Source organism: Pseudenhygromyxa sp. WMMC2535 (assembly GCF_011083025.2).
In genome coordinates this window covers 863,046-920,716 of sequence record NZ_JABJWV010000001.1, presented here as the reverse complement: position 1 = coordinate 920,716, position 57,671 = coordinate 863,046, and the positions used below count along the sequence as shown (strand labels likewise).

Sequence of the window (57,671 nt, the reverse complement as noted above, 5' to 3'; positions counted from 1 at the left end):
TCCGGCGCGGCGCTCCACGACATGAGCGACGAGCTGATGATGGGCTTCTTGCGGGGCGTGGAATTTCAGGGCCTCGCCGAGCTCGAGCGCGACCCGCAGCTGCGCGACCTGGCCATGGCGACCATGCGCGGCGACAGCCAGCTGATGATGAGCTTCCGGCCGAGCGAGGGCGAGCCGCTGCCGGTGGCGATCACGGCCCTCGGCGGCGGCCGAGATCCCTCGCTCACGATCCACGACCTGTGGTCCTGGGCGACGCTCAGCGCCGTCGACTTCGACTGGTGGTGGTTCCCGGAGGGAAACCACTACTTCCACGCCGACAAGGGCGCGGCGCTGGCCGAGATCTTCGCGATCTTGCGCGAGGGCGCCTCGCACAGCCGGCCGCTGGACACCGGGGCGCTCACCCCCGTCGACATCGTGCGCGCCTTCCATGCGAGCTGGCCCGAGAACGCGGCAGCCAGCGCCACGCGCAGCGGGACCGCCAGCTTCATGGCCGATGACGCGTGGTGGCGGATCACCGACCTCGAGGGGCGTGTGCACGAGGCGCGCGGCCTGCCTTGGTTCGCTGCGCCGATCAGCTCCGTGCTCGCCTCGCCGCCGCCGGGTCTGGACCTCGAGGTCCAGCGAGGCGAGCAGAGCGAGGTGTCCACGGTCGACCTCGTCGCGCCGATCGTCTCGCGCGACGCCTCGGGGGCGCCGCGTCGGCTCTGGCACCGAGCGCACTACCGCGTCGCGCAGGGGCGGATCATCGGCGGCGAGATCGAGCTCTTGCGTCGCGGTGACGTCGACGAAGGCTGACTCGTCGCGATGCTTTCGTGCTAGCGTGGCCACGTGTTCTGGACGCGTGAGCTCGCGTCGTCGCTCGGCGCCGTGACCTTGGCTATCGGCTTGGTGTCGAGCTCGGCCTGCGCCGACGAGTCCAAGCCCTCGTCGACTCGCGCGGCCGCGGAGCCGCGCGGGGACCAAGCCGATCCGCTGGGCGAGGCGCAGGCGCAGGCGCAGGACCAGAGCGAAGACGAGGGCGACTCGGACAGCGAGAGCGAGGCCCTCGCCGAGGTCCTCGAGCTCGAGGTCGCGGTCCCCGAGGCCAAGGTCGGCGCCAACGTCCTGACCAGCCAGGGGGTCTCGCCCGCGCCCGTGACCCCGACCTGGACCGAGATCGCGAGCTTGGACGAGCCCGTCGACCTGCGCTACGTCGCCGCCGGGGTGATCGGTCGCGCGGGCGAGGTCTACGTCGAGCGCGACAAGAGCGGCGCGCTGGTCCAGCGCCCCGACCTCGAGATCCCCGCGGGCGAGCTGATCGGCTACTGGCCCAAGGACGCCTACCTCGTCCAGCGCGAGCTCAGCGAAGGCGGGGAGCCGCGCCTGCGCGTGCTCGCCTTCAACGGCGTGAACAAGTGGAAGGCGCTGGCCTACGAGGGCAAGCTGCGCTTCGTCGACCACGGCCAGGAATTTCAAAAGGGCTGGCGCGCGGGGCTGCTGGTCCGCGACGGCGCCAGCCTCGAGCGCCTGGGCAGCACGCGCTCGATCTCGCGGCTCGGTCCGCGCATGGGCAGGGAGGTCCTCGAGGTGATCGAGAGCGCCAGCGGCGAGCTCTACCACCTCAGCCGGCGACCGACCGGGGTCCACGCCCAGCAGCAATGTGGCACGCGCAGCTGCGTGGAGGAGCGGTCCAAGAAGCTGCCCTATGGGACGCAGTGGCGCTTTGGCCTGCAGGTCCCCCGCCTGCGCAACAGCCTCTCGCTCGTCGCCAGCTTCGAGGTCGACGACACGGTGGCCCACCACCTGCTCCACTACGAGACCGGCGGGTGGAAGCTCGAGGCCCTGGTGTTCGAGCCCAAGGGCCTGTGGCCCGCGCGAGACGGCGGCCTGTGGGTGCTCGTGGGCGGCAAGCTCCTGCACCGGGATCGCCAGGGCGCGTGGTTCGAGGTCGCTCTGCCCGAGGGCGCCGGGGACTTCAGCGTGGCCGTGACCCCCAAGCTCGACGAGCTGTGGCTGGCGGCCTCGGTGGGCGGGCGCGAGGTGGTGTACTCGACCCCGACCACGCTCGCGGACGACGACGCGGCACCCTGACCCGGCCACCAGCGAGCGGGGGGAGCCAGGGCCGTGCTTCAGCCATTGCTATCGCTAAACAGCGCCTGGAAGAGTGGGGCTTGTTGGGGGTTGGCGATGACCCACGCGCTGAGGTTCGCCAGGAGGTTGACCTCTCGAGCGGTGAGGTAGGTGTGGCTCGTTGGATACATTGGAAACTTGTCCTTGGAGATCAACTCTCCGACGTATTGCTGCACTTCAGTGGAGAGCTGCTCGTTCCACTGGTTGACGAAATTATTGTAGACCCAAACGACGGTCACCTGACGATTGCCTCGTACACCGAACCACTCGTTGCTCGAGACCGCCAGGCTCTGAGAGAAGACCGCGGGGGACTCGTTCGTGTGTCCCGCGGCGTTTCCACTGCTTTCCCATATCCCCTGGAGAAGCTCGGGGAAGCTTGTCGAGGGAAAGACCTGATTGTGGCGGAATATCGGTTGTTTTGGGTCGTCGTCGCCAGCGTAGAGTTTGTATCCGGTCCCTTTCTGGTATGGTTGGTATCCAAACAGCACGGGTATCTGATCCGAGATCATGACTCGGGTATTGGGGACCTCACTCCCGTCGGCGTTCAGGACGCCATGTGTCGCGGGCGCCAGGGGGTTGTCAGAGTTGACGCATGCGATGATGCTGTCAATGTCGTCGTAGGCGAGCATGCCGCAGATCCCCGTGTTCTCCAGGTCTCCTCCGTCGGCAAAGCGCTCCGGTTGGGGGGTGGGGGGGACGGCGTTGGCCAGCACGGACCAGTAGTCGTACTGGGGGACGAGGTTTCGAAGATCGCTGAGGGCTTGGCTCAGATCGGAGGTCGTAGTCGTCCCGTCAACGTCGTGCGTATCTCGGTTCATAGCGTAGTTCAATACTTCGACGATCGAGTGCGGGATCTTCTCGAGCTTGTGCTCGAACCACGTGCGAATGAGGTCCGCATGTTTTTCTAGCGCGTCATGAAAAGCCGCCTCGTCCTGCTGGTATGTCGTGAGTATGTTTTCGAGGACCTCTGCAAAGAAGGCGCTGCTCGTCCCGATCAGGTCGGCGAGCGCCCACTGACGGTTCTGGGAGACGGCCACGATCCCGTCGCTGGCAGGGCTGATGAGCTGAGAGTTGAATGCGAACGCCGTTGGGCCGCCGCCGCCTGGTTTTTGTCCGTTGCTGTCGAACGCGTCAGGAGAACCCACGATCGAACTGTAGTAAGGGGTCGACTGGACGGGCACGAGGAGTTCGAAGCTCCCGCTCGCGTCTGGCTTCGAGGTTACAAACATAGAAAAATTGCAGATTAGAAACGAGCGCGGCTTTTTGGTGGGATAGAGCGCGGCGGGGACGTCGCTCAGCGCCGGGTTTGGGATCGTGACATCCTTTGTGAGGGTTTCCGTATCCAAGGAGAAGAGGGAATTCCCCTTGTCTTGATCGTATCGATAAAGACCATAGGGCTCCAGCACATGTAGGCCGACAAGTGTCTGCCATATCATGGACGTTGGTGTCCCCATTTTCTTGAGGAGAACGGCCTGTACGACCAAAGCCTCGGGGGAAAACAACTTGTTTGCCGGGACCTTGCCGATGTTACCTTCGGGAAGTTCGTCTAGAACTTCTGCCGGGGAACTGTCGGGCCCAGCCGAGAGCACGAGCTGACCTTGGTCGGGGATGTAGCTGTTGAGATAGGAACTGTCGGAGAGACTGTCGTTCAAGAAGTGATAGGTCGCGCCCACCCAAGAGCCCCCGGAGACCGTTGACGTAGCCTTCACCTGTGAGAGCAAGCTCGCGCCGTTGGCCTGAAGATAGTCGAGGGCTCGTAGTTGACCCATCCCTGCGACCAGGGAGCGAGAACCTCCGCCGCTGATGCACAAACCGACGTTGCCTGGGGTCTTTCGGTTGGGGAAGAAGCTGTCTACACGATAAGGTGGTGTGTAGATGTTGGCGGTCAGTGAGTCGGTGGTTTTCTTGTTGGACGTCATTGTCTCGAGCCTAGGGATGATGTGTTTCGTCGGCGCGAGCTACAAGACCTTCTTCGCGTCGATGATGCTAATGTCGAAATTGTTGGAGCAAGGGGTCTGAGGGGCGAAGACTGCCACGGTGGGGATGAGCCCTTTTGTCTGCGTCTTTTGGACGGCCGCGCCGGAGATTGAGATGTGAGCGCCTTGCCAGTTTGGGCTACCCATCCACCAGTTGTTTGCTCCCGTGAAATGACCCTGTGCGATGATTACGTTCTCGCACAGGTAGGAGTCGTCTCCGATTCCGATTGTCATGTTTCCCATGACTGCAAAATTAAGATCGTTGGGAAAATTTCCTTTTGAGTCGCATGCGATCGTCTGTCCGCTCCCGACCTGATTCTTGAACCATGTCGCTACCGCCTCGGAGCCCTTGCGCCCAGCTGCGATTGTGATTTGAGCTTGAGCTCCGCTCTTGCTGGTGCCACTCGTGACGCCTCCCCATGGCTGGCCGCTCGTGATGGCGTATGAGTCGGATGAGCTTTGCTCGAATTGAAAGCTCGTGACGCCGGTGATGGCGAAATATACATCATTGTTGTGTTGTGTGGTCATGAATGATGTCTAGCACTTTTGCATGTCTGTATGTCAAGTGATTTTTGGCTGATCGTCGCTTGGTGTGAGACGGTGGCGATGGTCAATGTCATTGGCCTGGGCGGTGTCGTGAGCGCCGGCGCATGGGGCGCCTGATGCCTTGTCGTGTGTTTGTGAACTTGCCCGGTGTGATGGTCTGTTTCTTTGAGTGTTGTTGAATTGATGTTCTGAGTATTTCTCGGAATATAGTTTCGAATCCATCTCGACGCTGAGGTCGCTTGGAGATGAGGCGAGCTCATGAGGGAGACTCCGCGTTGGGGCTTGCTCGGTCAGCTAGTGCTTCCCGAAGTCCGCGCGGCTCGGAGGTCAGGCTGACCGAGACGAGGGACGTGATGTCGGAGGGCTACGGTGCGGCCAGATCGCCGCTGTGTCGATGGAACCTGCAATTGAACAGAAAATCTCCAAGTCGATGAAAAGAGGTGCGATCCTCGCGTTCGCCATGCTCCGCCGCCTCCCCACGCTCCGCGCCGCCTTGCTCGCGGCCGCCCTCGCGACCCCCGCGCTCGCGGCCCCGACCCTCGCCCACGCCTTTTGTGGCTTCTACGTCGCCGGCGCAGAGGGCTCGCTCTACAACAACGCGACCATGGTCGTGCTCATGCGCGACGGCACGCGCACGGTGCTGTCCATGGCCAACAACTACCAGGGCCCGCCGGAGAACTTCGCGATGGTCGTGCCGGTGCCGGTGGTCCTCGGCGAGGACGACGTCAAGGTGCTCCCGGCGGAGATCTTCGATCGCGTCGACAAGCTCGCGGCGCCGCGCCTGGTCGAGTACTGGGAGCAGGACCCCTGCGAGCCGCAGCGCGTCTACGAAGAAATGGCGATGGCGGTCCCCAGCGCCGACATGGAGGTGCAGGGCTCGGGCCGCCTGTCCAGGGACCTCGGCGTGACCATCGAGGCCGAGTTCGAGGTCGGCGAGTATCAGGTCGTGATCTTGTCGGCCAAGGAGTCGACGGGCCTCGACACCTGGCTGCGCCAGGAGCAGTACAACATCCCCGCGGGGGCCGAGGCGCTGCTGCGGCCCTACGTCGAGGGCGGCATGAAGTTCTTCGTGGCCAAGGTCGACGCCCAAAAAGTGGGCTTCGACGACCAGGGCATGGCCACGCTCTCGCCGCTGCGCTTTCACTACGACTCGCAGGAATTCGCCCTGCCCGTGCGCCTGGGCCTGATCAACGCCGGCGGGCCCCAGGACCTGCTCGTGCACGTGCTCGCCCGCGGCCAGCGCTACGAGGTCGCCAACTACCCGAACGTGGCGATCCCGACCAACCTCGAGGTCAAGGACGCCGTCCGCGAGCGCTTTGGGAGCTTCTACGCCTCGCTCTTCGATCACGTGCTCGCCCAGGAGCAGGGCGCGGTGGTCACCGAGTACGCCTGGGCCGCGGGCAGCTGCGACCCCTGCCCGGAGGCGCCGCTGAACCTCGAGGAGCTCGTGACCCTGGGCGCCGACGTGCTGCCCAGCTACGAGCGCGCCTTCGCCAAGAAGAAGGTGCCGAGCGAGCTGGCGTGGCAGGTGCCCAACGAGTTCGTGCTCACGCGCCTGCACGCGCGCTACGACAGCCAGTCCCTGGGCGAAGATCTGATCTTCCAGGCGGCGCCGGCGATCGTCGGTGGCCGCGAGGTCGTGTACAGCGGCGAGCTCGAGCACGGCGCCATGGAGGAGCCCGACGGCTACAACAACTTTCAGGCCCGCTACATCATCCGTCACGAGTGGACCGGGCCGATCGAGTGCGAAGAGCCGCAGCGCGGGATCTGGGGCGGGCCGTGGCCCGAGGTCCAGGCGCAGGGCGGCTCGCAGGCCCCGGCGGTCGCCCAGGACCTGGCCTTCGTGGAGCGGGGCGCGGCGCTGGCCGAGCTCGTGAGCGAGTCCGCCGCGGCGCGGATCGAGGCCGACGTCGGGGCGCTGCCGGAGGGCCCGGTCGCGCCCACGCAGCCCGACCCCGAGGGCGGCGTCAAACACAGCGGCTCGGGGCAGGGCGATGGAGGCGGCTGCGCGCACTGCTCGGCCGAGGGGGGCGCTGGCGGGGCCGCGGCCTTGGGCGCGGTGGGGCTGCTCGGCCTGCTGGGCCTGGGCCGACGTCGGCGGAGGCGTCGAGGGGCCTGAGGCGTGGGCCGGGCGAGCTCTCGAGCGCGGCGGTCCGCCCGGCGGTCCAGGCGATGGCTTGGGGCGGCGCTGTTGCTCGTCGCGTGCACCGACGAGGGCGTGCGCGCCAGCGACGAGGTCGGTGAGACCGGCGATGCACCGCTGCATCCGCTGCCCGGCGGGGAGGCCTGCGCGCTCAACTGGTACGCCATCGACGGTGAGGCCATCGACTCGCCGGGGGATCAGGCCGGCGGCTTTGAAGCGATGGGCGAGCCCTTCGCCTTCGACGAGGCGCTGAGCGTGGAGGGAGCGGCCGCCGGCGCGCCGGCTGTCGAGGCGCGCGGCGCTGGCTTGCCCGCCGCCCTGGCGGACATGGGCTTCGAGGCCTTCGCGGCCCGCTACGCCGAGCCCCGGGGCGAGCGCTGGATCTTCGCCGGCGACCTCTCCTTCTCCGACGCGCGGCTGCGCGAGCTGCATCGCCAGCTACAGGCCGAGGCGCGGCGTCAGCAGGGGCGCGCGGGCGAGGGGCAGACGACCCGAGCGACCACCCACGCGCCCGATGGCGTCGACGCCGTGTGGAGCGGCCACCGCAAGCTCGCGCTGACCTGGTGCCTCGGCCCGGTCATGCCCTCGGTCGCCGACTTCCCCGAGCAGCACGACGCCAACGTGGCCCGGCTCTCCGCGCTCATGGAGGAGGCCAGCCGCGCCTGGGAGCGCGCCGGCGACCTCAACTTCATCCACCTGCGCGAGCTCGACAGCCCCGACGCGCAGGCGCCCCAGACCTGCAAGCCGGGGGAGCAGGGCGTGTTCTTTCGCGTGCGCACCGGGTCCGAGTGCACCGGCCCCTGCGGCGGCCTGACCCTGGAGGATCTGCTGCCGCAGTACGAGTTCGAGGCCTCGCCCTTCGCGACGAAGCGCGAGCTGATCATCGGCCTGCAGCAGCTCAGCGCCAGCGAGATCAGGACGCGGGAGACCCTGCACCACGAGCTCGGCCACGTGATCGGCCGGGTGCACGAGCACCTGCGCTGGGATCAGGAGGACGAGGCGGAGGCCTGCAGGGCCGGGGGGCTGGATCCCTGGCGCGAGCTGACGCCGCCCGACGCGAACTCGATCATGGGCTACGACTACTGCGCCGGGATGGCGGCGAACCAGCCGCGGCTGTCGGCCTACGATCGCCTCGGAGCCTACTATGCCTACTCCTGGGCGCGGCGGCGCCCCTGGCCCGGCGAGGCGGCGGCGAACCTGGCCTACGGCGGCAGCGCGCGCAGGGGGATCGCCTGGCAGCGCCCGCGCAGCGCGAGCCTGGAGGTCTGGACCGTCGCCGGCGGTCCGGGCGAGGCGATCACCTTCGACCGCGAGGAGCGCTGCGTCGACGGCAGCGCGCCGCCTTGCAGCGCGGACTTCGATCCGCGCGGGCGCCTGCGACCGACGGCCGCGCGGCTCGAGGGCAGCGCCAAGGACGTCGACTTGCTGATCCACGGCCCGGGGCCCGGGCTGGTCGATCTCCTGGCGCTGGATCAGGGGCAGGGGCAGGGCTTCGCGGCCACGAGCCTCGCGCTCGACGACTACCTGCTGCCGGTGGTCGGGCGCTTTCGCCAGGGCGCGAGCGAGCAGGTGCTGCTGCACCGACCCGGGCCGCAGGGGGACGCGCTGATGGTCGTGGAGGACGGGGAGGCGAGCTTCTTGGGCATGGACTTCGCTGGGTATGGGTACCCGCTGGTGGGGCACTATCGGGGGCCGAGCGCGCCGGGGGAGGACATCGTGTGGTGGCGGCCACATGACAACTCGTTTTTCGTGTGGAGTTGGCTAGCCTCCGGTGAGTTTGAAGCCTTCAAGGTCGGACCAAGTGATGCTGGTTTACTGGGAATCTCTGCCGGGCAGGAGCACGTTCCGGTGCTGGGGGACTTCGACGGGGATCTGCGCACAGACATCTTCTGGTATGGTCCTGGGGAGGTGAAGGACGTCATGTGGTGGTCGCTCGGCAACATGAACAGCGTGATCTTCGAGGCTGCCAGTACTCAACTCCAGGGCGAATTTCGTCCCTTTGCAGCTGACTTCGACGGCAACGGCGTGACGGACATCCTGTGGTTTTCGAGTCACGATGAAGCCGCGAACACGAACTCGAGGATCTGGTTTTTCTCTGAGGAGCGGACCTTCTTGGCGCGGCCTTTTTCGACGCACCGAGACTACAGTCCGTATGTGGATGACTTCGACGATGATGGTTGTGCCGACATCCTGTGGTTTCGTCCTGACGCTCTCGATGGACTAAGCCCGCTGTGGCGCTGCCTTCCGGGAGAGAAGGACTTTACTTGCGATGAACCGGTTGCTCATCCGGCAGAGGCCTATCCGGTGGGCTGGGGAGGGGCGTACTGATGCCCAAAACAAGGCGCGAACTCGCGGTCGTTGCACTACTGGCGTTGGGTCTGGGCTGCGGCGAACGCCAACTCGCTGGCGACTGCGACAGCATGTGTGAGCCCTACGGTCCGACACGGCCTGGTGTGGGCGAGTGCCGGGAAGGGATGTGCACGCCGACCTTTGGCGAGTGCATCACCAAGGATGAGATCTCTACCTGCGGAGAAGCCTGCGAGGTTCAAGGTAGCATTTGTGTCGAAAACGGCTGCGCCGGAGGGACCTACCTCATCTACCTCGTAGAGGAATTGTGTGAACTTCATGAAGACGGCAGTACGAATATCTCCCATGGCTGCGAGGAGCCTGTCGATTGGCAGGTGAACTCCACGGTGCAGTGCTGCTGCGCCCAGTGAGAGAAAACTCGATGGCGACGAAGCTCCTGTCGACGCTGACGCTCCTGAGCGTGCTCGTGCTGGGCGAAGGTTGCGGCGAGCATCGCCTCGACGGTGACTGCGATGGCATGTGCCAGCCCTATGGACCGACGCGACCAGGCGTGGGGGAGTGCAAGGACGGGATGTGCACGCCGACCTTTGGCGAGTGCATCACCAAGGACGAGATCACGACATGTTCAGAAGCCTGCGAGGTTCAGGGGAGCGTCTGTGTCGAGAATGGCTGCGCAGGTGGAACCTACTTGATCTACGCTGTCGAGGAGTGGTGCGAGGAGCATGACGACGGCAGCACGAACATCTCCCATGGCTGCGAGGAGCCCGTGGACTGGCAGGTAAACTCCACGGTGGAGTGTTGTTGCGCTCAGTGAGCACAGACCCCTCACCACGCCGCCCGCCCGGGCTGGTCTCGCAGCCAGATCCAAGCAAGCCAGCCCACGAAAAAAATCCGCCCGCCCCCACGTGACAGTGCGATGCTCGCGCTTGTCATGCTCTCCTCCAAGCGCTCGCTTCGCCCGGCCCTGTTGGCCGCCGCCCTCGCTCTCCCGCTGCTCGCCGCGCCCACGCTGGCCGAGGCCTTCTGCGGCTTCTATGTCGCCGGCGCCGACGCCCAGCTCTTCAACGACGCGACCACGGTGGTGCTCATGCGCGACGGCAAGCGCACGGTGCTGTCGATGCAAAACGACTACCAGGGCCCGCCGGAGGACTTCGCCATGGTCGTGCCGGTGCCGGTTGTGCTCGGCGAGGACGACGTCAAGACGCTGCCCGCGGAGATCTTCGATCGCGTCAACACGCTCGCCTCGCCGCGGCTGGTCGAGTACTGGGAGCAAGACCCCTGCAACCCCTATGTGGGGCAGACCAAGGGCAGCGCCAGGAGCTCGGGGAGGGGGATGATGGAGCCGGCAGTCCTGAGCGAGGGGAGCAGCCACGGGGTGACCGTCGAGGCGCAGTTCACCGTGGGCGAGTACGAGATCGTGATCTTGTCGGCCAAGGAGTCCACGGGCCTCGACACGTGGCTGCGCGAGGGCGGCTACAAGATCCCCGCGGGCGCCGAGCCGCTGCTGCGGCCCTACGTGGAGAGCGGGATGAAGTTCTTCGTCGCCAAGGTCGACGTCGACAAGGTCGAATTTCGCAGCCAGCCCGACGGCAGCAAGCGCGCGACCTTGTCGCCGCTGCGCGTGCACTACGACAGCGAGCAGTTCGCCCTGCCGATCCGCCTGGGGCTGATCAACGCGCCGAGCCCCGCGCAGGGCGAGGGCCAGGGGCAGACCGGCGCCCAGGATCTGCTCGTCCACGTGCTCGCCCGGGGCACCCGCTATCAGGTCGCGAACTACCCAAACGTCACGATCCCCACCAACCTCGACGTCAAGGATCAGACCCGCGAGCACTTCGGCGAGTTCTATGTCTCGCTCTTCGATCACACCCTCGAGCAGCAGCCCAAGGCGGTGGTCACGGAGTACGCCTGGTCGGCGGGCAGCTGTGACCCCTGCCCGAAGCCGGCGCTGACCGCCGAGGAGCTCGTCACCCTGGGGGCGGACGTGCTCCCGAGCTACGCCGGCAAGCTCGACAACGGCTACATCGACGCCGACTTGAGCTGGAGCGTGCCCGCGGAGTTCGTGCTCACGCGGATGCACGCGCGCTACGACGGGGCGAGCTTGGGCGAAGACCTGGTCTTCGAGGCCGCGCCGGCGATCGCGGGCGGGCGCGAGTTCTTGCAGGCCGAAGGCGGCCTCGAAAAAGGCGCGGTGTCCCAGGGCGTTGGCGGGCAAAACGCCTTCCAGGCCCGCTACGCCATCCGCCACGAGTGGACGGGGGCGATCGAGTGCGAGCAGCCCCAGCGCGGGATCTGGGGCGGGCCACCGGACGAGCGCGACGCCGAGAGCAAGCCAGTGGTCGCCCGCCGCCAGCCCGTGGGGACGCGGCCCGGGAGCCTGGGCAGCTTCGTGACCGCGTCCGCTGGCGAGCAGCTCGGGGTCGCGGTGCTCGAGGGGGGCGAGGGGGCACGAGGTGACGAGGGGGCCGGAGAAGCTGGCGCAGCCGACACGGCGGACGCGAAGGGGGAGCAGGGCGAGAAGGAGGCGAGCGTGGCTGCGGAGGCGGGCGCCGAGGCGGGCGGGGCGAAAAATACCAGCGAGGAGAAAGCCGAGGGCGGGGGCTGTCGTTGCAGCGCCGACGACTCCAACCTCCAGCGCGGCGTGGGCCTCGGGCTGCTGGCCCTGCTCTCGCTGATCCCGGTTCGCCGACGCCGACGCCGGGGTTGAGCCGAGCCCGGCTGCGCCAAGCCGCTTTTCAGCCAGGACCACGCCATGAAGATCACGTCCAAACTCCGCCCCCGCTCCCGCCTCGCCTCGCGCCTTCGTTCGCCCCGCGCGGCCGCGGCCGCGGGCGCCTCGCTCCTCGGCCTGAGCCTCGCGCTCTTCGCCGCGCCGTCGACAAGCGCGGCCTTTTGCGGCTTCTACGTCGCGGGGGCCGACACCAAGCTCTACAACAACGCGACCATGGTCGTGATGATGCGCGACGGCAAGCGCACCGTCTTGGCGATGCAAAACAACTATCAAGGTCCGCCCGAGGACTTTGCGATGGTCGTGCCGGTGCCGGTGGTCCTCTCCGAGGACGACGTCAAGGTGCTCGGGCGCGAGGTCTTCGAGCGCGTGGATCAGCTCGCGGCGCCGCGCCTGGTCGAGTACTGGGAGCAGGACCCCTGCTATCGACCGGCGCAGAAATTCAGCCGCAACATGGGCATGATGCGCGACGAGTCGATGGCCATGGCCGAGCCCGAGGCCGAAGCGGCCGACTACGGCGTGACCATCGAGGCCGAGTTCACCGTCGGCGAGTACGAGGTGGTCGTCCTCGGCGCCCAGGACTCCACGGGCCTCGACACCTGGCTGCGCGACAACGGCTACTCGATCCCCGCGGGCGCCGAGCCGGTGCTGCGCCCCTACGTGCAGTCGGGCATGAAGTTCTTCGTGGCCAAGGTCGACGCCCAGAAGGTGCGCTTTGGTGAGGACGGCCAGGCGATGCTCAGCCCGCTGCGCTTTCACTACGACGCCGAGAGCTTCTCGCTGCCGGTGCGCCTGGGGCTGATCAACTCCCAGGGCGACCAGGACCTGCTGATCCACATCCTGGGCAAGGGCGAGCGCTACGAGGCCGCCAACTACCCCAACGTCACGATCCCCACCAACCTCGAGGTCAAGGACGAGACCCGCGAGCGCTTCGGGGAGTTCTTCGCCTCGCTCTTCGACCACACCCAGGCGGAAAACCCTGGTGCGGTGGTCACCGAGTACGCCTGGGCGGCGAGCTCCTGCGACCCCTGCCCGGTGGAGCCGCTCTCGGGCCAGGAGCTGCGCGTGCTCGGGGCCGACGTGCTCCCGAGCATGTCCGAGTACTTCGACGAGCAGGGCCACCTGACCGGCGACGGCGCGTGGATCATCGCCAACGAGTTCACGCTGACCCGGCTGCACGCGCGCTACGACAGCCAGTCGCTGGGCGAGGACCTGGTGTTCCAGGCGGCGCCGGCGATCGTCGGCGGGCGCGAGTTTTTGCAGGACGATGGGGTGCTCGAGCGCGGCTCGCGGCCGGCGGACTACGGCGATAATTTTCAGGCTCGCTATATCATCCGCCACTACTGGGAGGGGCCGGTGCAGTGCTCCAACCCGCGCTTTGGGGTCTGGGGAGGCCCGCCCGCGGGCGTGCAGAGCAGCGGGGAGACCGAGGTCGCCAAGGACCTGGCCTTCGTCGAGCGCGGCGCGGCGCTGACCAGCTTCGTGACCGCGGCGGCCCAGGCCGAGCTCGGCCTGAGCAGCGAGGCCCCGCCGGAGAAGCTGCCCCACGCCAACAAGCGCGCCAGGGCGGAGTCCCGCGAGGCCGCCGGGGGCGGCGCGTCGGGGGGCTGCGCGCACTGTTCGACGCAAGGCAGCGGTGGCTGGGGAGCTGGCGCGCTCGCGCTGCTCGGGATGTTCGGTCTGACAGGGTTCATCCGAAGGCGGCGGTGAGGACATGACGCGAGCAGAGCGAGCCGGGGAGCGAGGACAGGTGGGCGAGCCGAGGCGCGCGCGGCTCGAGGGCCAGGGCGCTCGGTCCTTGGTGGTCGCGGCGCTGGTCGTCGCCGCCGGCGTGGGCTTGGGCGTGGGCTGCCGCCAGGACGCGCCCGACGAGCCCTCGGTCGCGCCCAGCGACGACCCGAGCGGATCCTCGGCGAAGCCTGGGCTCGGGTCCGGGGCAGGATCGGGGATCGTCGAGGCGGACAGCGAGGCCGGCCCGATCGCGGCGCCGTTGCTCCCGCGCGCCCACGCGAGCTTCGAGTTCGCGCCGGCGCTCTTCGAGCGCGCCCCCGGCCCGGCGCCGGTCAGCGGCCGCGAGCTGCTCGACGCCGACACCTGCGGGAGCTGCCACGAGGGCATCGTCAGCCAGTGGCGGACCAGCGCCCACGCCTTTGCGAGCTTCGACAACCCGATCTACCGCGTGTCCATCGACCGCTTCCGCGAGCAGCGAGGCGGGTTTTTAGCCAGCCAGTTCTGCGGGGGCTGCCACGACCCGGCGCTGCTCGTCGACGGCGTGCTGGCCAAAGAGGTGGCGCCCACGGACGCCCGCGCCCACGTCGGCGTGGCCTGCCGCAGCTGCCACGGGGTCGAGTCCTCGCAGCCCGACGGCAACGGCAGCTATCGTCTGGCCTCCACGCCGATCCCGATCCCCGACCTCGAGGATCCGCTGAGCATCGCCGAACACCGCGAGTCCATGGATCGCGGCGCGGCCAGGGACCAATGCGAGAGCTGCCACCGCGCCTTCTTGGGCGAGCACTCGGGGCACCCGCACCACCTCGACGGCACCGACGACCCCGGCCCGTGGCGTGACTCGAGCTACGCCGGCAACAAGCTGCGCCTCGACACGCCCGTGGACGAGCGGGCCTGCGCCGACTGTCACATGCCCAGCGAGACCCTCGCCGCGGGCCTGAGCGACCCCGCGGCCGACGAAGCTGGCAGCCTCCAGAGCCACCGCTTCATCGGGGGGCACAGCCAGCTCGCGGCCATGCGCGGCGACGACGAGACCGTGGCGCGGATCCAGGCTTTTTTGAAGGGGGTCGCCAGCGTCGACATCGCGGCGGTCGAGGTCGAGGGCGAGCGCCACCTGCTCGGCGCCGGGCTCAAGCCCGAGGATCTGCGCGGCCGCGTGGTCGTGGATCTCGTCGTGCGCAACCTGGCCGTCGGGCACCGCTTCCCCGGGGGCACGCGGGACTCCCAGGGCGCCTGGCTGAGCCTGCGCGTCGTGGATCAGGCCGGCCGCGTGATCGCCAGCCTCGACGAGTCCACCGGCGAGGTCCATCGCCTGCGCGCCGGGCTGGTCGACGACGCGGGGGAGCTGGTCTCGGCCCGCGAGGTCGAGCGCCTGCGCGCGGTCGCCTTCGATCACACGGTCGCCCCGCGCGACGCCGTGGTCGTGCGCTACGCTCTCGAGCTGCCCACAGACGCGCGCGCGGCCGGGCCGCTGACCGTCGAGGCCGAGCTGCTCCACCGCAGCCGCACCCAGGCGCTCACCGAGGAGACCTGCGCCGAATCCAAGACGCCGCGCGGGCGGGCCTTCTTGGCGGCCACGCGCTCGCTGCTCGGTCAGCGCCTGGATCCTTGCGCGACGCCACCGGTCACGCAGATCGCCCGCCATGCGCTGGTCTTGGGGGCCGCGGGCGAGCTCGACGCGCCGCGCCCGGAGCACGAGCGCCTGTGGGAGCTCGGCCTGGGGCTCTCGCACCAGGTCCAAGAGCGGCTGCCCGAGGCCCGGGAGGCCCTCGACGCCGCGCTCGTGGCCCTCGATGCGTTCGATGAGGGGGGCGATGGGGGTGAGGGCGGTCAGGCGAAGCGCAGGGCGAAGGCGCGGATCCTCGCGGCCCTCGGGGCCGTGGCTGCCCGCCAAGGTCGCGTGGACGAGGCTCTGGATCTGGCGGATCGCGTGGAGGTCCTCGAGCCTGGGCACCCCTTCCCGGAGATCCTCCGCGGCCGCGCCCTGGCCAAGGTCTGGCGCTGGGAGCAGGCCGTGCCCCACCTCGAGCGGGCCTTCGCGGCCAACCCCGGCTCGCCAAAGCTCGCGGCCGAGCTGGCCACGGCCCTGGGCAGCGTGGGCTGGGCGCGGCGCTCCTTGGAGGTGGCCGTCGCGGGCTTGGCCCTGCGCCCGCGCGACGAGGACCTGCTGCGTGCCCAGGCGCTGGCCTTGCGCGCGCTCGGAGATCCCCGGGCCGAGGCCGCGCTCGCGGCCTACCTGGACCACCGCGCCCCGGACATCCAGCCTCACCTGGCCTCGGACTGCGGCGAGCGCGACCCCGCCTGCGCCCGCGAGCGGGTGCCCGTGCACGTTCATGAATGAGCGGGCATGCTCGCCCCGCGAGCGGTGAGGCGGCGATGAGCGAGGAATCAGGCAGGCGAGAGGACAAGGCGCGCAGGCGCGGCCGCGAACGCATGACCTGCGGCGATTGTGGCTGGGTGGGGATCACCGCCCACGGCTACCTGCGCTGGGCCGTGTTCGGGCTCGCGGTGTTCTCGGTGCTCGCGGCCTTCGTGCTCGAGCGCGCCGGCGTGCTCGGCCTCGGCGACCAGCTGTGGCCGCTGGGGATCACGATCATGTTGGTCTCGCTCGGGCTGCGCCTGCTGATCCGCGGCGACCGCTGCCCGGAGTGCGGCGCGCAGGTGGACTACCGCAAGCGCTGAACCAGCCACGAGCCGGAAGGCGAGCGTTTGGGGTGAACGTAGGGTGGCTCCGCCGCCCGGAGTGAGGGGGCTTTTTGAAAGCCCCCATTGAGACGAGAACCACGAGCCGGAAGGCGAGCGTTTGGGGTGAACGTAGGGTGGCTCCGCTGCCCGGAGTGAGGGGGCTTTGTGAAAGCCCCCATTGAGACGAGAACCACGAGCCGGAAGGCGAGCGTTTGGGGTGAACGTAGGGTGGCTCCGCCGCCCGGAGTGAGGGGGCTTTGTGAAAGCCCCCATTGAGACGAGAACCACGAGCCGGAAGGCGAGCGTTTGGGGTGAACGTAGGGTGGCTCCGCCGCCCGGAGTGAGGGGGCTTTGTGAAAGCCCCCATTAAAACTAGATCCTGAGTTCGACGCCGAGGCCCACGTTCACGCCCACCGGCGTCAGCGAGGTGAGCTCGCGCTCCCCGATCACGAAGGCGCCACGGACCACGGGCAAGACGAGGCTCAGGTCCGCGCTCAGGGCGAGCCTGGAGAGGATCGGCCAGCGCAGCCCCGGCCCGAGGGAGAGCGCGGCCCAGGGCTGCGTGGCCGACTCGATCTCGGTGGTCGGGGCGAGCCCGCGGGCGAGGACCTGGCCGCCCTCGGCTCCGGCGCAAAGCGGGAGCTCGACGGCGCCGGGCGTGGGCACGAAGCACGCGCGCGCGCCCAGGCGCCAGGCCTGGATCTCCCCCGCGGCGCCGTCGTCGAGGCGCAGGGTCCTGGGCGCCCACCAGCCGCCCTCGAGCTGGGCTCGCCAGCGCGAGGCGAACACCGCGAAGCTGCCCCCGACGCCGCCGAAGCCAGCCAGGACCGGGCCGAAGCCGCCGAGGCCGTGGATACCGAGGCCAACGCGCGGCCGTCGAGCTGGACCCTCGTCGTCGTCGCTGGGGGCGAGGTGGATCCCGAGGCTACCGGGCTGGCTGGTGCGCGCGTCCACGTCGCTGCGCGCGTTCACGTCGCTGCGCGCGTCCACGTCGCTGCGCGCGTCCACGTCGCTGCGCGCGTTCACGTCGCTGCGTGCGTCCGTGGCCGCGGCTGGGGTGTCGAGCACCTCGTCGGTGGGCGGCTGCGGGGGTGGTGGCGGCTGGGGGCCGTCCTCGGCCTGGGTCGGCGGGGGCGCGGGCAGCTCGGTGTGGATGGTCCGCGCGGCGAGCAGCGGATCCAAGGTCACGGCGCCGATCAGCGCGACCGCGTCCGCGAGCTCGCGACAGCTCTCGGAGCGGATGACCCGGGCGCTGCGGCCTCTGCTGTCGCGCAACTCGACGCGGGCTCGGTAGCCGCCGCCCTCCGCGTCGCGGCCGAGCGTCGCGTCGAGCTGGAGCTCGACTGGCCGCGCGCTGGTGGTCGGGCCGTCGAGGGTGGGCAGGTAGCTGCGGATCTCGGCGATGATCTGCTCGCGGGTGGGGCAGCCCAGCGGCGCTCGCCAGTCGAGGCGCCACAGGGCCGGGCTCGGGCGCTGAACCTCGATCTCGGGGTCCTGGACCGCGCCCGCCGTCGCGGGCGGGCTGGCAGCCAGGACATGGAGGGCGAGGGCCAGCGGGAGCATTGCGAACGAGTATAGAAGAGCGCCTCACTCGGACCAGCAGGCCGCGCCCCTGACTAGCGTGGGGCTGAAGGCGCCGTTGCAGGCCGCCCCGGCGTTGGGCCAGGCCATGGCTTGCTCGTCGACGTAGATCGTGTTGCTGGGATCGAAGGCGAACATGCAAAGATCGCAGGCGTCGCCGACCCCGTCGAAGTCCTGGTCGTGCTGAGGGAGCAGGCAGGCGTGGGACCACAGCGCGAGCGGGTCGTCGCCGACGTCGGTCAGGGTCAAGGCGGTGGCCGCGTCGACGCCGGCGTCGGCCAGGGCTTGCTCGCAGCCGGGGGGGAGCTCGACCGCCCCGGGGGTGGCGAGGGTGGGGCCCGTGAGCGAGGTGCACAGGCCCTGCTGCTCGTCGGCTTCCGAGCACTCGCGGACGACCGGCACGCCCAGGGGCGTGTGCAGCTCGCCGTCGCCGGGGTAGAGGGTCACGCAGCAGCGGCCGTCGACGGCGACGTCGTAAAAGCCGATCGGGGCGGGGTCGCTGCGCTCGGCGCAGGCCGAGTTCGTCTCGCAGGCGGCGCCCACGAAGTCGCCGTCGGCGTCGTCGATGGCCATGCCGGCCGCGGCCACCTGCATGGGGTTGGCGCTCCCGGGGCAGGTGTCGCAGACGTCGCCGACGAAGTCGGAGTCGCGGTCGGCGTGGTTGCAGACCCCCGCGGCGGTGCAGCTCGTCGCGTCGGGGCAGTCCTCGTCGCTGGCGCAGGCGAGGGCGGCCACGGGGATCCGCGGGCACAGGTCTTCGAGGTTGGACAGCCCGTCCTGATCGAAGTCGTCGCTGCCGGCGAAGCCCACCGGCCCGGCGGCCCCGGGCAGGGTGCTGCCCTCGCAGGCGTCGCCGATGCCGTCGCCGTCGGCGTCTTGCTGGCAGTCTTGGCCGGTGCCGTCGTCGGCGAGCGTCCCGTGCTCGGGTGGGTTGTCAGCGTCGTAGCCCTGGCAGTTGGCGACGGCGACGCAGTTGTCGCAGACGTCGCCGACCCCGTCCTGATCCGCGTCGCCGGTCCAGGGCGTGTTGCGGACCCACAGCCGGGGATCCTCGATCGTGTCGACGCGGTAGTGCTCGGGCTCGAAGGGGCAGCGGTCGCAGGCGTCGCCGATGCCGTCGCCGTCCTGGTCCGTCGTGCTGGCGTAGATGCCGTCGTGGAGCAGGGGGCAGAGATCGGCGACGTCCCCGAGCTCGTCGCCGTCCTGGTCGAGCTGGCTGGGGTTGAAGTGGGAGGTGGCGTTGTCGCAGGCGAGGGCCACGTCGTCGCAGTCCTCGTCCTGGGCGGGGCTCAGGTCTGGGCCGAAGCAGGGGTCTCCATCGTCGGCGCTGTCGGTGGAGTTGGTGGCGCTCGAGTCGCTGTCAGTGTCGCCGGAGTCGGAGTCGGAGTCGGCGTCGTCGGAGTCGGCGTCGCCGGAGTCGGTCGAGGTGGTCCCGGTCCCGTCGCTCACGGGGTCGTCTCCGATCGACTTGTCTGGGAGCACGCAGGCGACGAGGGTGGCGAGGGGAAGGAAGAGCAGCGGCGAGGTTCGATCGATGAGGATTTGCATGGCTCATGGAGATCGGTCTCCGATCCGCTCGGAATCTGTCCCGCAGCTGACCGCGACCCGGCGGCGCAGCGGCGAGCCGACGAGGGTGGGCTCGAGCGCAGCGCGGACGCCTGCGGCCTCTCGCTCGCGCCCGAGGTCGCACAGGAGCTCGAGGCGCAGGACCTCGCGCTCGGGGGTCAGAGCGCTGTCGGGGAAGCGCTCGCGGTGGCGCTCGAGGGTCGCGAGCGCGGCCGCGGGATCGCTCGCGCGCGCACGCTCGGCGGCGCGGAGCAAGGCGAGCTCCTCGGCCAGGGTCGAGGTGCCCTGGGCGGTGCCTCGCTGGGCCGAGACCTCGGCTGGGTCACCGCCGAGGTCCGCGGGCGCCCGCGCGCGAGCCGACGCCGAGGAGGCGGAGGCGGAGGCGGAGGCGGAGTTGGCAGGCGAGGCGGCGGGCGGCGAGGCGCTGGGCGAGGCCGCGGGAGGCGGGGCGCGCTCGCTGTCCCGTGGCTGCGTTCGCGGGTCGTTGCTCGCTCGCTCGCGCGGTGGCTGGGGATCGACGCTCGCGCGGGCCGTCGCGTCGGCGGGCTGCGCCGCGGCTGGGGAGGTCGGTGGCGACAGGGCGAGGGCGCCGAGCTTGAGGGCGAGCAAGCCCGCGCAGGTCAGGCCCGTCGTCGCGCCGACGATCTTGGCGGCCCACAGCAGCTGGCCGCCACCGGCTTGGCTGGTGACGAGCTCGCCTCCCGATGGCGCAGAGGTCGGCTCGGGTAGCTGGCCACCGCCAGGGTCTTCGGGCCGCTCGGGTCCGCCGGGGCCACCGAGCTGGGCCCGCAGCCGCGTCAGCACGAGCTCGTTCGCGCCGGGGGGCGGAGCGTCGCGGTCGAGCAGGGCCCGGCGCGTGAGGTCATCGAGCTTGGCCATGATCGCTCCCCCCTCGTGGGTCTTTGGGCTCACCGAGGGCGCGCGCGATCTGTACCCGCGCGCGACGCAGGCGAGAGTAGACGGTGTTGAGCTTGCAGCCGAGGGCGTCGGCGACCTCTTGGGCGCGCATACCCTCGACCTCGATGAGCACATAGACCTCGCGGCGGTCGGGCTCGAGGGCCGCGATCGCCTCGGCGACCCGCTCGAGGCGATGACGGGCGCTGACTCGCTCCTCGATCGGGCGCAGGGCGGGCGGCTCGCGGGCGGCGACCGCGGCGAGCTTTCGCTGGTGACGCTCGAGGCCGCGGCGGTGGTTCGAGGCCACTCTGCGCGCGACCCCGTGGAGCCAGGCGCGGACCGAGGCGTGCTTCGACCACGCGCCAAAGCGCCGGTGGACGATCACGAACACGTCCTGGCTAGCGTCCTCGAGCTGACCTCGGGGCACACCAAAGCGCCGCAGCGTCCGCCAGACGAAGGCGAAGTGCTCGTGATAGAGGGCCTCGAAGGCGGCCGACAGGGGCTCCTGGGCGCGCTCGGGCCGAAATTGATGATCGCGTGCGTTCACCCTCTACTCGGGCAGGTGTCCGGACGCCGAGATTCCGTCCCGGTGGTGGCGGCGGTCCGGGGATCAGGGCCGGCCCGTCGCCCGGGGGGAGGGCGGCGGCCCCAGGATCGCGGAGACCTTGGCCAGGAGCTGCCGCGGCGAGAAGGGCTTGTAGAGCAGGGGGGTGCCGGCCTCGCCGAACTCGTAGTGCTCGCCCTGACCGGCGCAGACCAGCACCGCGCCGCGGGGGTAGACCGTGCGATAGGCCGAGATGAGCTCGGTCGCGCGGCCGTCGGGGAGCAGCGCGTCGGTGCACAGCAGGTCGAAGCGCCCGTCGCCCAGCAGGCGCTCGGCGGCGTAGAGCGAGTGGGTGCAGGTCACGGCGTAGCCGGCGTTGGTCAGGGTCCTCGTCATCACCCGGGCGACGTCGAGGCGGTCCTCGACCAGCAGGACGTGGGCGTCGGCGCGGCCGACCGGGCGCAGGGTCTCGGTGTCCTCGACGTCGTCTTGGGGCTGGGTGGTGGCGTCGGGCCAGCGCAAGGTGAAGCACGAGCCCTGGCCCAAGCTGGACTCGACGTCGATCTGGCCGCCGGCGCAGACGACCAGATCGCGGACCATGGACAGGCCCAGGCCGGTGCCCTGCTGCGGGCCCTTGGTGGTGAAGAAGGGCTCGAAGAGTCGGGTCCGGATCTCGTCGCTGATGCCCGCGCCGTCGTCGGCGACGTAGAGCAGGGTCTCTCGTTGGGGGCTGGTCCGGCAGCCCACGCGGATCGTCCCCGGGCCTGCGCAGGCGTCGCGGGCGTTGATCACCAAGTTGAGCAAGATCTGCTCGAGCACGGCGGAGGACAGGGGGACGTGGGCGCAGCGGTCGACCTCTGCGCGCAGGTTCAGGGTCTTGGGCAGGATGCGGCCCATGGACCGCACGAAGCGCTCGATCAGCGGTCCGGGCTGGCAGTCGGCCTCGCTCTCGTCTCGCGGGCGGGCGAAGCCGAGCAGCTGGCGCGCCGTGGAGGAGGCCGACTCGACGGCGGCGCAGCCCTCCTCGACCAGGCCGCGGCGCTCGTCGGGGTCGTCGGTCAGCCCGAGCTCCTCGATGGTGCCCTGGAGCACCAGCAGCGCGTTGTTGAAGTCGTGGGCGACCCCGCTGGCCAGGCGCCCGGCGGCCTCGAGGCGCTGGGCCTGGGTCGCGACCTCGAGGGCCTGGGCCCGGGCGCGCTCGGCCTCGCGCTGGTCGGCGCGGGCGTCGAAGGCCAGGACCAGGGCCTCGCGCATGGCCAGCTGAATGCGCGTGAACATGATCGCCAGGCCGCTGGTGGCGATCGCGACGAGCCCGCTCATGCGCAGCCAGTCGGCCGTGGTCTCGGGGGTGTGTGGCACCGTCAGCCAGCCCTGCTGCGCGCCGATCGTGCTGATGAGCATCGTGGCGCTCGAGGTGATCACGCTGGCGACCGCGCCGCGAACATTGAAGAAGAATGTCGCGGACAAGGTGGCCCCGCAAAACAGCAGTCCGACGCCGAGCAGCGCGCCGTAGTGGAGAAAGCAGGAGATCGCGTAGAGGTGCAAGGCGACGCCGAGCAGCGCGTTGAGCCGGCGACTGGGGGGCGGCCAAAAGCCAGCGCCGAGGACCAGCGCGCAGACCAGCTGTAGGATCAGCAGGGGCGTGAAGCCGTGCTCGGTGACCTCGAGGGTGGTGAAGAGCAGGGCCGCCGGCGCGGCGATGTAGAGGATCAGGGGTCGAAGCGCCTCGATGGCGCCGAATTGGATCCCCTCGTCGACAGCCTCGAGGTCGAGCGCGGGCTGGTCTTCGTGCGCCTCCACCACCAACTTCATGATGCTAGCACCCATGGCATTGAAGCCACGTCCAATGCAGGTCTGCGGGCGCTCTCGGTCCTCTGGCCGTAGCGTCGCCTCGGGCCGCGCCGAGGCTGGATTGGCCTCGCCTGTGGTGGATGCGCGGACCGTGAAGCCGAAGGTGGGCGGGCGTGGGCTCGGCGGGTCGCGGCGAGGGGAGCGGCGACGCCTGGTGTCGCGCGGGGTGGGTACAAAATGTGGAGCGCAGCTCGGGGCGCTGAAATCATCATGGTGGGTTCGCTCCTCACCGAGTCTGCACTGGACATCGAGGCACCTGGGCGCAAGTCGCGAGTAGGTGCTGTATCGGACCCCTCGGTGTTAGGCTCGCTGCTGGGGTTGAAGCGAGAATTGCGTGTTGGGTTCCACCACGGGCTGCGAGGCCGTCGCACCATGCTCGACTTCGCTCGGGCGCTCCGGGGGCGGTCTCGGGGATGACGGCGCTCGACGAGCGGCTCAGCGAGCTCGGCCTCGATGAAGCCACGCTCACGCTGGCGGAGGCCTTCGTGGCGCGCGAAGGCAAGCTGGTCCTCGAGCGCGAGGCGCCGGCGGAGACCCTGGGCGAGGGCGATGAACGAGGTGAGGGAGAGGGCGACACGGGAGGCCCCGAGAGCACGGGGGTGCTCGCTCTGCCGCGGCTGCTCGGCGATGGCGATGGCGATGGCGATGGCGAGCTCGTGCTCGAGCGGACCATCGGCTCCGGGGGCATGGCCAAGGTCTGGTCGGCGCGCCAGCAGTCCCTGGGCCGACGCGTGGCCGTCAAGCAGCTTCGCGCCGAGCGGCGCAACGCCAAGAGCCGCGCGGCGCTGCTGCGCGAGGCTCGGCTAGCCGGCTCCCTCGAGCACCCCAACATCGTCCCGATCCACACCCTCGGCCGCAGCGACGAGGGCTGGCCGGTGCTGGTGATGAAGTTCATCGAGGGCACGCCGTGGAAGCGGGCCCTCGAGCCGCTCTATGTCGAAGGCCGCGACCCCGACCCCGGCCAGGTCGAGCGCGCGCTGCGGGTGTTCATGGCGGTGTGCACCGCCGTCGACTACGCCCACAGCCACGGCGTGATCCACCGCGACCTCAAGCCGGACAATGTGATGCTCGGGGCCTTCGAGGAGGTCTACCTCGTCGACTGGGGTCTGGCCCTCGAGCTCGGCCCGCGCGGTCACGCGCGGCCCGAAGACGTGATCGGCCTCGAGGGCACGCCGGGCTACATGGCCCCCGAGATGGTCGCCAGCGAGGCCGAGCGCATCGGCCCGTGGACCGACGTCTACCTGCTCGGCGCGATGCTCCACGAGGTCTTGCTCGGCGCTCGTCGCCACGTCGGCGAGAGCATCACCGAGACCTTGCTCGCCTCGCACGAGTCCTCGGCCCACGACTACCCGAGCTGGGTGCCGGAGGAGCTGGCCGAGATCTGCAACCGCGCCACGCAGCGCGAGCACGAGCTGCGCTTCGCTAGCGCGGCGGGCCTGCGCGACGCCGTGGGCGACTTCCTGCAGCACCGGGCCGCGGTCGATCTCAGCGAGGCCGCGCGCCAGAGCTTCGCGCGGCTGCGCAGGGAGACCCTCGAGCCCGCGCGCTTCGCCCAGCTCGCCGCCGAGGCGCGCTTTGGCCTGCGCCAGGCCCTGCGCGAGTGGCCCGAGAACGCCCGCGCGCGCCGAGACCTCTGCGCCCTGCTCGAGTTCTTGCTCGAGCGCGAGCTCGGCCTCGGCAACGCCCAGGCCGCGGCCAGCTACCTCGGCCAGCTGCAAGACGAGGCCGAGCGGGAGGCTCGCGGCGAGGTCCCGAGCGAGGCCGACGAGGCGATCGAGATCTCGGGCGGCCGCCCCGGCTACGCCAACCGCCTGGCCGACTACGAGTCGCGCCTCGAGCAGCTGCGGGCGCGCCAGGCCGCGCGCGAGCACGACGCGGAGGCCCTCGAGGCCCTGCGCCGCGACGCCTCCTTGGTGGTCAACGTCGCCCTGCGTCGGCGGCTCACGATGATCAACGCCTCGATCCTCGCGCTCGGGGCGGGGCTGCTCTTCTCCGTGCGCTACTTTGGGATCTACGAGCCCAGCTACGCCGCGATGATCGTCCTGACCGGGCTGCTGACCCTGGTCACGGGGATCGGCAGCAGGTTCATCGATCGCCGGGAGGGCAACCTCGCCAACCGCCAGCTCATGGCCTCGATCACCGCGGGCTGCGCTGGCGTGGTCTTGCTGTTCTCGGTCGCGTGGATCGGAAAGCTCGACCTGATCGCCACCCAGGCCATGGCCATGGTCATCGCCGCGACGATCTCCGGGGTCATGGGCGCGACCTTGGATCGCCGGATGCTGTGGACGGGGATCGGCTTCGTCCTCGCGGCGGTGCTGATCTGCCTGGTGCCGGATCTGCGCGGACTGTGGGTCTCGATCTTCGGCGGCTCGAGCTTCTTGCTCGGCAGCGCGCTGTGGCGGCGGATGAACTCGAGCGCGCGGATCGGCGGGGTCTCGGCCTGACGCCACTCGAACGCGGGCCTCCCCGACGGGGGAGGCCCAGGTAGGCAGGTTCCCGAGCGACCGCGCTATCCTGCCAGCGATGAACCGCGAGAGCACCCAGGTGATCCTCGTCCGCCGCCCCGAGGGGCTGCCGACTGGCGAAGACTTCGAACTGCGCACGGCCGAGGTCGGCGAGCCGGCGGCCGGCGAGGTCGTCGTCGAGAACCGCTTCATCTCCCTCGACCCGGCGATGCGCGGGTGGATGCGCGAGGGTCGGTCCTACATCCCGCCGGTCGGCCTCGGCGAGGTCATGCGCGCGGGCGCCGTGGGTGAGGTCGTGGCCTCGGCGGACCCAAAATTTTCCGTGGGTGACCACGTCTACGGCGTGACCGGGGTCCAGAGCGTGGCCCGGACCGCGGCCAAGGGGCTGACCAAGGTCGACCCCAAGCTCGCCCCGCTCTCGGCCTACCTGGGGATCCTCGGCATGCCGGGGATGACCGCTTACTTCGGCCTGCTCGAGGTCGGCGCCATGAAGGCCGGGGACACGGTCGTCGTGTCCGGGGCCGCGGGCGCCGTGGGCTCGGTGGTCGGGCAGATCGCCAAGCTCCAGGGGGCCAAGACCGTGGTCGGCATCGCCGGCGGCCCGGACAAGTGCACCCACCTGATCGACGACCTCGGCTTCGACGTGGCCATCGACTACAAAAACGAAGACGTGCGCGCGCGCCTGGCCGAGGCTTGCCCCGACGGCCTCGACGTCTACTTCGACAACGTCGGCGGCGAGATCCTCGACACCGCGCTCGGCCGCCTCGCCCGCGGGGCGCGGGTGGTGATCTGCGGCGCCATCTCTCAGTACAACCAGGCCGACAAGATGCGCGGCCCCGCCAACTACATGGCGCTGCTGGTCTCGCGCGCGCGCATGGAGGGCTTCGTGGTCTTCGACTACGTCGCGCGCTACCCCGAGGCCTACGCCAAGCTCGGGCCGTGGCTGGCCGAGGGCAAGCTGCGCTACCGCGAGACGGTGATCGACGGGCTCGAGAACTTCAGCGAGAGCTTTGCGAAGCTGTTCTCGGGCGAGAAGCTGGGCAAGCTCGTGCTGAAGGTCGGCTGAGGCTGGCGACGCTCGAGCGCGCGGGCTCGGACCGACTCCGGTCCGGGCCCGCGCGTGTTTTGGGCCGCTGTGCTCGGCGCGGGTCCGGCCGCGCTCAGGGCTGAGGCGCGGGCGCGCGCATGCGGATCAGCCCCTCCTGGGCGGTGCTCGCGACCATGCGCCCGTCCTGCGTGAAGATCCGCCCGCGCACCAGCCCGCGGCCGCCGTGGGCGTTGGGGCTGTCGACCACGTTGAGCAGCCACTGGTCGACGCAAAAGGGCTGATGGAACCACATCGCGTGGTCCAAGCTGGCGATCTGGACGCCGGGGGTCAGCCAGGTCACGCCGTGGGGCAGCATCGCGGTGGTCAAAAACGAGAAGTCCGAGGCGTAGGCGAGCAGGTAGCGGTGCAGCGCCGGGTCCTTGGGGAGCTCGCCGTTGGCCTTGATCCAGAACATGCGCCGCGGCTCGCGAGAGGGCACCTGGATCAGGTCGGTCTCCGAGTCCAGGGGGCGGATCTCGAAGGGGCGCTCGGCGAGGAACTTGGCGCGAAAGGGCGCTGGGATCTGGTCCGCGTGGCGCTGGACCTGCTCTTGCTGAGTGAGCAGGGACTCGGGCGGGGGGACCTCGGGCATGTCGTCTTGGTGCTCGAAGCCGCTCTCTTCGACCTGAAAGGAGGCCGCGAGGCTGAAGATCGCCTTGCCGTTTTGGATCGCGACCACGCGCCGGGTGGTGAAGCTGCCGCCGTCGCGGATGCGGTCGACCTCGTAGACGATCGGGCGATCGACGGCGCCGCGGCGCAGGAAGTAGCCGTGGACGGAGTGGACGGCGCGCTCGGGGGGGACGGTTTGGACCGCGGCCGAGAGCGCCTGACCCAGGACCTGACCGCCGAACACCGAGCCCCAGCCGAGATCCTGGCTCTGGCCACGGAAGAGGTTGACCTCGATCTGCTCGAGGGCGAGGAGTTCGACGAGCTGGTTGAGGATCTGACTCATGGCGGGCCGACAATAGCGCCGCGCGAGCGCGCCGCCAGCTTGGGCCGCAATGGCCGGAATTGGGTCGCGTGCGGGCTCCTCGTGGATCGTTCGCGGGGATCGTGTGGATCCAGGTGGGTCATTGCGGAGACTTTTTCGAGCCACTGCTTCGAATTGCTCGTGTTTGAATTGACCTCGTTTTTCCTGGTGCGAACAACCTGGTGACGCGGCCATGTTCGAGCGCGCTGTGGTGTGGCGTCCATGGTCGGTGTGGCGTCGACGAACTCTGGGGTGGCGACGAACCATGGGGCATTCGTGCTGGTCCAAACTCGAGAACGAAGGTGAAGCCCGAGCGTTGGTGACCCGAAGTGAGCTGCGATTGGCCATGAGATCAGGCCCTCGATGGAGTCGATGCTCGATAGTCTTCACGACCTGATCTGGAGGCCAAGTGTGGCCAATCGTACAGGTTTGTCTCATGAATTAGGCCTGAGACACATGTGTCTCGCGCCAATGAGACACATGTGTCTCAGCAGGGCGCGGACGAACGAACGCGTGGTCTAGGAGGCCAGAAAAACAGACAATCCACAGGGGGCTATCTGGATCGGATGATGCACGTGATGAGGGCAGCCCCGGTTGCCTCTCATGAACATGCAGCAGAGCTTCCCCCCCCGCCCCCTTCCCTCCGAGTCCTGCGACGCCGACGTCGTCATGCCGCGAGACTTCGAAGAGGAGACGACTCAGCCGCTCGTCGCGGTACAGGCCAGTCGCGAGCCGACGCGGGCCGATCTCGACCAGCTCGAGGCTGGGGAAATTTGCCGCGTCTACATCGAAGAGCGCTACGTGCTGCACGAGCACCTGGGCTCTGGGGGCATGTCGGAGGTCTACGGCGGGGAGAACCTGCGAAACGGTCGCGCGCTGGCCTTCAAGATCGCGAGCGACTCCGAGGACGCGCAGGACCTCAACCGGGCGATGTTGATCCATGAGGCGCGGATCGGGGCCCGCCTGCGTCACCCGAACCTGGTCGATATCATCGATCTCGGGGCGACCCGCTCGGGGCTGACCTACCTGGTCATGGAGCGGCTGCAAGGCGAGGACCTCGCCGGGTTGCTCGAGCGCAGGGGTCGTCTGCCCTGGGTCGAGGTCCGCGAGATCATGCTCCAGATCTGCGCGGGGCTGAAGGCGATGCACGCGGCGGGGGTGATCCACTGCGACCTCAAGCCCGAGAACTGCTTTTGTGTCACGGGCGAGGAGGGCCGGCAGATCAAGCTGATCGACTTTGGCGTGGCGGCCCTGGTCGGGACGGACGTCGAGAGCGATTGCAGCTGGGACACGAGCATCCTCGAGACGATCAGCTCGTCGGGGACGCCGGCCTATATGTCGCCGGAACAGATCCTCGGCGACGAGGTCGACGCGCGCAGCGACGTCTATGCGCTGGGGGTGATCTTGTGCGAGCTGCTGACTGGCGCGGTGCCCTTCAGTGGCTCGACTCGCCACGCGGTGTTTCAGGCGCACCTGCACGGGGCTCGCCCGAGCTTGACGAGCCTCGCGCCGACGGGGCTGGACCTCGACTCGCGGCTGGAGGCCGTGATCGCGCGGGCGATCGCGGTCGACCCCGACGATCGCTTCGCCGACATCGGCGCGCTCGAGGCGGCGCTCGAGGCGATCCCCGCTCGCTCGCTCACCCGCGCCTCCGGCGGGGTCGAGGTGCCCGCGAGCTGCGAGTCCCAAAGTCGGATGGCGCGCGTTCGTGAGCTGATCACGCGTCGGCGTCAGCAAGACAGCCTGCGCCGCGCTCGGTTGCTGCCCTCGTGAGCCGTGGCGTTGGAGCGCGCACGAGGTGTGGCCCTCAGATGTCGAGGGACTCGAGGCGCCGGTAGAGGGTCGCGCGGGCGATGCCGAGCAGGCGCGCGGCCTTGGAGCGGTTGCCCCCGGTCTGGCGCAGCGCCGCGAGGATCTTGTCGCGCTCGGCGTCGTCGCCCTCGCTCTCGCTGGGGGTCTCGCCGGCCTCGAGCTCCCGCGGGAGGTCCCAAGGACGGATCGCCACGCCGCGGCAGCGGACCACCGCGTGCTCGATGATCCCTCGCAGCTCGCGGACGTTGCCCGGCCAGCTGTGCTGCATGAGCAGCTCGAGGGCGACGGGGTCGACCTCGCAGACCTGCTTGCCGGCGGTGACGTGTTCGTCGGCCAAGAACGCCTGGATCAGCGCGGGGATGTCCTCGCGGCGCTCTCGCAGCGGGGGCAAGAAGATCCGCGCGATGCGGATCCGGTAGAGCAGGTCCTCGCGGAACTCGCCGCGCCCGGACATGGCCTGGATGTCGCGGTGGGTCGCGGCGATGATGCGCACGTCGACCTTGCGCGGGCGGGTCTCGCCCACGCGAGTGACCTCGCGTTCCTGTAAGACTCGCAGCAAGGCGCGCTGCATGGTCAGCGAGATGTCGCCGATCTCGTCGAGGAAGATGCTCCCGCCCTCGGCAGCCTCGAACAGGCCCGGGCGATCACTGGTCGCCCCCGTGAACGCGCCCTTGATGTGGCCAAAGAGCTGCGAGCCCAGCAAGGTGTCGGTCAGGCCGGCGCAGTTGACGGTCACGAAGGGGCCGTGGCGGCGGGCGCTGGCCTCGTGGATGGCCCGAGCGACCAGCTCCTTGCCGGTTCCGGTCTCGCCTTCGACGAGCACCGTCCACGTCCCGGCCGCGACCTGCTCGATCGCGTCGTGGACCCTGCGCATGGCCTCGCTCGCGCCGATCAGCCCGTGGTCAGCCCGGCTCGGGGGCTCGCGGGTGCGCTGGTAGACCTCGGACACGTCGTAGATGAAGAACACGTGCTGGGTCGGGCTGCGGGGGTCGTCGCGGACGTCGATCTCGACGTAGCGCAGGCGCTCGTGCACGCGCAGGCGGGCGCCGATGCGGCTGCGCTCGGCCTCGGGCAGGGTCAGGCAGGCCTGGAGGGCTGCGCAGGCCCGCTCGTCGACGGGCAGGGCCCGCGTCCACTGCCGGCCGAGGGCGTGGGCCTCGACGCCGGCGAGCTCCGAGCAGCTCTCGCTGACGTGGAGGATCTCGCCGCCGGGGCTGATCACCATGGTGCCGACGCTGAGCAGGTCGAGGAAGCTGGTCAGCTCGGCGTTGCTCTGGCGCAGCGAGGACAGGGCCTTGGACAGGGCCTGGGTCGAGGCCTGGCGCCTGGCCTCGGCGCGGCAGGCTTCGAGCAGCCCCGCGTAGGTCGCGAGCAGGGGCTGGAGGAAGTCGATCATCGCCTCGTCGTAGCCGCCGGCGCGGTTGGCGAGGCCGACCATGCCGAGCAGCTTGTCGCCCTTGGCGACCGGGAGCCCGAGGTAGGCATGAAGAGGCGGGTGCCCGGGCGGGAGGCTGCCCCGGCGCGGGTCGTTGGCCGGGTCGTTGGCGAGCACCGGCGCCCCGGTCCGCAAGGTCGCGCCGAGCAGGGTGTCGAGGTTGCGAAACTCGAGGCCGGCGCCGACGAACTCGCGGGAGCTGGGATCCCAGGCGATGTTGGTGATCGCGTGGGTCCGCAGGTAGGGGGCGTCCTCGGCGTCGTAGCGGATCTCGCCGATCAGCCCGAAGGAGCTGTCCGAGAGCTCGAGGAAGTGCTCGAGCATGCGCTCGCAGACCGCGGCCAGCGGCTCGCCGAGGATGAAGGAGCGCTGCGCGGTGGTCACGGCCGTGGCCAGGCGGTTGGCGAGGGCGAGGCGCTGCTCGCTGGCCACCAGGGCGCGCTGCTCGTGTTCGACCCGGCGGATGTAGCGACGCAGCTCGAGGGCGTCCATGGCCTGGTGGGCGAGGCGCCGGAGCATCGTGAGCTGCTCGGGGCCGAGCACGTGCGGGCGGTGGTCGAGCACGCACAGCGTCCCGAGCACGTGGCCCTCGGGGGTGATCAGGGGCAGGCCGGCGTAGAAGGCCACGTGGGGCTCGTCGCAGACCAGGGGGTTGTCGCAAAAGCGCGCGTCTTCGCGGGCGTCCTCGACGACCAGGCTCTGCCCCGTGGCGACGACGTGACCACAAAAGGACAGCTCGCGCGGGGTCTGGACCATGTCGACACCGTGGCTGGCCTTGAACCACTGGCGATCGGCGTCGACGAAGGAGATCAGCGCCGCCGGCGTGTCGGCGACGTGGGCCGCCAAGGTGACCAGATCGTCGAAGTTCTCCTCGGGGGCCGTATCGAGGATCTCGTAGCTCTCGAGCGCGGTGAGCCGCGCTACCTCGTCTTTGGGTATGCGGGGTGCATGCATCTCGAAGCTCGCGCGCGCCACCTCGGAGATGCCTGGTGAACGTCGCGCTCGTGTCAGCATCGGTCCAACTACCAGGACGACACCCTCGAGGATGATTGGGGAATCGTCTTCAGTCTGGGGGATCCGTCCAGGGCCGACAAGGCGGCGCCGCGGGGATCCAGTCAATTGCGTATTTTCTAGATCGTCGCTTTGCCTGCGTCGAGGCGCGAAATCGGGCCATCATGTCGTTTTGATCGCATTGTCCATGATGGGGCCGGCGCGGCCTCGAGTGGCGCTGCTCGGAGCTCTGTCGAGTTTTGGGGGCGCCACGCTCGGGCCGCGGGAGGGGCGATGAAGAGCGGTCCGGCGCGGCCCCCCTGGCCTGGAACTTCGTCGCCTGGGCCGGCCAATGTGGGGTCTCGGTCGTGGCCGTATTGGGATGTGCGCGTTTTCCGCCTGGATCTGCCCAATGTCACGAGGCGCTGCGCGAGGCTCAATTGGTGCCTCAATGAGTCAGGCAAATCGAGCGACGCGGATCGTCGCTACTTTGGAACGCTGACAATCCGAGCAGCAATACGCGCTCGGGAATGCACGAACGATCTTCTGAGCGACTCGACCAATCGCGCGACGGGACGCCTGCGGTAGGGGGGCGCGGGCGAGTGGCGATACTTGGCGCGCGGGACAGCCGGCGGTCACTCGAGTAGCCACTTGTCCGGGCGGGTTGGGCGCCAACCCAGACCGCCGTCGTCCGCGGGCCAATGCGCGCAGTCGATGGCGGTCCATCTGCGAGAGCAGCGAGCGCTGCGAGAGCTTGGGGAACTCGGGCGGCCGCTCAGTCGGCCGCGGTGACGCGCAGGACCTCCTCGAGGGTGGTCATGCCGTCGTGGATCTTGTTGAGGCCGCTGCGCCGCAGGGTGTTCATGCCCAGGCGGATGGCCTCGGCCTTGAGCTCGCCCGTGGAGGCGCCCTGGAGGATGAGGTCCTTGAGCGGGTCCTTGAGCACCATGACCTCGTAGAGCGCGACGCGGCCCTTGTAGCCCGAGTCGCTGCAGGTCTTGCAGCCCTTGCCCTTCATCGGCGTGCACTTCTTGGCCTCGGCGGGCTTCATGCCGGCCTCGATGAGGGCCTCGGGGGTGATGCTGGTGTCCGGGACCTTGCAGTCCTTGCAGATCCGCCGGGCGAGGCGCTGGGCGACGATCAGGTTGACGGCCGCGGTGACCAAGAAGGGCTCGACGCCCATGTTGAGCAGGCGGTTGACCGTGGACGGCGCGTCGTTGGTGTGCAGGGTCGAGAGCACCATGTGGCCGGTGAGCGCGGCCTTGACCCCGATCTCGGCGGTCTCGAAGTCCCGGATCTCGCCGACCATGATGATGTCGGGGTCCTGGCGCAGGAAGGAGCGCAGCGCGGCCGCGAAGTTGAGGCCGATGTCCTCGTGCATCTGGACCTGGTTGATGCCGCCGAGGTTGAACTCGACGGGGTCCTCGGCCGTGGAGATGTTGACCTCGTCGTCGTTGAGCTCGGACAGGGCCGAGTAGAGCGTGGTCGTCTTACCCGAGCCGGTCGGGCCGGTGACCAGGCACATGCCGTAGGGCCGGTGGATGGCCTCCTTGAAGTCGCCGAGCGGCTCGGTCTCGAAGCCGAGCTTGGTCATGTCGAGCTGCAGGTTCTCCTTGTCGAGGAGGCGCAGCACGATCTTCTCGCCGTAGAGCGTGGGCAGGCAGGACACGCGAAAGTCCATCTCGCGGCCCTTGGACAGCTTGATCTTGATGCGACCGTCCTGGGGCAGGCGGCGCTCGGCGATGTCGAGGTTGCTCATGATCTTGAAGCGCGAGGTGATCGCGTTCTTGAGCTTGAGCGGGGGGTTCATCTCGTGGTGGAGCACGCCGTCGATGCGGTAGCGGACGCGGTAGCTCTTCTCGTAGGGCTCGATGTGGATGTCGCTCGCGCCCTTGCTGATCGCGTTGACCAAGATCAGGTTGCAGAGCTTGACCACCGGGGCCTGCTCGGCCTCGTTTTGGCTGTCGAGGGCCGAGAAGTCGTCGTCGTCGTTGTCCTCGAACTCGATGTCGTCGAGCTCGATGTCGCCGAGCACCTCCTGGTAGGAGGCGACCTCCTTGGCCGGCGCGTAGTAGCGCTCGATCGCGGCCTCGATCGCGGCGTCCGTGCTGACCACCGGCTCGATGTGCAGGCTGGTCATGAACTTGACGTCGTCGATGGCGTAGATGTTGGAGGGATCCGCCATCGCCACGATCAAGCTGTTGTTCGCGCGCTGGACCGGGATCAGCACGTGCTTGCTGGCGACCTCGCGGGGCACGAGCTCGATGACCTCGGGGTCGATCTCGAAGTCGTCGAGGGTGATCGAGGGGACGCCGTACTGCTTGGACAGGAAGTCGGTGAGCTCCGACTCCTGCAAGATGCCCAGGCGGGTGAGGCTGTAGGCCAGGCGCTTTCCTGTGCTGCGCTGATCTTTTTGCGCTTCGCGCAGCTGTTCGGTGGAGATGAGGTTCTCGCGGACCAGGAGTTCGCCAATGCGTTCGGAGGCCATGGGGGATTCTCGGGAGCGCGCGAACACCGATCTCGCGCTCGCGTCGCGCTCGCAAGCGAGGGTACACGTGCGGGGGGATCGCCGCCAACGGGCGCGCATCTCGGGGCCGTCGGTGTATGGACGATCGCGCTGCGGACCGCGCTGAGATATCCTCCCCGGCCATGACTGATGGGAAGAAGCGCAGCTCGCGCAACGCGCACGATTCCAAGCCTGGGCGCGACACCAAGCGCGGTCACGCGGGCGCCCGCCAAGGTCCGCGCCGAGGCAAGAGGACCAAGGACCAGTTCAAGCCCGCGGTGCGATCCCGCGGGGCGAAGGTCCGCGAGTCCGTGGCCCGCTGGCTCCGCGCCGGACACCCGTGGATCTTCCGTGACGCGCTCCTGCGTCCCCTCGATGGCGTCGAGCCCGGCGCGTTGATGGCCGTCGCCGACGAGGACGGCAACCACCTCGGCTACGGCCTGTTCGAGCCCGAGGGCGCCGTGGCCCTGCGCATGGTCAGCCACGAGGTCGACTTTCGCTGGGACGAGGACACCATGCTCGCGCGCCTGCGTGCGGCCAAGGCCCACCGCGAGCGCTACGTCGACGAGGGCTTCGCTGGGGCTTCGCGGCTGATCCACGCCGACGGCGACGGCTTCCCGGGGCTGGCGGTGGATCGCTACGGCGAGTTCTTGCTGGTCTACAAGTACGCTGCGGCCGTCGACGCCTACCTCGACCAGCTGCTCCCGCTGCTCGAGCAAGAGTTCGCGCCCGGGGGGATCTACCTCCAGGACCGCACGCGCTCGGTCAGCGCCGAGGACAGCCAAAAGCGCCCGCCGGCGGCCCACCTCGCCGGCAAGGCGGCGCCGCCCGAGTTCGAGGTCGAAGAGGACGGGCTGCGCTTCTTGATCGACGTGACCGCGCCGGTCTCCCCCGGCCTGTTCCTCGATCTGCGCGAGGGTCGGCGCATGCTCGAGCGCGTGGCCAAGGGCAAGCGCGTGCTCAACTTGTTCTCCTTCACCGGGGCCCTGGCCCTGCGCGCGGTCCGGGGCGGGGCGGTCGATGTCACCAACGTCGACGCCGCGGCGCGTTCCCACGCGCGCTGCCGCCAAAACCTCGCCGCCTCCAACATGGACCCGGAGGCCTGCGAGGCCCTGACCGGCGACGTGTTCAAGCACCTCGAGCGCTTTCGCCAGCGCGAGCGCAGCTTCGATCTGGTGGTCGTGGATCCGCCGCCCTTCTCCACGGTCAAGGGCTCGACCTTCTCGGCCCTCGAGCACTGGAACCAGCTCGCCGAGGCGATCGTCCGCGTGGTCGAGCCCGGCGGCGAGATCCTGGCGGTAGCCAACGCGGCGTCCCTGACCGAAGAAGAGTTCCTCGGTGCCATCGGCGAGGGCTCACAGGCGGCGGGGCGCAGCGCTCGGGTGATCGCCGAGTGTGGCCTGCCCCCGGACTTCCCCGTGCTCGCGGCCTTCCCCGAGGGCAAGTACCTCAAGGTCAAGCTGCTCACGGTGTAGGCGACGCCTGGGGCGGGCCTGCTCGGCCGGCGTCTGGGCCTGGTGGGGCCGGGCCCGAGGTGGGCCCGAGGTGAGCCCGAGGTGAGCCCGAGGTGAGATGGGGTGCCAAACCAAGCCCCCGGGGGAGCCCACCGTGGTCCTTGCGACGGCTCGGTCGCCCCTGATATCAGGGCGGCCGAGGAAGCCGACCATGACCACAGGACACAAACAAGACACGCCCGCGCTCGACACCCCCACCGCCCCCTCGCCGAGCCTCGAGCAGGTCCTGTCGGAGATCGGCCGGCGCGGCAAGCTGGCGCTGCGCCTGGGCGTGGTCAAGGGCACGCTGGTCCTGACCAGCGCCGTCACCCTCACCAACCTCGCGGCGGCGATCTTCGGGCCGGCGATCGCCCAGGCGTCGATCAACGAGGGCAGCGACTGGGCCCAGGACGAGGGCACCCGCGACGAGGGCAAGGTCCACTACTACGGCGAGTCGTGGTCGCACACCGAGACCACCGGCCAGACCTGCGGTGAGCGCGGCTGCTACGGCGGGACGACGACCACGACGGCGTGGGTCAAGATCCGCGTGCAGCCGCAGTCCGGGGCGGACCTCGACGCCAAGCGCGTCGGCGTGGTCTACCGCGACTACTACGGCAACCAGGCCACCGCCGTGGGCTCCTATTTTTCGACCCACGCCGACGGCTACGAGGAGTGGCACGTGCCCGTGGTCATGTCGGGCTACCAGACCGTGATGGCCTTCACCGCCTGGTACCAAGACGGCACCGGCCAGAGCCCGACCTGGTACGACGACAACATGGGCGAGCTGCACGTGGTCACCATGAACGGCCACCAGGCGATCCGCCGCAGCTACGCCACCGACGTGTCGATCGACGACACCGGCGTCCACGGCAGCATCGTCGCCACGGTCACCGACATCGACTACGACAAGGACATCCGCCTGGTCTACACCACGGACAACTGGTCGACGGTCGAGGAGCTGAGCATCGGCGAGGACGAGCTCAACGCGTGGCAGTGGGTCAGCGACTCGGGCAACAGCGAGACCTGGCAGCTCGAGCTCGAGCTCCCCGGGAGCTTCGATCACATCGAGTACGCCCTCGTCTACCGCCACGGCGTGGTCAACGGCGCCGACGAGTACGAGTACTGGGACAACAACTACGGCCAGAACTACCGGGTCGAGCTCAGCACCGAGTCCTGAACCGCGGACCGCTGCCTTGACCACGCGCCTGCCGATCGTCGAGCGCGGCCCCTCGCTGGACGAGGTGGACGGCTCGCTGGTGGTGTTTCGCCACCGCGGCGGGCGCGGGCTGGCGCTCTTTGGTGAGGTGGTGGACTGGCGCACGGGGCTGGCGATGCAGCCGCGTGGCGACCACGCCGAGCTCGCCCTGCGCCTGCGCCCGGGGATCTACGCCTACAAGTTCCGCACGCCCGCGGGGGACTGGCAGCTCGACGCCGACAACCCGCGGACGCGCAGCGTCGACGGCCAGCGCAACAGCGTGCTGGTCGTCGGCGGCAGCGCCGAGCCGCTGCTCCACGCGCCGGCCTCTCCGACGCTGTGGCTGGGCGAGGACGGGCGGGTGTGCGTGCGCGCGGGGCTGCGACGCGGCTGGGCGGGCGCGGGGGCGGGCGACGCCAGGCTCACGCTGCGCTGGGACGAGGGCGAGGGCCCGCGCGACGTGGCCATGCGGGTCGTCGCCGAAGAGGACGAGCACCGGATCTTCGAGGCCTGGCTGCCGACCTCGGCCCGCTTCTTCGACTACGTCTTCGTGCTCGCCGACGGGCGCGTGCGCGGTCAGGCCGGCGCCCCGGGCGTCGGCTTCCGCGTCGATCGTCGGCGCCTGCGGGCTCCGGCGCCGAGCTGGTGGCGCGAGGCGGTGGTCTACACCCTGCTCGTCGATCGCTTCCGCGCTGGCGGCCGCGGCGGGACCTGGCCGGCGCGGATCGTCGAGGCCGTCGACGCGGCCGAGCTGCGCGCGGGACAGGCCCCGCGCCACATCCCCTTCGGTCGCGTCGACGTCGACGAGCAGCGCCGCATGGCCTGGGAGCAGGGCAGGGCGGGGGGCGACCTCGAGGGGGTGATCGAGGGCCTGGATCACCTCGAAGCCCTCGGGGTCACGGTCCTGCACCTCACGCCGATCTTCGAGGCGCGCTCGGCCCACCGCTACGACGTCGTCGACATGCTTCGCGTCGACCCGGCGCTCGGCGGTGAGGCGGCGCTGCGTCGGCTGCTCGACGCGGCCCACGCTCGAGGCATGCGCGTGCTCCTCGACGTGACGGTGAGCCACGTGCACCGCGACTTCTTCGCGTTCGCGGACGTGCGCGCGCGCGGCCGCGACTCGCCCTACTGGGACTGGTTTCACATCCAGCGCTACCCCTTCGACGAGGGCCTCGACCCCGGCTACCTGAGCTACGCCAAGGGCGCCTGGCAGGAGCCCGCGCTGCGCTGCGAGCACCCGGGGGTCGTCGACTACCTCGTCGGCGTGTTCGAGCACTGGGCGCGCTTCGGGGTCGACGGCTTCCGCGTCGACGCGGCCGCCGACGTCCCCCTGGGCCTGCTCCGGCGGGTCCGCGAGGCGGTGGCTCGGATCGCGCCGCAGGCCGTGGTCTTTGGCGAGGTCGTGCCCGACAACCTCCAGCGCTGGACCGCGGCGGCCCTCGACGCGGCCACGGATTTCCCGGCCCAGCAGGCGCTCTACGCGTGGCTGTTGCCCAGGGGGGGCGAGGGGAAGGGGGGGGAGGGGAAGGGGGGCGAGCCCGAGGGGGCGGGGCGCGCGGCGAGCCTGCTCGCGCGCCGCCGGGCCAGCCGCGATAGCCTCGGCGCGGGGAGCCTGGCGTTCACGGCGACCCACGATCAGCCGCGCCTGCGGACCTTGGTCGGGCGCGCGCCGGCGCTGCTCGGTCAGCTGCTCGTGCTGCTGCGCGCGAGCGTGCCGGCGCTGCTCTACGGCGACGAACTCGGCATGCACAGCGACGAGCCCGAGCGCGGCTTCGAGGACGTCTGGCCCGACCGCGGCGAGCTGTCCTGGGACCCCGAGCGCTGGGACGCCGAGGCCCTCGCGCTCCACCGCGAGGCGCTGGCCCTGCGCCGGCAAAGCGCGGCGCTGCGCGAGGGCGACGAGCAGTTCTTCACGCTCGAGGGCGGCGAAGATCGGGTCTTGGGCCTGCGGCGCACCAGCGGCGCCGAGATCTTCGAGCTCCTGCTCAACGCCAGCGACGAGCCGCGGAGCGTCGCGCTGCGCGAGGACGCGCCCTCGGACGCGGTGCTGCGCTTGCGCCATGGCGAGGTCGAGCTGGCGCCCGAGGCGGGGCGCGTGACCCTCGGGCCGTGGGCCGCGGCGCTGCTCGAGCGTCGCCCGTCCGCGGCCGTGCTCGCGGTCCTCGACGCCCTGCGCACGACCAACGCCGCCCGCGCCGAGGCCTCGTTTCGCGCCGGCGAGCTGACCACCCTGGCCTTGCCCCGGCGCCTCTATCTGACGGTCACCGAGGCCTGCAACCTGCGCTGCGATCACTGCATCACCCACGCGCCGATCAAGACCCGCGAGGGCCGGGCGCGGACGATGCAGCCGTGGCTGCACGAGGCCCTCGAGGACGCCTTCGCTACGGCCGAGTACTTTGGCTTCACCCACGGCGGCGAGTCTCTGGTCAGCAAGCAGTTCATCCCGCTGCTGCGCGCCATCGCCCGCGCCCGGGGGCCCGGCGCCCAGCCCTTCGACGCCCACCTGCTCAGCAACGGCATGCGCCTCGACCTCGCCACCGTGGAGACCATCCACGGCCTGGGGATCAACAGCCTGGCCGTATCCCTCGACGGGGCGAGCGCGGCGAGCAACGACGGCCTGCGCCGCGGGGCGAAGCTCGACGAGATCCTCGCCAAGCTGCGGGCGATCGTCGCCTGGCGCGAGCGGACCGGCGCCGACCTGCGCCTGGGGATCTCCATGGTCGCGGGGATCGAGACCGTCGCCGAGCTCCCGGCCATGGGCCGCCTCGCCCGCGAGCTCGGCGTGGACTGGCTCAAGATCGAAGAATTTTACCCGGCCACGCCCCGGGCGAAGCGCGAGTTTCTCGAGCCTCGAGACCCCCGCTTCGCCGCGGGCATGGACGCCCTGCGGGCCGAACTCGCCGGCTCGAGCCTGGTGCTCGTGGATCACCGCGCCGTCCCTGCGGGCTGCTGGTGCCGCGCCGAGCCGGGCACGGCCCTGCGCGAGTTCCTCGAGGCCGACGCCTTCGCCAACCGGGCGCGCTTCTACGCCTGCCGCATGGCCTACGAGCAGGCCTGCGTCGAGCCAGACGGGAGGGTGCACGCGGTCGCCTACGAGGCCCCGGCGCTCGGGAGCCTGGCCGAGGCCTCGCTGCTCGAGCTGTGGAACGGCCCCCAGGCCCAGCATGCGCGGCGGGCCGGCCTGGCCTGGGCTCGTTCGCAGTGCGGCCTGGCGATCCCCTGAGATCGGGGCGAGGCAGCGCGCTGCGCCCGTGTTCCCGTGCGCGCACCTGCGCGTGTGCGCGTGTGTGTAGTCGAAGCCCTACCTTCTTCGCGCTCGCGGCGGTAAAGTGCCGGCAAGCATGAACGAGATCTTCGACCGCGTGCTGATGGCCGCCCGCAAGCTGGGCGCGTCCGATGTTCACCTCAAGGTCGGCCGCCCGCCGATCTTCCGCATCCGCGGTCAGCTGCGCACGCTCAAAGACGTGCCGGCGATGAACAACGACGTGATCGAGACCTTCGCGGTCAACATCATGAATCAGCGCCAGCACCAGATCTTCATGGAGAACTGCGAGGTCGACCTCGCCTACGGGACCGAGGACGGCTACCGCTACCGCGTCAACGTGTTCCGCCAGCGCGGGACCACGGGCATGGTCATGCGCATCATCCCCTCGCAGATCCCGGCCTTCGACCGGCTCAACCTGCCCCCGCGGGTGCGCGAGATGTCGACCGAGCACCGCGGCCTGGTCCTGGTCACGGGCATCACCGGCTCGGGTAAGTCGACGACGCTGGCCAGCCTGCTCGAGGTCGTCAACACCCAGCGGCCCGCGCACATCGTGACCATCGAGGACCCGATCGAGTACGTCTTCGAGGACAAGCGAGCGATCGTCAACCAGCGCGAGGTCGGCTTCGACACCATGGGCTTCAAGGGCGCGCTGCGCTCGGCCCTGCGCCAGGACCCCGACGTGATCCTCGTCGGCGAGATGCGCGACCACGAGACCATCCGCACCGTGATGCTGGCCGCCGAGACCGGCCACCTGGTGTTCTCGACCCTGCACACCGTCGACGCCACCGAGACCATCGCGCGCATTGTCCAGATGTTCCCCCACGAGGAGCAGATCGCCGTGCGTCTCCAGCTGGCCTCGATCCTGCGCGGGATCGTGTCGCAGCGCCTGCTCCCGCGGGCCGACGGTCGCGGGATGATCCCCGCCGTCGAGATCCTCGTGAACACGCCGCGCGTGCAAGAGATGATCTCTGACCAGATGCGCACCCACGAGCTCGTGGACGCGATCCGCGAGGGCGCCAACCCCTACGGCATGGTCACCTTCGACCAGTCGCTGATCGCCCTGGTCAAGCGCAAGCTGGTCACCTACGAGGTCGCGCTGGCGGCGAGCACCAACCCCGCCGACTTCGAGCTCACCTTCCGCGGCGTCACCGGCGGGCCCGACGACGACGACGAGGACGGCGAGTTCTTCGACCTCGATTGAGTGGGCGGCAGATCGGGCGCGCTCGCGGCACGACGCTGCTCGCGAGCGCCGCGTGAGCCTCGGCTCGCGCTCGCGGGCAGGGGTTTGCGCCTCTGCCCGCGCTCCTTTGCCTCGCTGCCGCTCTAGGAGCCCGTGGTGAAACCCAACACGACACCTCGCTTGGTCTTTTCGCCGAGGGCTTTGTCGCCAAAACTGGCAGTACGCCCGGTACAGCGGCATTTTGGCTTCGCGCCCTCGGCGAAAATCCCGGCGCGAGGAGCCGGGCTGGGTTCCACCACGGGCTCCTAGAGATCCCTCACGCGTGGCTCCGCGTGCGTGGTCCTGGGCGTGAAGGCAAGGCCGCAGCGCGGCGCTATGCTCTCGCCCCCATGGCTCGCTTCGCCGACGCCCACGAGATCCGCTCGACCTTCCTGCGCTTCTATGAGGAGCGCGGCCACGCCGTGGTGCCCAGCTCGCCCCTGGTGCCTTTCGACGACCCGACGTTGCTCTTCGTCAACGCCGGGATGGTCCAGTTCAAGGACGTGTTCACTGGCCGTGACAAGCGCGACTACAGCCGCGCGACCTCGGCCCAGCGCTGCCTGCGGGCCGGCGGCAAGCACAACGACCTCGACAACGTCGGGTTCACGCCGCGCCACCACACGCTCTTCGAGATGCTCGGCAACTTCTCCTTTGGAGATTACTTCAAGGCCGACGCGATCCGCTGGGCGTGGACTCTGCTCACCGAGGTGCTCGAGATCCCGGCTTCGCGCCTGGTGGTCTCGGTGTTCAACGGCGAGGGCGAGGACGCGCCCTTCGATCAGGAGGCCTTCGATCTGTGGGCCGAGATCATCCCTCGCGAGCGCATCTACGCCTTCGACGCCAAGGAGAACTTCTGGCAGATGGGCGACACCGGCCCCTGCGGGCCGTGTTCGGAGATCCACATCTTCCTCGAGGGCGACGAGGCCCCGCCCGACGCCGGCAAGCCGAAGATGGGCCCGGCCTTCGAGGACCGCCGCTACATGGAGCTGTGGAACCTCGTGTTCATGCAGTACGAGAAGCTGGCCAGCGGCGAGATGAACCGGCTGCCGGCGCCCTCGGTGGACACGGGCGCGGGTCTCGAGCGCCTCGCCGCCGTGCTCGAGGGCGCGCGCAGCAACTACGAGACCTCGCTCTTCCGGCCGATCGTGGATCGGGCCAAGTCCCTCGCCGGCGTGTCCGGCGACCAGGGGGAGCACGAGGCCAGCTTCCGGGTGATCGCCGACCACGCCCGGGCGGCGGCCTTCCTGATCGCCGACGGCGTGACCCCCGAGCAGAGCGGCCGCCCCTACGTGCTGCGCCGGATCATGCGTCGGGCGATCCGCCACGGCTCGCTGGTCGGCCTCGACGAGCTCTTCTTCCACAAGGTCTGCGACGAGGTCGTGCAGCGCTTCTCCGACGCCTACCCCGAGCTGCTCGAGGCCCGCGAGGCCATCGAGGGGGCCGTGCGCATCGAGGAGGAGGGCTTCCGCCGGACCCTCAACCGCGGTCTGCGGCGCGTGTCCAAGATCATCGAGGGCCTCGACGAGGGCGCGAGCGAGTTCCCCGTCGACGAGGCCGCCGATCTCTACACCAGCGCGGGCTTCCCCGTGGACCTCACCCGGGTGATCGCCGAGGAGAACGACCTGCGCCTCGACGAGGCGGCCGTGGCCGAGCGCCTCGAGGCCCTCAAGGGCGACGCGGGCTTCGCCGGCGTCGGGGCCAAGGTCAGCGACGTCTACTTCGAGATCGCCAAGCGCCTGGGCAAGGGCAGCGAGTTCTTGGGCTACGAGGTCGACGAGGGCGAGGGCACGCTGCTGGCCATCGTCGTGCCGGGTGAGGGGGAGGGCGAAGACGCGGCCGAGCTCGTCGAGATCCAGGAGGCCGGCGTCGGCCAGCGCGTCGAGCTGATCTTCGACCGTACGCCCTTCTACGCCGAGAGCGGCGGCCAGGCCGGGGACACCGGCGAGATCCGCTTCGCGCACTCCGACCAGGGCCCGGGCAGCGACGCCCGTCTGCGCGTCGAAGACACCCGCAAGCCCACGGGCGGCCTGCACGTCCACGTGGCTACCGTCGAGCAGGGGGCGATCCGCGTCGGGGACCGCTTCGCCCTGCGGGTCGAGGCCGCGCGCCGCGACGCGATCCGCCGCAACCACTCGGCCACGCACCTGCTCCACCACGCCCTGCGCGCGGAGCTCGGCAAGCACGTGACCCAAAAGGGCTCGCTGGTCGCTCCCGAGCGCCTGCGCTTCGACTTCTCCCACGGTGGGCCGCTGACCCGCGAGGAGACCCGCGAGATCGAGGCGCGGGTCAACGCGATGATCGTCGCCAACGCGCCCTCCGGCACGGCACAGATGAGCCTGCCCGAGGCCAAGGAGGCCGGGGCCATCGGCCTGTTCGGTGAGAAGTATGGGGATCAGGTCCGCGTGGTCACCATCGGCGGCGACTCCGTCGAGCTGTGCGGGGGCACCCACGTGCGCCGAGCGGGCGATATCGGGCTGTTCAAGATCATCGCGGAGGGCGGCGTCGCCCAGGGCGTGCGCCGTATCGAGGCCGTGACCGGTCTCGGGGCGCTGCGCTGGGTTCAGGACACCGCCGCGGTGCTCGAGGACGTGGGCGCAGAGCTCCACGCGCGCGACCAGGCCGACGTCATGGTCCGCCTCGGCAAGCTGCAAGAGGAGCTCGCCGACAAGCGCCGCGAGGTCGACTCGCTCAAGCGCAAGCTGACCACCGGCGGGGCCGCGGCGGGCAAGGGCGACGAGGTCGTGGAGGTCTCCGGGGTCAAGCTGATCGCTCGGCGCGTGCCCGTGGCCGACCCCAAGATCATGCGCGAGGCCGCCGACACCCTGCGGGATCGCATGGGCTCCGGCGTGGTCGTGCTCGCGGGTGAGCGCGACGGCAAGGCCAACTTGCTGGTCGCAGCCACCAAGGACCTCGCGGGCAAGACCGTGCACGCGGGCAAGCTCGCCGCGGCCTTGATCACCCACGTGGACGGTCGCGGCGGTGGTCGTCCCGATATGGCGCAGGCGGGTGGGCCCAAGGTCGCTGGCCTGGACGAGCTGATCGCGGCCGCTCCGGCCTCGCTCCAGGCTCAGCTGGGTTGAGCCTTGGCCTGAGGCCTGGCCTGAGTCCTGGGTTGAGCCCTGCGACGGCTCGTCTCCGCGAGCGCCCACGTGCCTCCAGGTCGGGAGCGCGTGGGCAGGCAGGCAGGTCCGCACGGGCAGGGGGGCGGATCTCCGTGCTATCTTCTCGCCATGGAGCTCGCCGAGTTGCTCGAGCGTGAAGGCCTGGAAGGCGAGGATCTGCTGTCCTGGGCGCGATCGCGGGCAGAACAGCTGATCACCGAACTCGCGGAAGACGACCCCCTGCGCGCCCTCCTGGAGGGAAGCTCGGTCTCGGCGGAGACGCTCGCGGCCCTGTCTGCGCCCGCTGAACAGGTGTTGACCGCGTCCGAGGAGGGCAGCCCGGTCACCATGGTCGAGGACAGCGAGAGCTCGACGGCCTTCGAGGTGGTGGGGGTCGAGCTCGATGAAGATGAAGGTGAAGACGAAGACGCGCCACGGGGGCGTCGCCGCGAGCCCTCGATGCCCCAACCCACGAGCGCGGACGAGCTCCCGCCGCCGCCCGAGCACACCGGCCTGGCCGAGGGCGAGCCCGAGCCCCAGCTCGAGACCGTCGACACGGGGCCCATCGATCTCGGCTCGCCCGAGGCGGAGCAGCTGATCGCAGAGACCATCTCGTCGTCATCGGGCGCGACCGAGACCGCCGGCTTTGCGGCCAGCGACGAACTCGACGCCGAGGAGGCGCCGGCCGGGCTCGAGCGGGAGCAGCCGCCGACGCTCGAACTCGAGGACGCGGCAGAGGAGCCAGAGAGCTTCGAAGGCAGGGCTGAAGAGCCGCCGGCGCTGGGGATGGAGGAGCCGCCCGCGAGCTTGGAGGTCGGCGGGGAAGAGCCGTCGGCGAGCTTGGATGTTGGCGAAGAAGAGCCGCCGGCGCTGGGGATGGAAGACGCGCCGGCGAGCTTGGAGGTCGGCGAAGAAGAGCCGCCGGCGCTGGGGATGGAAGACGCGCCGGCGAGCTTGGAGGTTGGCGAAGAAGAGCCGCCGGCGCTGGGGATGGAAGAGCCGCCGGCGCTGGGGATGGAAGACGCGCCCGCGAGCTTGGAGGTCGGCGAAGAAGAACCGCCCGCGCTCGGGATGGAGGAGCCGCCCGCGAGCTTGGAGGTCGGCGAAGAAGAACCGCCCGCGCTCGGGATGGAGGGGATGGAGGAGCCGTCGGCGAGCTTGGAGGCTGGCGAAGAAGAGCCGCCCGCGCTGGGGATGGAGGGGATGGAAGACGAGTTTGCGAGCCTGGAGGCAGGCGGAGACGAGGAGCCGCCGCCCGCGCTGGGGATGGAGGGGATGGAAGACGAGTTTGCGAGCCTGGAGGCGGCCGGAGACGGGGAGCCGCCGCCGGAGAGCCTGTCGGCCGCTAGCGAGGAGCCGCCGGCGCTCGAGGTCGAAGACGCGCCGGCCGAGCAGGAAGCCGCGGAGGCGCCTTTGCGCGAGGACGCGCCCGTCAGCGAGGACGAGGCGCCCGCGCAGGCCGAGGGGGAGGAGTTCGAGGAGCTCGACCTCGAGGAGTTCGAGGAGCTCGATCTCGAGGAGTTCGAAGAGCTCGAGGAAGAGGCGAGCGACGATGAGGCCAACCCTCCACGTCCGCCCGGAGGCGCTCCGCCGCCGCCCCCCGGAGGCGCGCCGCCGCCTCCTCCTGGCGGCGCGGCGTCATCCGAGGGGGATGACGAGGAGGGGAAGGACGAAGACGAGGACGACGACGAAGACGACGACGAATTCGACATGAGCTTCGACGAGTGAGCGGCGCGAGAGGGCCCGCGCGCGCGGCCCCTCTCGACCTTCGCGTCGAGATCGAGTCGAGCTAGGAGCCCGTGGCTCCTAGAACTCGGCGCCAGCGAAGCGGAACTGGCGAGCCAGCTGCTTGCGCCCCTCGGCGCCGCGCCCAGGGTTCTCGCCGAGGGTGGCGAGCGCGTCTCCGGCCGGGGTCGCCCCGCGCTCGACCTGAGCGTCGAGGGCGTCGAGGAAGCGGGCCTCGGTGCGGTCCTTGCTGTCGCGGACGTCGAGGCGATCGAGGCCAGCGCGGGCGAGGGCGAGCAGGGCCTTGCACTTGGCCAGGACCTCGGGGTCGCACAGGCCGTGGGTCCGGGCGCGGCGCCACAGATCCATGCGCGCCGCGAAGTCGAGGTCGCGGACGAGCTCCCAGGCGCCGTCGCGGGCGTCGTCGTCGTACATCAGGCCCTTGCACAGGGCCGGCAGGGCGCAGACGGTGCGCGAGCCGACCGAGTCCGCGCCGCGGATCTCGATGAAGGGCTTGAGCCGGACCTCGGGGAAGAGGGTGCTCAGGTGCAGCTCCCAGTCGGCCTGGGTGGCCCGGTGCACGGTGCCCTGGCCGTCGCGGAAGCCCTCGGCCAAGAAGCGCCTGAAGGGCACGTGATAGGGGTTGTAGCGGCCCTCGCGGCGGACGAAGAACATCGGCACGTCGAGGGCCCAGTCGACGTAGCGCTGCCAGCTGAACGCGCCCTCGAACACGAAGGGCAGCAGCCCGCAGCGATCGGGGTCGACGTGCTCCCAGACCTGCGAGCGAAGCGATCGCACGCCGGCGGCCTCGCCCTCGCGGTAGGGCGAGTTGGCGAAGAGCGCGGTGATCAGCGAGGAGACCCCGAGCATCAGCCGCAGCCGGCGACCGCACTGGGCCTCGTCCTTGTAGTCGAAGTTGGCCTGCACGGTGCAGGTCCGCAGCATCATGTCGAGGGCCATGTCGCCGCGCGTGGGCAGGTAGGCGCGCATCACCTCGTAGCGGCCCTTGGGCATGAGGTCGATCTCGTCCCGGGTCGCAAAGGGGTGGAAGCCGCAGGCCAGCCAGGACACGCCCATGGGCTCGGCCACGGCGGTCAGCTCTTCGTAGTGCGTCGTGAACTCGGCGCAGGTGTGGTGGACCGTGGGCAGGGGCGCGCCGCTGAGCTCGAACTGGCCGCCGGGCTCCAAGGTGATCGAGGCGCCGTCGCGCTCGAGGGCGATGAGCTCACCACCGACGCCGCGGTCCCTGGACTCGCGCCAGCCAAAGCGATCGCGCAGACCCTCGAGGGTCGGGAGCACGTGCTCGCGGTAGCGGACGGGCGCGGGCGTGCCCTGGTCGTCGAGGTAGAGCCCGAACTTCTCCTGCTCGGTGCCGATCAGGTGGCCGTCGGCTCGCTTGGCTCGCTCGAACCAACGCACGAGCTCATCGCTGCTCTCGATCTCGGTCGCGTCACCTCGCCAGGTCGGGGCGCTCACGAGCGGGCTCCGAGCTGGGAGAGACGAAGGCCGGTGCAGTTCGGGCGAGGCTTGTGATGCATGAGAGGTTTCAGGCCTGTCGCGGGGCTGGTACGGGTCGCCGGGCGAGCCGTTACCGGGCGGTCTTTTACACCCTAGCCCGAAGCCGGCCCAGCGGCCGGTCCAGGTGCGTGAGCGGCTCGCGCGAACCCGCGGGATCCCAGCTCACGAGGCATACGAGAGGTGGTGTAGAAGGGGGTGGTGAGCCCTTGTCACACCTCGATCACGGGGTACGGCTCTCCTTGACCCTGTGGGGGCGCGGGGTTAGCCTGCGTCGGCTCGAACGTCGGGCACCGAGGCTTTCAATGGCACTTCCCACTGCTCCGGACGCTCCCTGCGTCATCGGCAATCAGATCCTCATTCGCGGCACGCTCGTCGGCGAGGAGGACCTCGTCGTCGAGGGCCGCATCGAGGGCGCGATCACGCTCGCGGGTCATCTCACCGTGGCCGAGGCCGGCGTCATCGAGGCCAACCTCGACGTCGACAGCGTCGAGGTTCGCGGCGAGGTCATCGGCGACATCGTCGCTGCTCGCTCGATCACGATCCACCAGGGCGCGCGCGTCCAAGGTAACGTCCGCGCACCGCGGGTCATCGTCAATGACGGCGCGCAGTTCCGCGGCGGCATCGAGATGAAGGTCGACCTCCCCGAAGACCTCGCCAAGGCCCTCAGCCGCGGCTGAACAACCTCCAACCTCGCAATCCAGCAAAGACCTCCCCCATGGCCAACACTGTCATAGGCAGCACCATCGTCATCGACGGCGAGATCTCTGGCGAAGAGGATCTGACGATCTTCGGCACCGTCAAGGGTCAGATCAGCCTCCGCGAGAACATCGTCGTCGAGCGCGAAGGCGTCGTCGAAGCCAACGTCGAGACCGCCACCATCACCGTGCACGGCTCGGTGACCGGCGACATCCACGCCACCGATCGCGCCGAGCTGCGGGCCGACTGCCGCGTCGTCGGCGACATCCACGCGCCGCGAATCCTCATTGCTGACGGAGCCTCGTTCAAGGGCAACGTCGACATGGATGGCTGACGCGATGGCGACACCGCGTACAGGCACCGAAGAGGGCGTCGAGGAGACCGTCGTCGGTCCGGCGATCGCCGTCCGGGGTCGCGTCGAGGGCGAGGAAGATCTCCGCGTCGAGGGCCGGGTCGAGGGATCGATCTCCCTGACCGAGACGCTCTACGTCGAGCCCGAGGGTGTCGTGCTCGCCGAGGTCGAAGCCCGCGACGTGGTCGTCTCGGGCATCGTGATCGGCGACGTCACGGCCAGCAACAGCATCACCCTCAACAAGGGCGCCAAGCTCGTGGGCAACGTCCGCGCGCCCCGCTTGATCATCGCCGACGGGGCCTCCTTCCGCGGTGACGTGACCATGGGCGCCGACGATCAGGCCCCCGCGCCCTCGCGGACCCGGGCCACGGCCACCGTGCCCCGAGGTGCCATCTCCGGCTCCTCCACGCGCACGCGCGGACGTGCGGTCAGCGGCAGCCTCGAGGCCCGTCGCACCCCGCCGGCGCGCCCGACCGCGAGCACCTCGTCGACGCCCGCTCCCCGGGCCGCCGCACCGGCACGCGCCGCGGCGCCGCAGCGTCGCAGCGCCGACGAGGACGACGTGACCGTGGTCATCAAGCACGCCGCCCTGCGCAAGGGTGAGGCGCCGCCCGAGGAGGAGGACGAGGGCAACGCTCGTCGCCGCCGGGCCAAGAAGTCCGCGCGCATGCCCGCTCGAGGCCGGCGCAAGGCCGGTCGTCGCGGCAAGGACTGAGCCGCGGCTCGCTGAAAAAACCCGCAACCGGCCTCGTCGGTTGCGGGTTTTTTCATGGCCTAGGAGCCCGTGGTGGGTTTCACCACGGGCTCCTAGGGCCGACTCGCCGGTGAGTGCAGATGAGTGTTCACCAACGTTTGTGAACTCGGGCCGACCGACGCTGAATGGCGCCCGAAGCGGAAAAAAGCTGTTACCATCCGACCCGACTCGAGGTCAGTCCATGCGCAAGTTCGTGTTCCAGTCCCTCCTCGCCGCTACGCTCGCGGTCTCCGTCTCGACCACCGTGGGCTGCAATAAGGGCGACCCCAACGCCCTGGAGACCCAGGTCAAGAAGCTCGACGAAGAGGAGTCCCGCTCCGAGGGCTTCCAGCAGCTCGAGCGTATCGTCTCGGGCATCGTCACCAACCCCGAGGACCCCCGGCGCCAAGAGTTCGCCGAGAAGGTCCTGCCCAAGTTCGAAGAGATCTGGGACAGCGCCGAACCCTACCGCGAGCAGATGCTGACCATGGCCCTGCAGATAGAGCGGCCCGAGGCCGCTGGGATCTGGAAGAAGGCCATCATCGTCGACGGCAGCGCCGAGGCGCACAAGCAGGCGATCATCGCCTTCCAGGGCATCCGCGCCGCCAACGCGACGGAGCTCGGAGGCCCCATCGCCGAGCAGTTCAAGGCGCTCAACGAGAGCCCCGGCAAGGACATGGGCGCCGGCCAAGAGGGCGCGCTGCGCTACGAGATGGCCAAGACCCTCGGTGAGCTCAAGGCCAGCGAGGGCGTCGACGTGCTGATCGAGACGCTCGAGATCCCCGAAGAGACCATGGGCGAGGCCAAGCCCGTCTACAAGGCGGCGATCGACGCCCTCGGGCAGATCGGGGATCCCAAGGCCGTCGACGCGCTGATCACCGTGCAGTTCGCCGTCGCCGACGCGCCGGGGACCCAGTCGATCGGCGAGCGCGGCGTCCGTGCGCTGGGGGCCATCGGCGAGCCCGCCGTGCCCAAGCTGCTCGAGACCGTCGAGGGCAAGAACGAGAAGGTCAACAAGCTCGCCGTCGAGAAGGGCGCCGACGTGACCTCCGTGCAGGCCACTGCGGTGCGCACCCTGGGCGTGATCGGGTCCAAGACCGCCGCCGAGGCGGTGATCGCCTACATGCCTCAGCGCGACTGCGGCGAGGAGCCCGAGGAGATCGAGGACGAGGACGAGCTCGGCCAGATGGCGCTGCTGCGCCAGGTCGCCGCCAACGCCCTCGGCCAGATGCGCGCCGAGTCTGCCGTGCCTGCGCTGTGCTCCTGCCGCGACGCGACCCACGATCCCGGCGACACCTGGGTGGTGGTCTCGGCCCTCGGCCGGATCGCCTCCCCGGAGGCCTTCGAGTGCCTCGAGACCGTGGTCAGCGAGGGCTACTACGACCCCGAGATCATGGGCGCCTCGGACCTCAAGTACACCCTGCGCTGGGAGGCCGCGCGCTGGATGATCATCGCCGCGGCGCCGGACAATGTCGCCGACGTCAAGGCCGTCATCGAGGGCAACGACCCCAAGGTCAAAGAAGAGGTCGAGAAGCTCGGCTGGATGAAGGGCCTGGCCGTGGTCGAGGAGTGCAAGGACGACAAGGACTGCTACGGCAAGGTCCTCGCCGACACCACCCGCGACTGGTTCGAGCGCGAGGTCGCGGCCTTCAACTTCGCCCGCCGCTCCGAGCCCGGCGACACCGAGGCCGCCGTCCAGCTGGCCAAGGCCTTCAAGACCCGCGATCCCTCGGCGCGGGTGAACATCGCCTGGCTGACCGCCTCGGTCGCCGGCGACGAGCCCTGCCCCGAGTGCGCCGCCGAGCTCGAGAAGGTCATGAAGTCCGAGGAGCTCACCAAGGACAGGCTCATGCAGGGCGCCTGGCTGACCGCGCGCCAGAGCATCGCCAAGGTCGGCGGCGGCAGCGAGGACTGAGCCCCAGGCGTCCGCGCTCCACACGATCACGAAAGAGGAGGCCCCGAGGGGTCTCCTCTCTTCGTTTCGAAGCCCTCAGAGATCTCGCGTGCGCTCGACGACCGGGCGGATGTGTGGGGGATGCTCTTCGTCCCCGTCTCCAGCCTTCGCGTTGGTCTCGGCGCCAGCCTCGGCGTTGGCTGGGGCCGGGCCGGGCTCGCTCACGTAGATCTGGCGCAGGCGCTCGACGGGCGAGATCCCGAGCATGTCGAGCCTGCGCTCATAGCGCTCGATGCTCAGGGTGTCGACCTTGGCGTCGCGCGCCCGGCTGAGCGCTGCCCTGGCCGCGAGGGCGGCCTCTTCGGCCTCGCGCACGCGCCGATCCAGCCGCGCCTCGGCCCCGAGAAATTCGCTGGCCTGCGGTCCGCCCACCCAGCCGTGGACGACGGGCTCGGCCTGGCTCGCGGCCTGCTTGGGAGAGAGCAGCGCGCCAAACACCCCCGCCGCGATGGCCACGCCCGCGAGGACGCCGAGCGCCGTCGCCAGGCGAAGGCCCGAGCTGAGCTCCAAGGAGCGTGAGAAGCGGGGCAGGCCGCCAGGCACGCGGAGATCATAGACGAGGAAGCAGGAACATCGAAGGTCCGACCATGTCATCCTCCGCCGTGGTGCACCGCTCGCTGGTAAAGACGACGCTCACCGCGGCCTTGGGGATCTGCCTGGGGGCTGGTCTCGCGGGCTGCGCGACAACTGGAGGGGCGGGGGCAGGGGAGGGGCCGGAAGGCGCGAACCCTTCGGCAGCTCGCTCGCCGCAGCCGGCCCAGACCGAGGCCGCTGGCGAGCAGGGAGATCCCGCCGCCTGGCTCGCCGCCGCTGAACAGGCCCTCGATGGAGATCGCCCCGCTCGCGCGGCCGCGCTCTTTGCCCGCTACCTCGGTGAGGACGCCCGCGCCGAGGGGGCGCGCCAGGCCTATCTCGGCCTCGCCCGCGCCCACGAGCAGCTCGGCGACTTCGAGGCGGCGATCCGCGCCTACGAGGGCTTCTTGGCCAACTTCCCGGAGGATCCGCAGGCCGTGGAGGTGCTCTCGCGGCGGGGCGCCTGCGAGGCAGAGATCTCGTCTTGGGAGCGATCTGCCGCGTCCTTCGCCGAGGTGCTCACACGCGGGGGCGAGGCCCTCTTGCCCAGTGAGCGGGTCGAGGCCCTCGCGCGCCAAGGCTACGCGCTCTTCGAACTCGAGCGCTTCGACGCGGCCGAGGCCGTCCTCGCCCAGGCCGACGCGATCTACAAGGAGGCGACCGAGAGCGGCGAGGAGCGCTTTCAAGACACCTACTTCGTCGCCATGGCGCGCTTCTACCAGGCCGGGATCCTGCACGTGCGCTTTCGTCAGTCGCCGATCCGCCTGCCCGAGGCCCAGATGGCCAAGGACTTCGAGGCCAAGCTCGCGCTGCTGGAGCGCGCCCACGAGGCCTACAACGAGGTCATCCGCGCTCGCCACGTGTTTTGGGTCTCGGCCGCCGGCTATCAGCTGGGCTCGCTCTTCGAGGAGTTCTACGACTCGGTGATGTACGCGCCCATGCCCGACTGGCTCGACGAGAGTCAGCGCCGGATCTACTACGCCGAGCTCGAAGAGCAGCTGCGCCCGGTGGTCGAGAAGGCCGTGTGGGTGTTCGAGAAGAACCTCGAGACCGCGCGCAAGCTCGGCTACGACAACGACTTCATCGCGCGCAGCGAGGAGCGCCTCGCCTCGCTCCAGTCGATCATGCTCGGCCGCGACGAGCGCCAAGGTCCCGTCCCGCGACTCGCGCCCCAGCGCGGCGGTGGGGCGGCCCGAGGCACGGGGGAGCAGCTGGCGATCAGCGGAGAAGATCTCCCGGCGATCGAGCGAGAGCTCTTCGTGCCCCTGCCGACCACGCTCTGAGCGCCCAAAATCCGCGAGAGAGCCGAGGGCCCGAGAAAACAGTGAGTTTTTCCTCGCTGGAGACCCTCCCCAGTGGCCCACAGCTCGTCTTGACCCCTGTCAGAACGGACGCTATACACCGCCTCCACTTCGGCCTCTTGGCCAGGGAGATCAGGAGCTTTCTCAAACAGCACGCTGGCGTAGCTCAACTGGCAGAGCACCTGATTTGTAATCAGGCGGTTGCGGGTTCGACTCCCACCGCCAGCTCTCAGTCCAAACAGTCGAGCAGCTCAAGAGCAAGCAGCGCTACCGCTACATACGGATGGGTGCCCGAGTCGGCCAAAGGGAGCGGACTGTAAATCCGCCGCGTTTACGCTTCGAAGGTTCGAATCCTTCCCCATCCATCGACCCGCGGGAGTAGCTCAGTTGGTAGAGCGTCAGCCTTCCAAGCTGAATGTCGCGAGTTCGACCCTCGTCTCCCGCTCCATTTTTTCGTACACAGCAAACCTCAGGCGGCCCACGCGTCGTCATGCCCTTGTAGCTCAGTTGGTAGAGCGCATCCTTGGTAAGGATGAGGTCAGCGGTTCGAATCCGCTCAAGGGCTCCACCTTTCCAAAGTCAGCCCCCACGGGCGCCTCGCCGCCCCCAGCAAGCCCCAAGCAAGCGGAGTAAGAGCCATGTCCAAAGAAAAATTCGTTCGCGAGAAGCCCCACGTGAACATCGGGACCATCGGTCACGTGGACCACGGCAAGACCACGCTGACGGCTGCCATCACCAAGGTGTTGGGGCTGCGTGGCTGGGCCGAGAAGGTCGACTTCGAGAACATCGACAAGGCGCCGGAGGAGCGCGAGCGCGGCATCACGATCTCGACGGCGCACGTCGAGTACAACTCGGAGATCCGCCACTACGCGCACGTCGACTGCCCCGGGCACGCCGACTACATCAAGAACATGATCACGGGCGCGGCGCAGATGGACGGCGCGATCCTGGTCGTGTCGGCGCCCGACGGCCCGATGCCTCAGACGCGCGAGCACATCCTGCTCGGCCGCCAGGTCGGAATCCCGGCGATCGTGGTCTTCCTGAACAAGGTGGACCAGCTCGACGAGGAGGACGAGGAGATGCTCGAGCTCGTCGAGGTCGAGGTCCAGGAGCTGCTGAGCAAGTACGAGTACCCCGGCGACGACACGCCGATCATTCGTGGCTCGGCGCTGAAGGCCCTTCAGTCGGACACCTGGGAAGCCGACGACGCGAAGTGCATCTTCGAGCTGATCAAGGCGTGCGACGAGTGGATCCCGGAGCCGACGCGCGACCTGGACAAGCCCTTCCTGATGCCGATCGAGGACGTGTTCACGATCTCGGGTCGCGGCACGGTGGTGACGGGTCGCATCGAGCGCGGGATCGTGAAGGTGGGCGAGGAGATCGAGATCATCGGTCTGCGCGACACCCAGAAGACCACGTGCACGGGCGTGGAGATGTTCCGCAAGCTGCTCGACCAGGGCCAGGCTGGCGACAACGTCGGCTGCCTGCTGCGCGGCGTGAAGCGTGAGGACGTGGAGCGCGGGCAGGTGCTTGCGAAGCCGGGGTCGATCACGCCGCACACGACCTTCAAGGCTGAGGTGTACATCCTGAAGAAGGAAGAGGGTGGTCGTCACACGCCCTTCTTCAAGGGTTACAAGCCGCAGTTCTACTTCCGTACGACGGACGTGACCGGCTCGGTGGAGCTGGCCGAGGGCACGGAGATGGTGATGCCTGGCGACAACGTGAGCTTCACGGTGACGCTTGGTAAGACGATCGCGTGCGAGAAGGGGTCGAAGTTCGCCATCCGCGAGGGTGGGCGTACCGTCGGCGCCGGCGTCGTCACCGAAATCATCGAGTAGTCTTCGCCTCCATGAAGAGCGCGGCGTCCTTGGGCGCCGCGTTTTTCTTGGGCTAGCGAGCTCGGCGCTTCGCTTCGGCGCCAAGTTCGCCTTTCCTCGCCCTCGGGTGTGAGTCGTCACTCACCGTCGCGGACGAGGGCCATCCCAAAAAACCATCCCTGAAGCTTGAATGCTGGAACGGGGCTTGCTACAAGCCTCCCTCCCCGCAGCCGAGGACGTCTCATGGCCAAAGCTGGAAACCGAATCATCTTCTCGCTCGAGTGCCAGGTGTGCAAGCGCCGCAACTACTCGAGCACCAAGAACAAGCGCACCACCCCCGAGAAGGTCAAGCTCCAGAAGTACTGTCACTTCTGCCGCCGACATACGGAGCACAAGGAGACCAAGTAGCGGCCTCTCCTGGGACCGTCTCTCTCGAGACCCCATAGGGCGTTAGCTCAGCTGGTAGAGCAGCGGACTCCAAATCCGCAGGCCGCGGGTTCGATCCCTGCACGCCCTGCTTCTTTTCCCCTGTCACGAATTCATTCGCCGACCATGATCAACGAGCCGCCCACGTCGGAGCCGCCAGGCACCGAGCCGTGCGCGGCTCGATCCCCATCCAGGGGTTGATTGCGCCCTGCGGGTCAGATCCGCAGCGAGCGATGCCATCTTCCCCCCGGAGTCACCCTCGAAATGGCCCGAGCACGCAAACGCAAAAAGCAAGGCGGTCCGCAGGAGTTCGACGCTTCTCGCTGGACCCACGCGGTTTTCGCGATCTTCGCGGGTATCGCGGCCTGGATGTTCAGCCACATGGCGGAGGACGTCTGGGGGTGGGCATGGGCCACGTGGCCGGCTCAGATCCCTCGGCCCAACGAGAACTGGGCCCAAGGTGTCGGTGTCATCATCGGCATCGCCCTCATCGTTTGGGCCTGGTCCCGCGAGCGCTACTTCGACTTCATCTCCCAGGTGGTCGTCGAGGTCTCGCAGATCATCTGGCCAACGCGCGCCGAGACCCGCGCGGCGACCATCGTGGTCGTCATCATCACTCTCATCTGCTCGGGCATCCTCGCGTTCATGGATACCTTTTGGCTCCGCGTGACCGATTGGCTCTACGCGCTGTGATGCCGAGCTCAGACACCGCCTCAACTGCCATGTCGACCGAAGCCCAGACCGACCTCCCGATGCAATGGTTCATCGTGAACACCTTCTCGGGCTACGAAAACACGGTCAAGAAGTCGCTCGAGGACCGTATCAAGGCCAACGAGCTCGAGGAGTGCTTCGAGGACATCCTCGTGCCCTCGGAGCAGGTCGTCGAGCAGCGCGGCAAGCGGCAGGTCAAGCAGACCCGTAAGTTCTTCCCAGGCTACATCTTTGTCCGCATGCAGCTGACGAAGGAAGCCTGGCACCTCGTCAAGAACACCCCCAAGGTCAGTGGCTTTCTGTCCAGCGGCAAGACCCCCAAGCCGGTCTCGCAGCGCGAGATGGACAGGATGCTCGGTCGCACCGAGTCCAAGCCGGTGGCCGAGGAGGTCCTGCCCGACGTGAATTACGACGTCGGCCAGCACGTCCGCGTCAAGAGCGGGGCCTTCGCCAACTTCTCCGGCGAGGTCGAGGAAGTGAACACGGACAAGCGCAAGATCAAGCTCTCGGTTTCGATCTTCGGCCGGCCCACCCGGGTCGAGGTCGACTTCAACGAGGTCGAGCCAGCGAGCTGAGCAGAGTCAACCCCAGACCCGGCGCTCGCTGAACAGCGGTCGCCGGAGTCACGCACACGAGATTTCGAGCCATGAAAAAGGTCACCGGGCAAATCAAGCTTCAGATCAAGGCAGGCCAGGCCAACCCGGCCCCGCCCATCGGCCCCGCGCTGGGCGCCAGGGGCGTGAACATCATGGACTTCTGCAAGCAGTTCAACGCGAAGACGCAGAAGGACCAGGGGATGGTCATCCCGGTGGTGATCACGGTCTACTCCGACCGTTCGTTCACCTTCGTGACCAAGAGCCCGCCGGCCGCCGTGCTGCTGCTCAAGGCCGCCGGCAAGGACAAGGGCTCTGGCGAGCCCAACAAGACCAAGGTCGGCAAGGTGTCGCAGGACGACATCCGCAAGATCGCCGAGACCAAGATCGAGGACATGAACGCCTTCACCGTGGAGCAAGCGATGCGCAGCATCGAGGGCACCGCGCGTTCGATGGGCCTCGAAGTCGTCTGAAACCAACCACTTAGCCGGGGGAGGGGACAACCCGCCAGCACCCCGGGGAGAACGAAGCATGGGTAAGAAGTACGAGGAAGCGCGGTCGAAGCTCGACCGTGACAAGCGCTACAGCCTGCAAGAGGGCTGCGAGCTCGTTAAGGTGGTCGCGCCGGCCAAGTTCGACGAGACCGTCGAGTGCGCCGCGCGCCTGGGGGTCAACCCCCGTCACGCCGACCAGATGATCCGCTCGTCGGTCTCGCTGCCCCACGGCACCGGCAAGACCGTGCGCGTGCTGGTCTTCGCCAAGGGCGACCGCGCGACGCAGGCCAAGGACGCCGGCGCCGACTTCGTCGGGTCGGACGAGATCGTCACCCAGATCCAAGAGGGCTGGCTCGACTTCGACGTCGCCATCGCCACCCCGGACATGATGGGCCTCGTCGGCCGCCTCGGCCGCATCCTCGGACCGCGCAACCTGATGCCGAACCCCAAGGTCGGCACCGTGACGATGGACGTCGCCACCGCCGTCCGCGAGCGCAAGGCTGGTCGGATCGAGTTCCGCACCGAGCGCACCGGCATCATCCACGCGCCCATCGGCAAGGTCAGCTTCGAGGCTGACGCCCT

At 69.4% G+C, this 57,671-nt stretch carries 41 protein-coding genes and 5 tRNA genes (2 of these 46 cut by a window edge); 34 read left to right on the top strand and 12 right to left on the bottom strand.

Translation table 11 applies throughout. The features are described 5' to 3' along the window. Together G6O69_RS03455 and G6O69_RS03450 are read left to right on the top strand one after the other, a co-directional pair. Positions 1 to 795, top strand: partial view of a type I polyketide synthase gene (locus G6O69_RS03455; RefSeq protein ID WP_172302103.1) — the 3' portion only. 3,549 nt of this gene lie to the left of the window's left edge; 795 of the gene's 4,344 nt are visible here — the last part of the coding sequence; its start codon lies off the left edge, out of view; the stop codon is at positions 793 to 795. 33 nt (positions 796 to 828) lie between these two features. After that, complete coding sequence (locus tag G6O69_RS03450) at positions 829 to 2,070, top strand: hypothetical protein (RefSeq protein WP_172302102.1); 1,242 nt, start codon at positions 829 to 831, stop codon at positions 2,068 to 2,070. A gap of 38 nt (positions 2,071 to 2,108) precedes the next feature. On the opposite strand, the gene G6O69_RS03445 is transcribed toward G6O69_RS03450, so the two are convergent. Together G6O69_RS03445 and G6O69_RS03440 are read right to left on the bottom strand one after the other, a co-directional pair. Beyond that, positions 2,109 to 4,028, bottom strand: coding sequence for a hypothetical protein (locus tag G6O69_RS03445; RefSeq protein ID WP_172302101.1), 1,920 nt, complete (start codon positions 4,026 to 4,028; stop codon positions 2,109 to 2,111). 39 nt (positions 4,029 to 4,067) lie between these two features. Continuing rightward, complete coding sequence (locus G6O69_RS03440; RefSeq protein ID WP_172302100.1) at positions 4,068 to 4,613, bottom strand: hypothetical protein; 546 nt, start codon at positions 4,611 to 4,613, stop codon at positions 4,068 to 4,070. Positions 4,614 to 5,091: 478 nt separating this feature from the next. Here G6O69_RS03440 and G6O69_RS03435 point away from each other — a divergent pair, with 478 nt between their 5' ends. The 7 genes from G6O69_RS03435 to G6O69_RS03405 all read left to right on the top strand — a co-directional run bounded on the left by G6O69_RS03435 (position 5,092) and on the right by G6O69_RS03405 (position 16,216). Continuing rightward, the gene (locus tag G6O69_RS03435; protein WP_172302099.1) at positions 5,092 to 6,750 is read left to right on the top strand and encodes a DUF2330 domain-containing protein; all 1,659 of its coding nucleotides are present in this window, start codon (positions 5,092 to 5,094) and stop codon (positions 6,748 to 6,750) included. Between the two features lie 72 nt (positions 6,751 to 6,822). After that, positions 6,823 to 9,102, top strand: coding sequence for an FG-GAP-like repeat-containing protein (locus tag G6O69_RS03430; RefSeq protein ID WP_172302098.1), 2,280 nt, complete (start codon positions 6,823 to 6,825; stop codon positions 9,100 to 9,102). Between the two features lie 400 nt (positions 9,103 to 9,502). Then, positions 9,503 to 9,895: a hypothetical protein gene (locus G6O69_RS03425; RefSeq protein WP_172302097.1), complete on the top strand. Its 393-nt coding sequence runs from the start codon at positions 9,503 to 9,505 to the stop codon at positions 9,893 to 9,895. A gap of 117 nt (positions 9,896 to 10,012) precedes the next feature. Then, the gene (locus tag G6O69_RS03420) at positions 10,013 to 11,785 is read left to right on the top strand and encodes a DUF2330 domain-containing protein (protein ID WP_255215683.1); all 1,773 of its coding nucleotides are present in this window, start codon (positions 10,013 to 10,015) and stop codon (positions 11,783 to 11,785) included. Positions 11,786 to 11,830: 45 nt separating this feature from the next. Further along, positions 11,831 to 13,516, top strand: a complete 1,686-nt coding sequence (locus G6O69_RS03415; protein WP_172302095.1) for a DUF2330 domain-containing protein — start codon at positions 11,831 to 11,833, stop codon at positions 13,514 to 13,516. Between the two features lie 4 nt (positions 13,517 to 13,520). After that, positions 13,521 to 15,875 carry a multiheme c-type cytochrome gene (locus G6O69_RS03410; protein ID WP_176396601.1) on the top strand — a complete coding sequence of 785 codons (2,355 nt, stop codon included), beginning with the start codon at positions 13,521 to 13,523 and terminating at the stop codon, positions 15,873 to 15,875. A gap of 35 nt (positions 15,876 to 15,910) precedes the next feature. Further along, entirely contained in the window at positions 15,911 to 16,216 is a 306-nt protein-coding gene (locus G6O69_RS03405; protein ID WP_172302093.1) for a hypothetical protein, read from the top strand. 375 nt (positions 16,217 to 16,591) lie between these two features. On the opposite strand, the gene G6O69_RS03400 is transcribed toward G6O69_RS03405, so the two are convergent. From G6O69_RS03400 to G6O69_RS03380, 5 genes are all read right to left on the bottom strand, one after another. After that, positions 16,592 to 17,782 carry a hypothetical protein gene (locus G6O69_RS03400; protein WP_172302092.1) on the bottom strand — a complete coding sequence of 397 codons (1,191 nt, stop codon included), beginning with the start codon at positions 17,780 to 17,782 and terminating at the stop codon, positions 16,592 to 16,594. A 24-nt stretch (positions 17,783 to 17,806) separates the two neighbouring features. Beyond that, positions 17,807 to 19,348 carry a thrombospondin type 3 repeat-containing protein gene (locus G6O69_RS03395; protein ID WP_172302091.1) on the bottom strand — a complete coding sequence of 514 codons (1,542 nt, stop codon included), beginning with the start codon at positions 19,346 to 19,348 and terminating at the stop codon, positions 17,807 to 17,809. A gap of 3 nt (positions 19,349 to 19,351) precedes the next feature. Next, positions 19,352 to 20,245: a hypothetical protein gene (locus G6O69_RS03390; protein ID WP_172302090.1), complete on the bottom strand. Its 894-nt coding sequence runs from the start codon at positions 20,243 to 20,245 to the stop codon at positions 19,352 to 19,354. Next, on the bottom strand, positions 20,229 to 20,810 hold the full coding sequence (locus G6O69_RS03385; RefSeq protein ID WP_172302089.1) for an RNA polymerase sigma factor: 582 nt from the start codon (positions 20,808 to 20,810) through the stop codon (positions 20,229 to 20,231). The genes G6O69_RS03390 and G6O69_RS03385 overlap by 17 nt, the downstream gene beginning before the upstream one ends. A gap of 63 nt (positions 20,811 to 20,873) precedes the next feature. Continuing rightward, positions 20,874 to 22,619 carry an ATP-binding protein gene (locus G6O69_RS03380; RefSeq protein WP_172302088.1) on the bottom strand — a complete coding sequence of 582 codons (1,746 nt, stop codon included), beginning with the start codon at positions 22,617 to 22,619 and terminating at the stop codon, positions 20,874 to 20,876. 452 nt (positions 22,620 to 23,071) lie between these two features. Between G6O69_RS03380 and G6O69_RS03375 the strand changes: the two genes are divergently transcribed. Continuing rightward, positions 23,072 to 25,102, top strand: a complete 2,031-nt coding sequence (locus tag G6O69_RS03375) for a serine/threonine-protein kinase (protein ID WP_172302087.1) — start codon at positions 23,072 to 23,074, stop codon at positions 25,100 to 25,102. 79 nt (positions 25,103 to 25,181) lie between these two features. Further along, positions 25,182 to 26,189, top strand: a complete 1,008-nt coding sequence (locus G6O69_RS03370; protein ID WP_172302086.1) for an NADP-dependent oxidoreductase — start codon at positions 25,182 to 25,184, stop codon at positions 26,187 to 26,189. 94 nt (positions 26,190 to 26,283) lie between these two features. Here the strand turns inward: G6O69_RS03370 and tesB are convergent, their stop codons facing one another. Further along, positions 26,284 to 27,162 carry an acyl-CoA thioesterase II gene (gene tesB / locus G6O69_RS03365; RefSeq protein ID WP_172302085.1) on the bottom strand — a complete coding sequence of 293 codons (879 nt, stop codon included), beginning with the start codon at positions 27,160 to 27,162 and terminating at the stop codon, positions 26,284 to 26,286. A 621-nt stretch (positions 27,163 to 27,783) separates the two neighbouring features. On the opposite strand from tesB, the gene G6O69_RS03360 reads away from it, so the two are divergent. Continuing rightward, positions 27,784 to 28,953, top strand: a complete 1,170-nt coding sequence (locus G6O69_RS03360; protein ID WP_172302084.1) for a serine/threonine-protein kinase — start codon at positions 27,784 to 27,786, stop codon at positions 28,951 to 28,953. Positions 28,954 to 28,987: 34 nt separating this feature from the next. On the opposite strand, the gene G6O69_RS03355 is transcribed toward G6O69_RS03360, so the two are convergent. Then, the gene (locus G6O69_RS03355; RefSeq protein WP_172302083.1) at positions 28,988 to 31,381 is read right to left on the bottom strand and encodes a sigma 54-interacting transcriptional regulator; all 2,394 of its coding nucleotides are present in this window, start codon (positions 31,379 to 31,381) and stop codon (positions 28,988 to 28,990) included. A gap of 811 nt (positions 31,382 to 32,192) precedes the next feature. Beyond that, positions 32,193 to 33,905 carry a type IV-A pilus assembly ATPase PilB gene (pilB, locus tag G6O69_RS03350; protein WP_172302082.1) on the bottom strand — a complete coding sequence of 571 codons (1,713 nt, stop codon included), beginning with the start codon at positions 33,903 to 33,905 and terminating at the stop codon, positions 32,193 to 32,195. Positions 33,906 to 34,066: 161 nt separating this feature from the next. Between pilB and G6O69_RS03345 the strand changes: the two genes are divergently transcribed. From G6O69_RS03345 to G6O69_RS03320, 6 genes are all read left to right on the top strand, one after another. Then, positions 34,067 to 35,398 carry a class I SAM-dependent rRNA methyltransferase gene (locus tag G6O69_RS03345; protein WP_172302081.1) on the top strand — a complete coding sequence of 444 codons (1,332 nt, stop codon included), beginning with the start codon at positions 34,067 to 34,069 and terminating at the stop codon, positions 35,396 to 35,398. A gap of 190 nt (positions 35,399 to 35,588) precedes the next feature. After that, complete coding sequence (locus tag G6O69_RS03340; RefSeq protein ID WP_172302080.1) at positions 35,589 to 36,593, top strand: carbohydrate-binding protein; 1,005 nt, start codon at positions 35,589 to 35,591, stop codon at positions 36,591 to 36,593. Between the two features lie 16 nt (positions 36,594 to 36,609). After that, the gene (locus G6O69_RS03335) at positions 36,610 to 39,834 is read left to right on the top strand and encodes an alpha-amylase family glycosyl hydrolase (protein ID WP_172302079.1); all 3,225 of its coding nucleotides are present in this window, start codon (positions 36,610 to 36,612) and stop codon (positions 39,832 to 39,834) included. 118 nt (positions 39,835 to 39,952) lie between these two features. Beyond that, a complete protein-coding gene (locus G6O69_RS03330) occupies positions 39,953 to 41,077 on the top strand; it encodes a type IV pilus twitching motility protein PilT (RefSeq protein ID WP_172302078.1) in 1,125 nt (374 codons plus the stop codon). A 368-nt stretch (positions 41,078 to 41,445) separates the two neighbouring features. After that, entirely contained in the window at positions 41,446 to 44,175 is a 2,730-nt protein-coding gene (alaS, locus tag G6O69_RS03325; protein ID WP_172302077.1) for an alanine--tRNA ligase, read from the top strand. Between the two features lie 150 nt (positions 44,176 to 44,325). Then, on the top strand, positions 44,326 to 45,924 hold the full coding sequence (locus G6O69_RS03320) for a hypothetical protein (RefSeq protein ID WP_172302076.1): 1,599 nt from the start codon (positions 44,326 to 44,328) through the stop codon (positions 45,922 to 45,924). A 78-nt stretch (positions 45,925 to 46,002) separates the two neighbouring features. Here the strand turns inward: G6O69_RS03320 and G6O69_RS03315 are convergent, their stop codons facing one another. After that, positions 46,003 to 47,397: a glutamate-cysteine ligase family protein gene (locus G6O69_RS03315; protein WP_172302075.1), complete on the bottom strand. Its 1,395-nt coding sequence runs from the start codon at positions 47,395 to 47,397 to the stop codon at positions 46,003 to 46,005. Positions 47,398 to 47,741: 344 nt separating this feature from the next. Here G6O69_RS03315 and G6O69_RS03310 point away from each other — a divergent pair, with 344 nt between their 5' ends. From G6O69_RS03310 to G6O69_RS03295, 4 genes are all read left to right on the top strand, one after another. Then, the gene (locus G6O69_RS03310) at positions 47,742 to 48,116 is read left to right on the top strand and encodes a polymer-forming cytoskeletal protein (RefSeq protein WP_172302074.1); all 375 of its coding nucleotides are present in this window, start codon (positions 47,742 to 47,744) and stop codon (positions 48,114 to 48,116) included. 38 nt (positions 48,117 to 48,154) lie between these two features. Next, positions 48,155 to 48,469, top strand: a complete 315-nt coding sequence (locus tag G6O69_RS03305; protein ID WP_172302073.1) for a polymer-forming cytoskeletal protein — start codon at positions 48,155 to 48,157, stop codon at positions 48,467 to 48,469. A 4-nt stretch (positions 48,470 to 48,473) separates the two neighbouring features. Continuing rightward, a complete protein-coding gene (locus G6O69_RS03300) occupies positions 48,474 to 49,202 on the top strand; it encodes a polymer-forming cytoskeletal protein (RefSeq protein WP_172302072.1) in 729 nt (242 codons plus the stop codon). A 220-nt stretch (positions 49,203 to 49,422) separates the two neighbouring features. Then, positions 49,423 to 51,135 (top strand): HEAT repeat domain-containing protein, encoded by a 1,713-nt coding sequence (locus G6O69_RS03295; RefSeq protein WP_172302071.1) that lies wholly within the window; start codon positions 49,423 to 49,425, stop codon positions 51,133 to 51,135. 75 nt (positions 51,136 to 51,210) lie between these two features. Here the strand turns inward: G6O69_RS03295 and G6O69_RS03290 are convergent, their stop codons facing one another. Beyond that, positions 51,211 to 51,768: a hypothetical protein gene (locus tag G6O69_RS03290; protein ID WP_176396600.1), complete on the bottom strand. Its 558-nt coding sequence runs from the start codon at positions 51,766 to 51,768 to the stop codon at positions 51,211 to 51,213. Here G6O69_RS03290 and G6O69_RS03285 point away from each other — a divergent pair. The 12 genes from G6O69_RS03285 to rplA form a co-directional block, all read left to right on the top strand. Continuing rightward, positions 51,762 to 53,030: a tetratricopeptide repeat protein gene (locus tag G6O69_RS03285; protein WP_172302069.1), complete on the top strand. Its 1,269-nt coding sequence runs from the start codon at positions 51,762 to 51,764 to the stop codon at positions 53,028 to 53,030. The genes G6O69_RS03290 and G6O69_RS03285 overlap by 7 nt on opposite strands. 173 nt (positions 53,031 to 53,203) lie before the next feature. Next, positions 53,204 to 53,276: transfer RNA gene (locus G6O69_RS03280), tRNA-Thr, on the top strand. 53 nt (positions 53,277 to 53,329) lie between these two features. Further along, positions 53,330 to 53,413: transfer RNA gene (locus G6O69_RS03275), tRNA-Tyr, on the top strand. Positions 53,414 to 53,420: 7 nt separating this feature from the next. Then, positions 53,421 to 53,496: transfer RNA gene (locus G6O69_RS03270), tRNA-Gly, on the top strand. Between the two features lie 44 nt (positions 53,497 to 53,540). Continuing rightward, a tRNA-Thr gene (locus G6O69_RS03265) sits at positions 53,541 to 53,616 on the top strand. Positions 53,617 to 53,686: 70 nt separating this feature from the next. Beyond that, positions 53,687 to 54,886, top strand: coding sequence for an elongation factor Tu (gene tuf / locus G6O69_RS03260; protein WP_172302068.1), 1,200 nt, complete (start codon positions 53,687 to 53,689; stop codon positions 54,884 to 54,886). A gap of 222 nt (positions 54,887 to 55,108) precedes the next feature. Further along, positions 55,109 to 55,273: a 50S ribosomal protein L33 gene (gene rpmG, locus G6O69_RS03255; protein ID WP_172302067.1), complete on the top strand. Its 165-nt coding sequence runs from the start codon at positions 55,109 to 55,111 to the stop codon at positions 55,271 to 55,273. 36 nt (positions 55,274 to 55,309) lie between these two features. Then, positions 55,310 to 55,382, top strand: a tRNA-Trp gene (locus G6O69_RS03250). A 278-nt stretch (positions 55,383 to 55,660) separates the two neighbouring features. Beyond that, positions 55,661 to 55,984: a preprotein translocase subunit SecE gene (gene secE, locus G6O69_RS03245; protein WP_176396599.1), complete on the top strand. Its 324-nt coding sequence runs from the start codon at positions 55,661 to 55,663 to the stop codon at positions 55,982 to 55,984. A 29-nt stretch (positions 55,985 to 56,013) separates the two neighbouring features. Beyond that, positions 56,014 to 56,577 (top strand): transcription termination/antitermination protein NusG, encoded by a 564-nt coding sequence (nusG, locus tag G6O69_RS03240; protein ID WP_172302065.1) that lies wholly within the window; start codon positions 56,014 to 56,016, stop codon positions 56,575 to 56,577. Between the two features lie 71 nt (positions 56,578 to 56,648). After that, the gene (gene rplK, locus G6O69_RS03235; RefSeq protein ID WP_172302064.1) at positions 56,649 to 57,068 is read left to right on the top strand and encodes a 50S ribosomal protein L11; all 420 of its coding nucleotides are present in this window, start codon (positions 56,649 to 56,651) and stop codon (positions 57,066 to 57,068) included. A 58-nt stretch (positions 57,069 to 57,126) separates the two neighbouring features. Further along, positions 57,127 to 57,671 carry the 5' portion of a 50S ribosomal protein L1 gene (gene rplA / locus G6O69_RS03230; protein WP_172302063.1) on the top strand. Its footprint extends 154 nt past the window's final position, so only the first 545 of its 699 coding nucleotides appear in the window; the start codon lies at positions 57,127 to 57,129; its stop codon lies beyond the right edge, outside the window.

What these genes read in the sequence shown, in the direction of transcription:
- nusG (WP_172302065.1), top strand. Translation starts at nt 56,014, where the DNA reads ATGTCGACCGAAGCCCAGACCGACCTCCCGATGCAATGGTTCATCGTG.
- G6O69_RS03290 (WP_176396600.1), bottom strand. Translation starts at nt 51,768, where the DNA reads ATGACATGGTCGGACCTTCGATGTTCCTGCTTCCTCGTCTATGATCTC.
- G6O69_RS03445 (WP_172302101.1), bottom strand. Translation starts at nt 4,028, where the DNA reads ATGACGTCCAACAAGAAAACCACCGACTCACTGACCGCCAACATCTAC.
- pilB (WP_172302082.1), bottom strand. Translation starts at nt 33,905, where the DNA reads ATGGCCTCCGAACGCATTGGCGAACTCCTGGTCCGCGAGAACCTCATC.
- tuf (WP_172302068.1), top strand. Translation starts at nt 53,687, where the DNA reads ATGTCCAAAGAAAAATTCGTTCGCGAGAAGCCCCACGTGAACATCGGG.
- G6O69_RS03360 (WP_172302084.1), top strand. Translation starts at nt 27,784, where the DNA reads ATGAACATGCAGCAGAGCTTCCCCCCCCGCCCCCTTCCCTCCGAGTCC.
- G6O69_RS03310 (WP_172302074.1), top strand. Translation starts at nt 47,742, where the DNA reads ATGGCACTTCCCACTGCTCCGGACGCTCCCTGCGTCATCGGCAATCAG.
- G6O69_RS03380 (WP_172302088.1), bottom strand. Translation starts at nt 22,619, where the DNA reads ATGAAGTTGGTGGTGGAGGCGCACGAAGACCAGCCCGCGCTCGACCTC.
- G6O69_RS03340 (WP_172302080.1), top strand. Translation starts at nt 35,589, where the DNA reads ATGACCACAGGACACAAACAAGACACGCCCGCGCTCGACACCCCCACC.
- G6O69_RS03390 (WP_172302090.1), bottom strand. Translation starts at nt 20,245, where the DNA reads ATGGCCAAGCTCGATGACCTCACGCGCCGGGCCCTGCTCGACCGCGAC.
- rpmG (WP_172302067.1), top strand. Translation starts at nt 55,109, where the DNA reads ATGGCCAAAGCTGGAAACCGAATCATCTTCTCGCTCGAGTGCCAGGTG.
- G6O69_RS03330 (WP_172302078.1), top strand. Translation starts at nt 39,953, where the DNA reads ATGAACGAGATCTTCGACCGCGTGCTGATGGCCGCCCGCAAGCTGGGC.
- alaS (WP_172302077.1), top strand. Translation starts at nt 41,446, where the DNA reads ATGGCTCGCTTCGCCGACGCCCACGAGATCCGCTCGACCTTCCTGCGC.
- G6O69_RS03425 (WP_172302097.1), top strand. Translation starts at nt 9,503, where the DNA reads ATGGCGACGAAGCTCCTGTCGACGCTGACGCTCCTGAGCGTGCTCGTG.
- G6O69_RS03415 (WP_172302095.1), top strand. Translation starts at nt 11,831, where the DNA reads ATGAAGATCACGTCCAAACTCCGCCCCCGCTCCCGCCTCGCCTCGCGC.
- G6O69_RS03435 (WP_172302099.1), top strand. Translation starts at nt 5,092, where the DNA reads ATGCTCCGCCGCCTCCCCACGCTCCGCGCCGCCTTGCTCGCGGCCGCC.
- G6O69_RS03285 (WP_172302069.1), top strand. Translation starts at nt 51,762, where the DNA reads ATGTCATCCTCCGCCGTGGTGCACCGCTCGCTGGTAAAGACGACGCTC.
- G6O69_RS03305 (WP_172302073.1), top strand. Translation starts at nt 48,155, where the DNA reads ATGGCCAACACTGTCATAGGCAGCACCATCGTCATCGACGGCGAGATC.
- G6O69_RS03300 (WP_172302072.1), top strand. Translation starts at nt 48,474, where the DNA reads ATGGCGACACCGCGTACAGGCACCGAAGAGGGCGTCGAGGAGACCGTC.
- G6O69_RS03420 (WP_255215683.1), top strand. Translation starts at nt 10,013, where the DNA reads ATGCTCTCCTCCAAGCGCTCGCTTCGCCCGGCCCTGTTGGCCGCCGCC.
- G6O69_RS03405 (WP_172302093.1), top strand. Translation starts at nt 15,911, where the DNA reads ATGAGCGAGGAATCAGGCAGGCGAGAGGACAAGGCGCGCAGGCGCGGC.
- rplK (WP_172302064.1), top strand. Translation starts at nt 56,649, where the DNA reads ATGAAAAAGGTCACCGGGCAAATCAAGCTTCAGATCAAGGCAGGCCAG.
- secE (WP_176396599.1), top strand. Translation starts at nt 55,661, where the DNA reads ATGTTCAGCCACATGGCGGAGGACGTCTGGGGGTGGGCATGGGCCACG.
- G6O69_RS03345 (WP_172302081.1), top strand. Translation starts at nt 34,067, where the DNA reads ATGACTGATGGGAAGAAGCGCAGCTCGCGCAACGCGCACGATTCCAAG.
- G6O69_RS03400 (WP_172302092.1), bottom strand. Translation starts at nt 17,782, where the DNA reads ATGCTCCCGCTGGCCCTCGCCCTCCATGTCCTGGCTGCCAGCCCGCCC.
- G6O69_RS03395 (WP_172302091.1), bottom strand. Translation starts at nt 19,348, where the DNA reads ATGCAAATCCTCATCGATCGAACCTCGCCGCTGCTCTTCCTTCCCCTC.
- G6O69_RS03410 (WP_176396601.1), top strand. Translation starts at nt 13,521, where the DNA reads ATGACGCGAGCAGAGCGAGCCGGGGAGCGAGGACAGGTGGGCGAGCCG.
- G6O69_RS03295 (WP_172302071.1), top strand. Translation starts at nt 49,423, where the DNA reads ATGCGCAAGTTCGTGTTCCAGTCCCTCCTCGCCGCTACGCTCGCGGTC.
- G6O69_RS03375 (WP_172302087.1), top strand. Translation starts at nt 23,072, where the DNA reads ATGACGGCGCTCGACGAGCGGCTCAGCGAGCTCGGCCTCGATGAAGCC.
- G6O69_RS03355 (WP_172302083.1), bottom strand. Translation starts at nt 31,381, where the DNA reads ATGCATGCACCCCGCATACCCAAAGACGAGGTAGCGCGGCTCACCGCG.
- G6O69_RS03320 (WP_172302076.1), top strand. Translation starts at nt 44,326, where the DNA reads ATGGAGCTCGCCGAGTTGCTCGAGCGTGAAGGCCTGGAAGGCGAGGAT.
- G6O69_RS03440 (WP_172302100.1), bottom strand. Translation starts at nt 4,613, where the DNA reads ATGACCACACAACACAACAATGATGTATATTTCGCCATCACCGGCGTC.
- G6O69_RS03370 (WP_172302086.1), top strand. Translation starts at nt 25,182, where the DNA reads ATGAACCGCGAGAGCACCCAGGTGATCCTCGTCCGCCGCCCCGAGGGG.
- tesB (WP_172302085.1), bottom strand. Translation starts at nt 27,162, where the DNA reads ATGAGTCAGATCCTCAACCAGCTCGTCGAACTCCTCGCCCTCGAGCAG.